At 55.6% G+C, this 57671-nt stretch carries 44 protein-coding genes (1 of these 44 running past the window's edge); 16 read left to right on the forward strand and 28 right to left on the reverse strand.

Annotated elements, in window-relative coordinates:
- Window positions 1–392: hypothetical protein (locus tag HQL52_08320; protein ID MBF0369444.1), on the forward strand; the 392-nt coding region annotated here is incomplete at its 5' end.
- A gap of 582 nt (window positions 393–974) precedes the next feature.
- Here the strand turns inward: HQL52_08320 and HQL52_08325 are convergent.
- The 4 genes from HQL52_08325 to purD form a co-directional block, all read right to left on the reverse strand.
- Window positions 975–2375 carry an HlyC/CorC family transporter gene (locus HQL52_08325; GenBank protein ID MBF0369445.1) on the reverse strand — a complete coding sequence of 467 codons (1401 nt, stop codon included), beginning with the start codon at window positions 2373–2375 and terminating at the stop codon, window positions 975–977.
- Between the two features lie 465 nt (window positions 2376–2840).
- Window positions 2841–3440 carry a threonylcarbamoyl-AMP synthase gene (locus tag HQL52_08330; protein MBF0369446.1) on the reverse strand — a complete coding sequence of 200 codons (600 nt, stop codon included), beginning with the start codon at window positions 3438–3440 and terminating at the stop codon, window positions 2841–2843.
- 59 nt (window positions 3441–3499) lie between these two features.
- A complete protein-coding gene (gene purE / locus HQL52_08335; GenBank protein ID MBF0369447.1) occupies window positions 3500–4012 on the reverse strand; it encodes a 5-(carboxyamino)imidazole ribonucleotide mutase in 513 nt (170 codons plus the stop codon).
- 5 nt (window positions 4013–4017) lie between these two features.
- Window positions 4018–5322: a phosphoribosylamine--glycine ligase gene (gene purD / locus HQL52_08340; GenBank protein ID MBF0369448.1), complete on the reverse strand. Its 1305-nt coding sequence runs from the start codon at window positions 5320–5322 to the stop codon at window positions 4018–4020.
- A 107-nt stretch (window positions 5323–5429) separates the two neighbouring features.
- Between purD and HQL52_08345 the strand changes: the two genes are divergently transcribed.
- Both HQL52_08345 and HQL52_08350 read left to right on the forward strand, forming a co-directional pair.
- Window positions 5430–7226 carry a PAS domain S-box protein gene (locus HQL52_08345; GenBank protein ID MBF0369449.1) on the forward strand — a complete coding sequence of 599 codons (1797 nt, stop codon included), beginning with the start codon at window positions 5430–5432 and terminating at the stop codon, window positions 7224–7226.
- Window positions 7227–7313: 87 nt separating this feature from the next.
- On the forward strand, window positions 7314–7703 hold the full coding sequence (locus HQL52_08350) for a response regulator (GenBank protein MBF0369450.1): 390 nt from the start codon (window positions 7314–7316) through the stop codon (window positions 7701–7703).
- A gap of 320 nt (window positions 7704–8023) precedes the next feature.
- Here the strand turns inward: HQL52_08350 and HQL52_08355 are convergent, their stop codons facing one another.
- The 4 genes from HQL52_08355 to HQL52_08370 form a co-directional block, all read right to left on the reverse strand.
- Window positions 8024–8227: a DUF2892 domain-containing protein gene (locus tag HQL52_08355; protein MBF0369451.1), complete on the reverse strand. Its 204-nt coding sequence runs from the start codon at window positions 8225–8227 to the stop codon at window positions 8024–8026.
- Window positions 8228–8572: 345 nt separating this feature from the next.
- Complete coding sequence (locus HQL52_08360; GenBank protein ID MBF0369452.1) at window positions 8573–9253, reverse strand: hypothetical protein; 681 nt, start codon at window positions 9251–9253, stop codon at window positions 8573–8575.
- 4 nt (window positions 9254–9257) lie between these two features.
- Window positions 9258–10349: a Na/Pi symporter gene (locus HQL52_08365; GenBank protein MBF0369453.1), complete on the reverse strand. Its 1092-nt coding sequence runs from the start codon at window positions 10347–10349 to the stop codon at window positions 9258–9260.
- Between the two features lie 118 nt (window positions 10350–10467).
- Window positions 10468–11121, reverse strand: coding sequence for a hypothetical protein (locus HQL52_08370; GenBank protein MBF0369454.1), 654 nt, complete (start codon window positions 11119–11121; stop codon window positions 10468–10470).
- A 222-nt stretch (window positions 11122–11343) separates the two neighbouring features.
- Here HQL52_08370 and HQL52_08375 point away from each other — a divergent pair, with 222 nt between their 5' ends.
- The gene (locus HQL52_08375; GenBank protein MBF0369455.1) at window positions 11344–13008 is read left to right on the forward strand and encodes a glycosyltransferase family 39 protein; all 1665 of its coding nucleotides are present in this window, start codon (window positions 11344–11346) and stop codon (window positions 13006–13008) included.
- Window positions 13009–13474: 466 nt separating this feature from the next.
- On the opposite strand, the gene HQL52_08380 is transcribed toward HQL52_08375, so the two are convergent.
- The 5 genes from HQL52_08380 to gltB all read right to left on the reverse strand — a co-directional run bounded on the left by HQL52_08380 (window position 13475) and on the right by gltB (window position 21473).
- Window positions 13475–14293 carry a sulfotransferase domain-containing protein gene (locus HQL52_08380; protein ID MBF0369456.1) on the reverse strand — a complete coding sequence of 273 codons (819 nt, stop codon included), beginning with the start codon at window positions 14291–14293 and terminating at the stop codon, window positions 13475–13477.
- Window positions 14259–14555 carry an STAS domain-containing protein gene (locus HQL52_08385; GenBank protein ID MBF0369457.1) on the reverse strand — a complete coding sequence of 99 codons (297 nt, stop codon included), beginning with the start codon at window positions 14553–14555 and terminating at the stop codon, window positions 14259–14261. The genes HQL52_08380 and HQL52_08385 overlap by 35 nt, the downstream gene beginning before the upstream one ends.
- Before the next feature lie 230 nt (window positions 14556–14785).
- Window positions 14786–15247: a thermonuclease family protein gene (locus tag HQL52_08390; protein ID MBF0369458.1), complete on the reverse strand. Its 462-nt coding sequence runs from the start codon at window positions 15245–15247 to the stop codon at window positions 14786–14788.
- Window positions 15248–15499: 252 nt separating this feature from the next.
- The gene (locus HQL52_08395) at window positions 15500–16942 is read right to left on the reverse strand and encodes a glutamate synthase subunit beta (GenBank protein ID MBF0369459.1); all 1443 of its coding nucleotides are present in this window, start codon (window positions 16940–16942) and stop codon (window positions 15500–15502) included.
- Window positions 16935–21473: a glutamate synthase large subunit gene (gene gltB / locus HQL52_08400; GenBank protein MBF0369460.1), complete on the reverse strand. Its 4539-nt coding sequence runs from the start codon at window positions 21471–21473 to the stop codon at window positions 16935–16937. The genes HQL52_08395 and gltB overlap by 8 nt, the downstream gene beginning before the upstream one ends.
- Window positions 21474–21559: 86 nt before the next feature.
- Between gltB and HQL52_08405 the strand changes: the two genes are divergently transcribed.
- Window positions 21560–21907 (forward strand): hypothetical protein, encoded by a 348-nt coding sequence (locus HQL52_08405; GenBank protein ID MBF0369461.1) that lies wholly within the window; start codon window positions 21560–21562, stop codon window positions 21905–21907.
- A gap of 292 nt (window positions 21908–22199) precedes the next feature.
- Here the strand turns inward: HQL52_08405 and HQL52_08410 are convergent, their stop codons facing one another.
- The 14 genes from HQL52_08410 to HQL52_08475 form a co-directional block, all read right to left on the reverse strand.
- Window positions 22200–22640, reverse strand: coding sequence for a type II secretion system protein (locus HQL52_08410; protein ID MBF0369462.1), 441 nt, complete (start codon window positions 22638–22640; stop codon window positions 22200–22202).
- A 220-nt stretch (window positions 22641–22860) separates the two neighbouring features.
- Window positions 22861–23232 (reverse strand): type II secretion system protein, encoded by a 372-nt coding sequence (locus tag HQL52_08415; GenBank protein ID MBF0369463.1) that lies wholly within the window; start codon window positions 23230–23232, stop codon window positions 22861–22863.
- A gap of 232 nt (window positions 23233–23464) precedes the next feature.
- On the reverse strand, window positions 23465–24049 hold the full coding sequence (locus HQL52_08420) for a hypothetical protein (protein MBF0369464.1): 585 nt from the start codon (window positions 24047–24049) through the stop codon (window positions 23465–23467).
- A 126-nt stretch (window positions 24050–24175) separates the two neighbouring features.
- The gene (locus tag HQL52_08425; GenBank protein MBF0369465.1) at window positions 24176–25408 is read right to left on the reverse strand and encodes a type II secretion system F family protein; all 1233 of its coding nucleotides are present in this window, start codon (window positions 25406–25408) and stop codon (window positions 24176–24178) included.
- Between the two features lie 16 nt (window positions 25409–25424).
- Complete coding sequence (tadA, locus tag HQL52_08430) at window positions 25425–27395, reverse strand: Flp pilus assembly complex ATPase component TadA (GenBank protein MBF0369466.1); 1971 nt, start codon at window positions 27393–27395, stop codon at window positions 25425–25427.
- A gap of 37 nt (window positions 27396–27432) precedes the next feature.
- Complete coding sequence (locus tag HQL52_08435) at window positions 27433–30030, reverse strand: SPOR domain-containing protein (protein MBF0369467.1); 2598 nt, start codon at window positions 30028–30030, stop codon at window positions 27433–27435.
- Window positions 30031–30225: 195 nt separating this feature from the next.
- Window positions 30226–32127 (reverse strand): pilus (MSHA type) biogenesis protein MshL, encoded by a 1902-nt coding sequence (gene mshL / locus HQL52_08440; GenBank protein ID MBF0369468.1) that lies wholly within the window; start codon window positions 32125–32127, stop codon window positions 30226–30228.
- A gap of 239 nt (window positions 32128–32366) precedes the next feature.
- Window positions 32367–34127, reverse strand: a complete 1761-nt coding sequence (locus HQL52_08445; GenBank protein ID MBF0369469.1) for a tetratricopeptide repeat protein — start codon at window positions 34125–34127, stop codon at window positions 32367–32369.
- 49 nt (window positions 34128–34176) lie between these two features.
- On the reverse strand, window positions 34177–35145 hold the full coding sequence (locus HQL52_08450) for a hypothetical protein (GenBank protein MBF0369470.1): 969 nt from the start codon (window positions 35143–35145) through the stop codon (window positions 34177–34179).
- 554 nt (window positions 35146–35699) lie between these two features.
- Window positions 35700–36386: a hypothetical protein gene (locus HQL52_08455; protein ID MBF0369471.1), complete on the reverse strand. Its 687-nt coding sequence runs from the start codon at window positions 36384–36386 to the stop codon at window positions 35700–35702.
- Between the two features lie 13 nt (window positions 36387–36399).
- Window positions 36400–37125: a hypothetical protein gene (locus HQL52_08460; protein MBF0369472.1), complete on the reverse strand. Its 726-nt coding sequence runs from the start codon at window positions 37123–37125 to the stop codon at window positions 36400–36402.
- Between the two features lie 2 nt (window positions 37126–37127).
- Window positions 37128–38249 (reverse strand): hypothetical protein, encoded by a 1122-nt coding sequence (locus tag HQL52_08465; GenBank protein ID MBF0369473.1) that lies wholly within the window; start codon window positions 38247–38249, stop codon window positions 37128–37130.
- Between the two features lie 122 nt (window positions 38250–38371).
- On the reverse strand, window positions 38372–38602 hold the full coding sequence (locus tag HQL52_08470; protein MBF0369474.1) for a ribbon-helix-helix protein, CopG family: 231 nt from the start codon (window positions 38600–38602) through the stop codon (window positions 38372–38374).
- A gap of 252 nt (window positions 38603–38854) precedes the next feature.
- Entirely contained in the window at window positions 38855–42196 is a 3342-nt protein-coding gene (locus HQL52_08475; protein ID MBF0369475.1) for an Ig-like domain-containing protein, read from the reverse strand.
- A gap of 240 nt (window positions 42197–42436) precedes the next feature.
- Between HQL52_08475 and HQL52_08480 the strand changes: the two genes are divergently transcribed.
- The 11 genes from HQL52_08480 (at window position 42437) to HQL52_08530 (ending at window position 56582) form a co-directional block, all read left to right on the forward strand.
- Window positions 42437–43390, forward strand: a complete 954-nt coding sequence (locus HQL52_08480; protein MBF0369476.1) for an ABC transporter ATP-binding protein — start codon at window positions 42437–42439, stop codon at window positions 43388–43390.
- Window positions 43387–44160, forward strand: coding sequence for an ABC transporter permease (locus tag HQL52_08485; protein ID MBF0369477.1), 774 nt, complete (start codon window positions 43387–43389; stop codon window positions 44158–44160). The genes HQL52_08480 and HQL52_08485 overlap by 4 nt, the downstream gene beginning before the upstream one ends.
- A 213-nt stretch (window positions 44161–44373) precedes the next feature.
- The gene (locus tag HQL52_08490; protein ID MBF0369478.1) at window positions 44374–44748 is read left to right on the forward strand and encodes a nucleotidyltransferase domain-containing protein; all 375 of its coding nucleotides are present in this window, start codon (window positions 44374–44376) and stop codon (window positions 44746–44748) included.
- A 35-nt stretch (window positions 44749–44783) separates the two neighbouring features.
- Window positions 44784–45167 carry a HEPN domain-containing protein gene (locus tag HQL52_08495; GenBank protein MBF0369479.1) on the forward strand — a complete coding sequence of 128 codons (384 nt, stop codon included), beginning with the start codon at window positions 44784–44786 and terminating at the stop codon, window positions 45165–45167.
- A gap of 164 nt (window positions 45168–45331) precedes the next feature.
- On the forward strand, window positions 45332–45889 hold the full coding sequence (locus HQL52_08500; protein MBF0369480.1) for an NAD(P)H-dependent oxidoreductase subunit E: 558 nt from the start codon (window positions 45332–45334) through the stop codon (window positions 45887–45889).
- Window positions 45886–47667, forward strand: coding sequence for an NADH-quinone oxidoreductase subunit NuoF (locus HQL52_08505; GenBank protein MBF0369481.1), 1782 nt, complete (start codon window positions 45886–45888; stop codon window positions 47665–47667). Before HQL52_08500 ends, HQL52_08505 begins: the two co-directional genes overlap by 4 nt.
- 60 nt (window positions 47668–47727) lie before the next feature.
- On the forward strand, window positions 47728–50670 hold the full coding sequence (locus HQL52_08510) for an FAD-dependent oxidoreductase (GenBank protein MBF0369482.1): 2943 nt from the start codon (window positions 47728–47730) through the stop codon (window positions 50668–50670).
- A 94-nt stretch (window positions 50671–50764) separates the two neighbouring features.
- A complete protein-coding gene (locus HQL52_08515) occupies window positions 50765–51214 on the forward strand; it encodes a ferritin family protein (protein ID MBF0369483.1) in 450 nt (149 codons plus the stop codon).
- Between the two features lie 403 nt (window positions 51215–51617).
- Window positions 51618–51953 carry a killer suppression protein gene (locus tag HQL52_08520; protein ID MBF0369484.1) on the forward strand — a complete coding sequence of 112 codons (336 nt, stop codon included), beginning with the start codon at window positions 51618–51620 and terminating at the stop codon, window positions 51951–51953.
- Between the two features lie 13 nt (window positions 51954–51966).
- Window positions 51967–53064: an ImmA/IrrE family metallo-endopeptidase gene (locus HQL52_08525; GenBank protein ID MBF0369485.1), complete on the forward strand. Its 1098-nt coding sequence runs from the start codon at window positions 51967–51969 to the stop codon at window positions 53062–53064.
- 305 nt (window positions 53065–53369) lie between these two features.
- On the forward strand, window positions 53370–56582 hold the full coding sequence (locus HQL52_08530) for a transporter substrate-binding domain-containing protein (GenBank protein MBF0369486.1): 3213 nt from the start codon (window positions 53370–53372) through the stop codon (window positions 56580–56582).
- A gap of 42 nt (window positions 56583–56624) precedes the next feature.
- Here HQL52_08530 and HQL52_08535 read toward each other — a convergent pair whose 3' ends face one another.
- Window positions 56625–57671: the 3' portion of a diguanylate cyclase gene (locus HQL52_08535; GenBank protein ID MBF0369487.1), read on the reverse strand. Its footprint extends 963 nt past the window's final position; only the last 1047 of its 2010 coding nucleotides appear in the window; the start codon falls outside the window, past its right edge — the gene reads right to left on this strand; it ends in the stop codon at window positions 56625–56627.

The following is a 57671-nucleotide window of genomic DNA, read 5'->3' on the forward strand; positions in this document are numbered from 1 at the left end:
AGAATATTTTCTTTGGCCAGCCTGATGACCAAATCCCGGATTTCCTGGGTCAGTCGAGGGCGGCCGACATTTTTGAAAATTTCACCCTTCTGGCTCCGATCAAGCCAGCGGCGGTAGGTTGCGTGTTTCACGATCTCCATGAGATCGACAACGTCATGGTCACAGATGGCCCCGAGCCGGATCAGTTCGGATTTCTCTTCAGCGGAGGGGATAATTCTCTTGGTTGGCACCCGGTCCATGAGGATTTTGATCTGTGCCTTCAGCAGTCGGACCTCAGCGTTATGCCGTGGGGTGAAGTAGTGGGCGAGAATGGTGAACAGGAAGGGGAACATGCGATCCATGGCAAAAACCTACCGTGCTTGATAAAATCTGAAACCATTGGATTTTTATGAAAAATCCAGGATTCCTACAATTTGGTACGGGCCTCAAAAACGTCCCAATGATGAGGGATCTTCAGCCCCAGCACAAATCCTTGAGGCGGCCACGCGATCCCGCTTCAAGCGAGGTCGGATCAGAATCGTTCGATGAGGTTTTTCGGTAAGGGGTCGAGCCCTGAATCGAACCGCATCTCTCCGGGCCATTTTGAGAGTATTTCCGACCACAGCGGATTATACAGCACTTCCAAGCAGTTGCCCCACCTTGCCAGTTACACCCGCTTGACCGGTCGTTCCCTAAACCTTATTGAAATTTAACACAAAAATTTCAAAGAATTCTCGTTCTAGGGTCGGTACGGTCCAGGCGTTGTGAGAAAAAATGGCCGGGAGGAGCAAGAGGAAGCAGAAAAAGGTTGATACAGAAACGATCAACTTTCGAGCCGTGTCGGTTTTTTTTCGGAAAGGTCGTTTATGACAACTATTTCCACCATCAGCTCCACCATCTCCTTGAAATCCAGGCCCTTCCCTTGAAGGGTTGGGCCTGGACAATGGGGAACAGAAGCTTGGCAAAAAAAGGCTTGGGGTCGAGGGTGTCAGATCCTAACCGGCTTTGGTAGCGAGACCCCAGTTACCGTCCTCATCCAGAGCCCGGATCTGGAACAGAACCCGGCTCACACGCATATCGGCGATCTCCAAAATCTGGATACGGCCATTTTCCAAATCCAGCACATCTCCCACTTCAGGCATGCGACCCAAGCGGTCGAAGATTAAACCGCCGATCGTGACATACCCCGGACCACGAGGAAAAGGAAAGTCCAGAGCCAATTCCAGGTCGGAAACCCGCATGCTTCCGTTGATTTCCCACTGACTGCCTTCCAACTTGAGGACATTTTCCGATTCGTAGGTGGATCTGTCCAGATATTCACCTTCCAGTCTGTCCAGGATGTTATCCGGTGTGACGATCCCCAGCATGGCGCCGTGTTCATTGACCACGCAACCCAACCGACGCTTGTTGAGGTTGAATTCTTTGAGAACCGCCCCCATCTTGGCGGTACTTGGAATAACGTATGGATCGGTAAACATGAAGTCGGAGATGGGACGATTCAGCAAGGCCTCCATATCGTCGCAACTGCGGTCCAATGCCTGCATCATCGTTTTGACCCGAATCACGCCAACCACCTGGTCCCCATCCATCACGGGATAACGGTGGTGATTGGTGTTGGCAAAGTGGTGCAAAGCCACTCGAAAGTTCACATGAATGGGCAAGGTGTCGACATCCGGCCGAGGCATCATGACAGACTGGATGCATTCCTCGCTGATTTCAAAGACCCCTTGCAGCATCTGCCCCTGGCTCTTGTCGATCGTGCCGGAACTGGCGCTGGCGTTGATCACCATACAGAGTTCATCCGCCGTCATGGCGGAAGAGTCGTGGCCATGACCGCCGCTCTCTCCGACGATGTCCCCTTGGCCACAAGCGATCAGCAGATAGTTGGAGGAGTGATTCATGACCCAGATAACGGGTGTCCAGATGACATAGAGCCAGTTGATGATCCAGCCCAAGGCACAACTGAGGGCTTCGGCCTTGTGGTAAGCCAGCACCTTGGGGGCCAACTCGCCACCGACAACGTGCAGAAAAGAGATAATGATGAAGCCAAAAACCAGGCCCATGATGTTGGCCCAATCGGTGGCAGACTCCACCGAAAGAAACATGCCGAACGCGCCCTCAAAAGCTGGCGACAGGAGTTCCTTGAAAGCATCCATGCCGATGTAGCCCAAAGCCATGGAAACCAGGGTGATCCCGATCTGGGTGACCGCATAAAATCGGGTTGGTTCGTCATGAAGCAGCTTGACTATCTTGGCTCTCTCATCCCCCATGTCAGCCAGCTGCTTGATTCGACTTCGTCGTGCGGCAGTAATCGCGACTTCCGATCCGACAAAAAAAGCATTGCCTACTACCAGCAGGATGATTGCGACCAGCTTGCCATACAGAACCATTTCCATAGGATTTCCTTTGCGCCCAAAGATGCAACAAATGTTTTTAAATCTATAAGCAACGACGCCTGGTTAAAAAGTGAGGTTGCATGACGGTTCCTATTCAAAGGTTTGGCTGGGGATGAGGCAACAAACCAATCTGCCGCGACCAGGATATATAAGCTTTATTTGGCGCAGGCTCCCGCACTCCAGTCCACCGCGCAGAGTAAAGATTTCCGGTATCCTTGTAAACGCTTACTTACCCACCCCTCGAAAAATATTGGACGGATCCCAAATTCAAGAGAGTTGATCAAGCCCAAGCACTCTCAACCATGAGGAATGAAGAGGGCCAAAACAAGGCGAAAAACCGCTGCTGCCCAAAAAGCTGTTTTGGATAAGAGCGAGGCAAAGCGTCGCTTCATTTATCCAGATCTCTGTCCTGGAATGGGATTCACCGCCCCCCACATCGATCCTGTTTCGGCCTCTTTCCCTCTCTTACCCCACCAGCCCGGAAACCACCTCTCCAGCCACCTCCCTGGTCAGCCCCCCCTCCCGAATCAGCACCACCGAATCCCCATCCACCTTGAGGATGGTCGATGGCTGGCCATCTCCGCCGCCATCTCCTGGTAAAATCAATCCGATTTGGGAGCCCAACACGGCATCTATCTGCGCTGGATCGGTCAGGGGGGGCGTGCCGTAGGGGTTGGCGCTGGTGGAAATGAGGGGTTTATGCCAAAGCTTGAGCAGGGCTTTGACCAGGGGGGAGGAGGAGCAGCGCACGGCAACGGTAGAAAGCCCGCCGGTGATCAGGGAAGAGAGACCCGGCTTGGCAGGAAGAACCAGGGTGAGAGGCCCTGGCCAAAAACGATCCGCCAGCTGCTGCGCCAGGGGGGAGAGGGGTACCGGAGTGAGCTGACCCAGTTGGGCCAAGCTCGAAACCAGGAGAATAAACCCCTTTTCCGGCGGCCTGCCCTTGAGCTTGATCAAACGTTGCAGCGCCCCTTCCTGATCAGGATCCACCCCCAGGCCATAGACCGTTTCGGTGGGGTAGGCGATCACCTCTCCCCGCTGGAGAGCGGCAGCGGCTGCGGCCAGCCTGTCACCATCGGGGAGAGGGGGATTCAGAGTGGTGGGGGCAATGGCAACAGACACGGTCAGCGGGTGGCGATTTTACCCTGTAGGGACGCATCTTTCTTTTCCACACTGGCCGCCATGTTGGCGCTAAATTTTTTCAGCTCTTCGGCAATGCCATAGTCGGAGAGGGCTAGAATCCGCAGGGCAAAAAGAGCCGCATTTTTAGCTCCTGCCTTACCGATGGCCATGGTGGCGACGGGAATCCCCCCCGGCATCTGTACCGTTGCCAACAGGGCATCCATCCCCTTGAGATCCGTGGCGCTGAGAGGCACCCCAATCACCGGCAGTTGGGTCAGAGATGCCACCACCCCCGCCAGATGGGCCGCCGCTCCAGCACCTGCGATCAACACCCGGACGCCCCGTCCCGGCGCTTCCTCAACCAGTTGATGGGTTCGAGCCGGGGTTCGATGGGCTGAGGTGACCTTCATCTCGAAGGGAACGGCAAAGTCATCCAGCACTTTGGCCGCTTCCTGCATCACGCTCCAGTCGGAATCCGACCCCATGAGAATCAATACTTGCGGTTTGGTGTCCATAATCGTCAAGTCCCTTTGCTTTCGCTTTTTTCTCTCTCCCGAGCCACGGCCCGGTAGCCAATGTCGTTGCGATGGTAGGCCCCCTCCCAGGAGATTTTGGCCACCCCCTGATAGGCCCGTTTTTGTGCTGCAGAGGCCCCCTCCCCCAGGGCCGTCACCCCCAACACCCGTCCTCCGGATGTAACCACCTGGCCGCTATCATCACTGCGGGTGCCGGCATGAAACACATGCAGATCAGAAAGCTCTGCCGCTTCGGTCAGACCTGAAATGGCGATTCCCTTGGGATATTTGCCCGGATAGCCCCCGGAAGCCATCACCACACAGAGGGCCGTACGGGGATCCCAATCGATGGTGAGACCCGCCAAAGAGCCCTCGGCGCTGGCCATCAACAGCGGCACCAGGTCCGATTTCATACGCATCAAGACAGGTTGCGCTTCAGGGTCTCCAAAGCGGGCGTTAAACTCCAACACTTTGATCACATCCCCATCGATCATCAAACCGGCATAGAGCACCCCCCGATAGGGGCGGCCTTCAGCAGCCATGGCCCGAACCGTGGGAATCATCACTTCATCCATCACCCGCTGGTTGAGGGCATCGGTCAGCACCGGTGCCGGAGAGTAGGCCCCCATCCCTCCGGTATTGAGACCGGTGTCTCCCTCCCCCACCGCCTTGTGATCCTGGGAGCCCGCCAAAGGCAAAACATTTTCCCCATCCACCAATGCCAGGAATGAGGCTTCCTCCCCCACCAAAAAATCTTCCACGACCACTTCATCCCCGGCCGCGCCAAAAGCCCGTTCCACCATGATCTGATGGACTGCGGCTTCGGCTTCGGCCAAGGTTTGGCAGACGATGGCCCCCTTGCCCGCAGCCAGCCCCGAAGTCTTCACCACGATGGGAGCGCCTTGCTTGCGGACATAAGCCAGGCATGCTTCAGGGTCGGTAAAGACCTGGTAGCCGGCAGAGGCGATCTCATATTTGGCAAAGAGCCCCTTCATGAAGGCTTTGGAGCCCTCGATGGCGGCAGCTTTTTGGGAAGGGCCGAATACCGGGATTCCCGCTTCCCGCAGCAGGTCGCTCAAACCCGCCACCAGGGGATCTTCCGGGCCGATCACCGCCAGATCAATATCTTTTTCCAGAGCGAAAGCTTTCAGCTGGGCCAGATCCGAGCCCGCAATCGGCACACACTGGGCCACTTCGGCTATACCAGGGTTTCCCGGGGCGGCATAGATGGTTTCCACCAGGGGAGATTGGGCGATTTTCCAGGCCAGGGCATGTTCCCGCCCACCACCTCCCACCAGAAGAACTTTCATTCCCATGTTTTCAGGCTCCCTTGTTTGACGCCGGTTATTTTCCCGACTGGACTGCTGAAAGGAATACATGCAAAACTGCCTGACAGTCCAGGCAGCGGAAGAAAAAAATGACACATCTCCCTGTCGCCCCGCCGGAGAACCACATGCCCCGCTTTAACCCCATCGATCCGGCTTTTTTCCGGAAAATTGTCTCCCGGATCCTGCCAAATACGCTGATTTTTTTGGCGATTTTTCTTCCGGCGCTGATTGTTACCGCCAACTTTGACGTTTTTGATGTTCTCATCCGCCTGGTGCGCCAGTATGACGTCTGGTATCTGGACGAAGTGCTCTCCATGCTGATTCTCTGCTTTGTGCCATTTTTAAGCTATGCCACTTGGCGGCTGTTTCATCTGAACACCACCCTGCGCAGCAACGAAGAGACCATCCTGGGTCTGAATCGCCAAAACGAAATGATCCTCAATGCCGCAGCAGAGGGTATTTTTGGCCTGGATCGTTCCGGGCGCACCACCTTCATCAACTCTTCCGCCGCACGCATGCTGGGGCGGGGACGCCAGGAACTCATGGGGCGCTATTGCCGGGAGTTTGTCTTTTCCCCCAAAGCCCCGGCCAAGGCGGAAAATCCCATTCGGGATACTTTTACCAACGGCAACCATCACCTGGTAGAGGAGGCCAGTTTTCATCGGGCCGATGGCGCGGAGTTTCCAGTGGAATATACCTCCACCCCCATCTTTCAGCGGGGACGGGTTGTGGGGGCGGTGATCACCTTTCGGGATATCACCGAACGCAAGCGCACCCAAGCCGAACTGGATCGCCTGGCCAAAGCCATCGAGCAGACCGCTGACATGGTGATTATTACCGATACCCAAGGGGTGGTGCAGTATGTCAACGCCGCCTTCGAGTGGATCACCGGCTTCACCCGGGAGGAGGCCCTCGGAAAAAATCCCCGCTTTTTGAAAATTGGCGAAGAGCCGTTTTTTGGTCAGATGTGGAGCGAGGTACAAAATGGTCGGATCTGGAAGGATCGTTTTTGGAGCCAGGCCAAGGATGGCACCGCTTTTCACGCGGATACCACGGTTTCACCCATCCGGGATCGCCAGGGCAAGGTGAGCCACCTGATGGCGGTCACCCGGGATGTCACCAGAGAGAGCCAGCTGGGAGCCCAACTGCGTCACTCCCAAAAACTGGAAGCGGTCGGCACCCTGGCGGGAGGGATCGCCCACGATTTTTCCAACATTTTGACCGCGATCATCAACTATACCGAACTCACCATGGACGATGTGGATGAGGGGAGTTTGGCTTTTGGCAACTTGAACGAAGTGCTGGTGGCCGCCCAGCGGGCCAAGGGGTTGACGACCCATCTGCTCACCTTCAGCCGCCGAGGTGAGGAAAAGCTTGCCCCCATCGCCCTGGAGCCGGTGATTGCCGAGGCGGTCAAGCTCCTCCAGGCCCTGCTCCCGGCCACCCTCAAGATGGAAGTCACCCTCCAGGAAGTCGGTCAGGTGTTGGCGGATGCCACCCAGATCCATCAGGTGGTGATGAATCTCTGCATGAATGCGGCCCAGGCGATGCGGGGTCGGGAAGGGTTGATGGCGTTGCGCCTGGAAGGGATCAGTGTGGACAAACAATTTGCCCACCGCCACTCCCTGCCCAAAACAGGTGCCTATGCGGCACTGACGGTCCAGGATACCGGGGTCGGCATCACCCCCGAAGGGTTGGAACGGATTTTTGAACCCTTCTATTCCACCAAACCCGTGGGGCGGGGCACCGGACTGGGCCTTGCCGTGGTGCATGGGATCGTCCAAAATCATGGGGGAGCAATTTCCGTGGAGAGTGTGCCGGGTAAAGGCAGCACCTTCCAGATCTTTCTGCCGCAACTGACGGCAGAGGACGAAGCGGCGGGTTGATGGAATGGGTGGCGGGCATCAGAGATGCTTTGTTGCACCGACCAGCCAAAAAACCGATCAGCCCATCATTGCACGCTGGGAGAGGCCATGACGCGGATTCTTGTGATCGAAGATGAACGACAGATCCGGGAAGTATTGAAGCAGGTTTTGCTGAAGGCCAACTTTGAGGTGGAAACCGCCGCCAACGGCATCGAAGGGTTGCAAAAATTTCGTTCTGCCCCGGCAGACCTGGTGATTACCGATATTTTGATGCCGGAAAAGGATGGCTTGGAGACCATTGAGGAGTTGACCCGGGAGTTCAAGGAACTGCCCATCATCGCCATCTCCGGAGGAGGACCGGGGGCGCGGGCACAGTATGCTCTGGATCTGGCCGAGCAGTATGGCGCGGTCTGGATCCTGGCCAAGCCCTTTTCCCGAAAAGATATCCTCGCAGCCATCGAAGAAGCCCTTCCCGCCCAGCCAGCCACTTCTCCTTGACCGGCAGACTGGACGGGTAGACTGAATCTCGAAAGCAGCCCCGGATCTCTCCTGGTATAGCCATTCGAATCAAGAATTGGACATATGCCGTTGTACTTTTGCCGTCATTCCCGCGAATGCGGGAATCCAGGGAGACTGGCACGAACCTTTCCAAATCTTGCATCACTTTCAGCAAAACACCGGCCTTTCTTGAAGATTTGGTTTTTCCTTGAGGGCAATCATCAACTCCCTGGATCCCCGCATTCGCGGGGATGACGAGTCAGGGAAGAGTGTCCAATTTTGAGATAGAACTGCTATATTAAGCTCCTTTTCGTTTTCAGTCAGGCTGTCTCTTCAGGCTTGGCCGGGCAGGTGTTCCAGCCGAGGAGAGGATAGAATGGGCAAAAGCTGAAAAGTCCCGTCACCAGGGGCACCACCCCCACCCAACCCCACACCACCTGGGGTCCGACAAAAACCAGCGCAATCAAGACAAGCCCCACCACCACCCGCAAAATCCGATCAATGCCACCCACATTCGCTTTCATTTTTGCATACTCCCTGTTGTCAGAATCAATGCATGCGCATCTAAATTGATCAAGTTGCAACTGTAGATCCTGATTGGGCCGGGGAGTTCCCGTCAATTTCAGTCGGCTTGCTCTGGTTCCGATCAACTCTGTCAGTAACCGTAGACATTTCTCAGTAACTGTAGGATGTGGTGAGCTGCGCGAACCGCATCAGTCAAGACGCGTAGGGCTTACGCAATCGATCCAAAAGATAAGACTCTGATTCAAACATTTTCTGACAGGTTTCCAACGATGCGGTTCGCGCAGCTCACCGCATCCTACGCAGACCAGGTTATTCCTGGCCATTTCTCAGGGGACGCGGCAGGGCTATTTTAAAACGCGCTTTTCCTTGAAGCCGATCCGCTCAAAGGGGTTGACGACGCTGGTGGCGACATTTTTCAGATGGGCGCTGATACGCTTGAGATAGCGAAGATAGAGCGCCAAGGCGGCTGAATCAGAGGGGGTGATCCCTTCAATCTCCCCTCGCACCAGCTGATCAATCATCTGGTCACAGCTGTGGCGGGTCTGCTTCCGGTGTCGATTCATGATCTCCCGGGCTTTACCCACCTCATACTCCTTGAGAATCTGTTCGATCTCCTGGAAATGTTCCCTGATGTCGGCTTCGATCTGCCCCAGGATCTCTTCACACGCGGGGATCTGTAGTCTGGATGGATAGGCCCGGGCCAGGTCGAGCATGTTTTTGACATTATCCCCGATGCGTTCGATATCGATGATAATGCTTACCAAAACCATCCCCCCCGGAAGCGCGTCCATGCCCCGAAGGGTACAGTGGGTAATCACCTTTCGGCGGATATCCCGCTGATAGCGGTTGATCTGTTTATCCTTCTTGCGGATCGCCTTTTCTACCGCCTCCTGCTCCTCTTCCCGCAGGATATGCACCGCCTCCGCAAACATTTCCCGACAGATGGCCAGCGCTTCATAGCACTCATTCCAGGCTTGACTGAGCAGGTCGTCTTCTTTCCAGGCTGTAAAAAGTTCCTTCAACATGATCTCACCTCGTTATCCAAATCAAAGCCAGGGGAATGAGAAAAAAAAGGCAGAGCACATATAGGAGAGGTACCCATCTGTTTTGGCAGGCCTTCTCCGCCAAGATGCGGGCCAGATCGATGGGTAGATGACGGATTTTTTTGAAGGGGTAGATCAGGGCAATGCCGGAAAGGTTGAAGAGCAGATGAGAGAAGGCCACCGTCACAGGCTCAATGGCGCCACTGACCAGGCTTGCCAATATGGCGGTGATGGTGGTGCCGATATTGGCCCCCAGGGTGTAGGGATAGATCTGGTAGAGCGTTAAAATACCCGCTGCCGCCAGGGGGATGACGATGGAGGTGGTGATGGAGCTGCTCTGCACCATCACCGTAAAAACCATCCCGAAGAAAAAGCCCTGCAATGGGGTTTTAAAAATGTGTCTGGAAAAGAAAGACTCCACCCGCTTCAAAAGCAGCATTTTCAGGAGCTTGACCAGCAGCCGCAAGGATGAAAAAAGCATCGCCAGGCTGATGATCAGAATGATGATCGGCTCTTTGCCCGCCAGATCGACGATCCAGTGGGAGACCGGAGCGGTGATGAGCTTGATGGGGCTGATAAAGGACAATCCACCGACATTTTGAAAGCCCAGGGCCAGCTTTTCGGAAAAGGTGCTCAAAAACCCGGTAAAATGTTGCAGAGGAAAGAGGAGCAGGACCGCAAAAATATTGAAAAAATCGTGCATGGTAGAGGCCGCAAAAGCCAGTTTGAACTCCTGCTTGCGGCCAATATGCCCCACGGAAACCAGGGTGTTGGTCACACTGGTACCGATGTTGGAGCCCATGATGATGGGAATGGCATTTTGCACGGTCAACACATCCCCGGCCACCATGCTGACCACCATGGAGGTGGTGGCAGAGGAGCTTTGCAGCAGGCTGGTGGCGAGAATGCCGATAAAGAGCCCAACATAGGCGTTTGAGGTGATATGGATAATCTCCTGGGCGATGCCAGCACCGAAAAGCTTGAAGGCTGCACCAATCAGGGCAATGCTCAGGAGAAAGCCATAGAGAACCGCGATGATGCCGACGATCTTGCTGGCCTCGGAGATCTTGATCTTCACATCATCTCTCCTGGATGACCAGCCGTCGGGACTGGACGCTTCAGGATGCGCCAGAGAGCCAGCTGTTGAAGCCGATGGTGAGGAAGGGTGTTGTTCTGCAAGGTTCGTCGGCTCATGGTTAGCGCTTCGACTCCCGGATCGGAGGGTGCTTTAAACAGCTGTAGGCCGCGAGCACCAACAGGCATTCAGCATATATTTTAATCACATCCTCAGAGGTGGAGACCCAATCATAGATCACCGGATGGGTCAGGATGTCGTGGCGGTTGGTGAGAATATCCATCACCCCCATGAGAATGGAGAGTACCACACCCCCTGCCACCATCCCACCAGCACTCTCCCAATAGGGAATCAACCCTTTTCGATAACGATACATCAACCCCAACCCGATAAAGGTGTAGGCAAAAACCACCAGATCATCCAGACGATCACTGACACCGCTCTCCCGCATCTCCAGCAAGTCGTGGATGAGATAGTCGATCTCTTCGTGGATCATCATCATTTCATCAAAAGCGAGAAACAAAAAGCCCAAAGCCATCAGCGCCCAGATAAAGACCGGCCTCTGCCAGTGGGGTTTGTCGGTCTCCCCTTCTAGCGCATCCCGCTCATAAACCAGCCAGCAAAAGAGGGCCACCGCCACCAGATGGAAGGCGGAGAGGTGGGTCATCAGGCGATTTTCCCGAAAATAATATTCCAAATCCCCCTCAAACGATCCCCCATAGAGGGCGCTACCACAGAGAATGGTATCCAGAGCGATCAAAAAGAGGGTAAACATGACATCCTGCGCTTCGGGGTTGGATTCGCTTTTTCATCTTGGGATCTGGCCATGGTTACCATAACCGGCAATGGGGGGTGGGATCACCGGTTTCTTGTAGAAAAAATCCAGATTGTCAGATAGCCCCCTTCTCCTGCAATCAACGTTGCGGGGGGGAGAAGAATTTCCGTAATCTGACGAATGAATCCCTGAACAACCCCATCTGTTCCATCAAAAGGCCCGATGTCCCACCGACTCAAATCCTTCCTGCCCCTGGGGCTGATTCTACTCATGGCCCTGTTGATCCGTCTGCCCGGGATGTGGTGGGGGGATGGGGAGTTGGTGCCGGGGCAGCTCACCACCTGGAATACCGATGAATATTTCCATGTGCGGGTCGCCAGACAGTTTACCCAAGGCCCCATCGACCATGACTCCAACTATGTCAAAGCCTTCGGTTTGCAGATGGCGGGGATGGCGGGGCTTCTTCAAGGCTCCTGGAGCGGTTTGGATTCCGATCAATTGATCCGTGGGGGGCGCTGGGTTTCCCTCTGCTATGGGGTGGGGTTGGTGCTCCTGGCTTTCGTGACGGTGCGGGACGCCTTTCGAAATCGCCCTGCCGCCCTGTTGACCGCAGCCATGGTGGCCTTATCAAGCCTGGTGGTGGTACAGAGCCATCTGGCTGTGGCGGATATGGCCAGCACATTTTGGGTCTGGATGGCCGCGTGGCTCACCCATGGGGCCATCACCAGCCGATCTCGCTGGCGCCAGGGAGGAGCTTGGGCCGCTTGCACCCTGGCCATCTCCACCAAGCTCGCTCTGGCAGCGGTGGGGCCTCTGATCTATCTCCTCGTCACCAGCCGGGAAAAACAGCGGGATTTTTTGTTGGGGCTGGTGGTAGGGATGGCGCTATTTTTTCCGGTCAACGGCTTTGCCATTGGTCCGGAAGGTTTTTTGGCCATCTGGGATAATGTCCTCTCCGATTCCATCCAGGTCATTCCCAGGCACTCCCCCCTGGAGACCCTGGCGACGATTATAATCTCCCTGGCGCCGGGGCTCTCTTTTCCGGTGGTGGCTGCGGCTGGAGTCGGTCTTTGGGCTGCCGTCAAAAAGGGAAAAGAGCCGGGAGGCCAAGGGTTTCATCAGGGACCATGGCTCCATTGGGGCTGCTTTGGCACCCCGGTTTTGATCCATTTCGGCTTACTGCTTTTGCTGGATGATCCCTTCGAGCGTCATCTGCTCCCCCTGGTGCCGGTTTTTTGTGGCTTGGCGGCCTTCGGCTGGATCCACTCTCTGCCCAAAGGGTGGTCACTCCCCAAACAACTGCTGGCAACCGCCCCTCTCATCGCCTATCTGCTCTTCTTTGCCATCGATGGGGAGCGGCCCTTCTGGAACGATAGCCGCATCCTGGCCCGGCAGTGGATTTTGCAGCATGCCGGGCAGGGGAGTTCTATTTTACAAGGGCGCTACGCCTATCTGGCACTACCAAAAGAGCGATTTCGGGTGACCCGGCAAAAGCGCCGGGACCGAAGCGTACCCCGGCTGGATCGCTTTGACTGGATCATTCTCCACGAGGTACACACCTACCGCTACCGCCGCTCCCGGCTCTCCCCCTTTGGCACCCCTGATCGGGATAACATCTACCACCCGGATCTGTTTGGGGTGCGACATCTGGATGCCCTCTGGTCCGGGGTGCTCCCCTTTCGTCCCGTGCAGGTCATCCCCATGACACCCCCCCTCACCCTGGAGCGGATTCTCTACCGACGCTATTGGGGCCCCTTTCAGAGCTTTGTCGGGGATGTGGTGATTTATCGAAAAATGGCGGACCCTTTTCAGAAACAGGATCGACGCTTTTCCTTGGGTGACCTGGGAAACGGGCAAGCCAAAGGAGTCTCTGAGAGTTTATTCTAATACAAATTTTGGTTCAAACGATAAGCTTAAGGCCTTCGTTTTCAACTTCATTCAAAACCGAAAAATCTGCTACCCAGAGCACAGAGGCCACAGAGGAAAATCATGAAAAACAGCTTAATATTCAAACTACTGCATGACACGATCTTGGCTCGACCTTGGTTTTCTCTGTGTCCTCTGTGGCTAAACTTCAACTCACCTGTTGAGCCGGAATTGGTATAGCAGTTCAAATCAAGAATTGGACATATGCCGCTGTACTTTTTCTGTCATTCCCGCGAATGCGGGAATCCAGGGGGGGTGGCGCGAACCTTTCCAAAATCTTGCATCACTTTCAGCAAAACACCGGCCTTTCTTGAAGATTTGGTTATTCCTTGAGGGCAATCATCAGCTCCCTGGATCCCCGCCTTCGCGGGGATGACGAGTCAGGGAAGAGTGTTCAATTTTGAGATAGAACTGCTATATGAAGAGCCTAACGGTCTGATGGCAAACCATATCCCAGTTTAGCCAGCAGATCTCCAGCGCACTCCTGAAAAAACGCCTCGTCCACTTCGCCAAACTGGCACTGGGGCTGATATCCGGTATTGGGGGAGACGACGTTGGTGAGTTTGTCGGGGGGGGTGAAGGCCGTGGGTTGGTGCTGAAGGAGGGGGGAGAGTTCCTCCATCACCCCCCGATAATCATCCCGCAATTTTTCGTAGCTGACGAGCTGGATGTGGGGGTTGTGGCGGGCGGCTGAGACCCAGCCACTGACATGACTCTGCCAGCGGTGAACCATGCTTTTTTGCTGGTTGATTTGATAACGCAGCAGACGACCACCGGGTTGCGCACGAATGAACTGCTGGCAGGTTTCGGTTTGGGGGCCTTCCCGCCAGGCCAGTTGATTGTTGAAACGCCAAAAGCTCGGCATCACCCCTCTCGGATCCCGATGGATGTAGAGAATGATGAAGGACTGGGTAATCTCTTCCAGCACCCCCGCAAAAAAATCAACGTGGTGGTGGGATTTGATGATCTGGGAAAGAGGGTAGCTGCTGAATTGCTGAAAAAACCTGGCCACCCTCGGGGGGTGAAAATAGTTGATATTGAACTGATCGGAATCAAAGTTGATCCAGGGCTTGGCGACATAGCCGTAGGAAGCGGCCAGGGAGTTCATCAAAAAATGGGTGCCCGAGCGTTCATGGCTGATAACAATAACCCGGGGCGGGGTTTGTTGAAGACTTTGATTTCCATCCGTAAGGGGGCGACTTACGGCGCGCTCAAAAGAGGGTGAACAGCTTGTCGAAGTGGGCAAATTTGAGAATCTTACGCACTTCCGGCTTGGCGTTGATGATTTCGATCCTGCTTTTTTGGGAGCCTGCCTCGTTATGCTCCTTCAACATCAAAAGCACCCCCAAACCGCTGCTGAGAATATAGTCGATCTGCTTGAGATCGAGTATATAGTGGGTGCCGGGCTCATATTGATTGTAGATGTTTTGCAGCGCTTTACGACTCTCATACCCCAATTCGCCGATTGGGGTGATGATAACTTTTCCGCCTCTTTCAATCACATCCATCGTATGGTCCAGTTTACTGGTTTGGAAGTCTAACAGCGATTCAGGAAGGTCACCTTACCTTGGATCCACTCATTCCGACAGGTAACAACACCAAAAACCGGATCATTTTGGCTGAATTTATTCTATCTTTGCAAGCTCATAAGGCACTTTTTGTCGGCCACGTAAACAAAACCACACTCCAACCCTACAACAAAATCTATATCATACACTGCCCGCCAGAATAATCCCCTTCAACGACGGTGATATCTCTTCCAGATCCAAGGGGCCACCGGGGTGGGGTCTTTCCAAAGACCGATACGTCTGTTTTTGGCTTTTTTTTCCATCGCCTGCAACGCCTTATCCCGGGAATATTTGGTATTCCACCAAGCGTGCCCGCTCTTCAACAGCTCCTGGCTTAAATTTTTTCCGTCCGGGAGAACAATGTGGGCCACCATCCGACCATAGCGGTCCCACTCCTTCTCCTCCACCGTCACCTTTTTGCCCAGGGTGAGGCGGGTCGTAAATCGTTTGGCCCGGTTGGCATAGGGCTGCCCCCGCTCCGGGGTATCAATCTCCGCCAACCGTATTCGAACCCCACGTTTTTTATCGGGATAGCGCAAAATATTTCGCGGTTTGACTTTGAGGGTGTCCCCATCATACACCTGCATCACCGTGCCTTGCCAAGAGGCCGACAGCGCTGATGTTGGCGACAAAAACAGGCTCAAGGCAACCATCAGGATGGGTATGTTCCAACGGCGACCACGCAAAATACCCAGCGGCAACCTGGACAGCAGAGAGAGTGATCTGTCAGCAACCTGGAAACGATCGTTGGGAACCCAACGAAATGAAACGGCAGGAAAAGAGAATGAAGAGTCTGTTCCGGGTGAAAACCAGGGGTAAGCAACCGCCAGCCAACGCTGAAAAAACGCAAACGCTGGCTGGCGATAAATATTTATCATCTGTTTCTATGGCAGTACCGATTCACTGCCCCTGAGCCAGGCATCCGCCTCCCGAGCCGCAGCGCGACCGCCAGCGATGGCTTTCAGCACCAAGGATTGCCCGGTGGCCACATCTCCCGCAGCAAAAACCCCTTCCACACTGGTCATGTGGCGGGCATTCACCTGGACGTTACCCCGGGGATCCAGCTCCACGCCCAGATCGTTGATCAGGCCAGGCTGCACCGGATGCAGGAAGCCCATGGCCAGCAGCACCAGATCAGCTTCCAGGGTGAACGCAGAACCGGGAATCTGCACCATTTCAGGCCGCCCGCCATCCTCTTGAGCCTCCCAGCGCAGTCGGACACAGTTCAGACCCTTGACCTGCCCCCCTTCCCCTTCAAAAGAGGTGGTCAACACCGACCAGAGTCGCTCACACCCTTCCTGGTGTGAGGTGGAGGTTCGCATCATGTGGGGCCAGAGGGGCCAAGGGGTCTCCTGGGAGCGTCCCATGGGGGGCTTGGGAAGCAATTCGATCTGGGTCACCGAAGTGGCCCCATGACGAATGGAGGTTCCCACACAGTCGGCACCGGTATCACCACCACCAATCACCACCACCCGCTTGTCTGTGGCCAGAATATCCTGATCCTTGGGGAGGATGGTCCCGGCTACCCGGCGATTTTGCTGGCTTAAAAAGTCCATGGCAAAATGAACGCCGTCCAGCTCCCGACCCGGCACAGGCAAATCCCGGGGGGCTTCTGAACCACCGGTCAACACCACCGCATCATAATCCTTACGCAGGGCATCTGCCGGAATATCCACACCGACATTTACCCCGGTGCGAATTTTAAGGCCCTCCTCACTCATCTGCTCAAGGCGGCGATCAATGACCCATTTTTCCATCTTGAAGTCAGGGATCCCAAATCGCAAAAGCCCACCCGCCCGCTCATTTTTTTCAAACAGGGTGACATCGTGACCCGCCCGTACCAGCTGCTGAGAGGCGGCCATACCCGCAGGACCGGAGCCCACCACGGCGATCTTCTTGCCGGTTTTTTCCGAGGGCGGTTCGGGTTTGATGATACCCCGCTTGAATCCTTCCTCGGCGATGGTTTTTTCGATCTCCCGAATGGTCACCGGCTCGGCGATGATCCCCAACACACAGGAAGACTCACAAAGCGCCGGGCAGATGCGACCCGTGAATTCCGGAAAGTTATTGGTGCGGTGCAGTGCCCGGACAGCCTCCTCACACTGATCCCGGTAGACCCAGTCGTTCCACACCGGAATGAGATTGTTCAAAGAGCAGCCGTTGTGACAAAAAGGCACCCCGCAATCCATACACCGAGCCGACTGTTGCCGCAGACGCTCCAGGGGAAACTCCTGGTACAGCTCCTGCCAGTCAGCCACGCGATCCGCTACGGGACGTGTTTGGGGCACCTCCCGGTCGATCTCCATGAAACCTGTTGTTTTACCCATTGGCTGCGGCCTCTCGCTCCTTCATTTCGGCAAGTACCCGTTTATATTCCATGGGCATCACCTTGACGAAATGGCCCAGTGTGGTCTCCCAATCAGCCAACAACCGTTTCGCCAAAGGGCTCTCGGTATAGGCTGCGTGTTTTTCGATCAATGCCTTCAGGAGGGACTTATCCTCAGCATCAATCACCTCTTCCAGCTCCACCATGGCCATGTTGCAAAGGGAGGGGAATTTTTTGTCGGGATCCAGGATAAAGGCCATCCCGCCACTCATGCCCGCTCCAAAGTTGCGACCTGTTGCCCCCAGCACCACCACCGTGCCGCCGGTCATATATTCACAGCCGTGATCACCCAGTCCCTCCACCACCGCTTGGGCTCCGGAGTTGCGCACACCGAAGCGCTCTCCAGCCAAGCCGCGAAAATAGGCTTCACCCCCAATGGCACCATAGAGCAGTGTGTTGCCGACGATGATGTTTTCCTCAGCCAGAAAACCCGAGACCTTGGGGGGCCTGACCACAATACGGCCACCAGACATGCCCTTGCCCACATAGTCGTTGGCCTGGCCGTCCAGATGCAGGGAAACCCCCCGGACGTTGAAGGCCCCGAAACTTTGGCCTGCCACCCCATCAAAGTGAATCTTGATGGTATCTTCCGGCAATCCCTCCACCCCGAACCGTTTGGAAATTTCTCCCCCCAGCATGGCACCGGTGGTGCGGTCGGTATTGTGGATGGGCAGGCGGATTTCAATGGGCTCCCGGGTTTGGAAGGCCAGATCCGCAAGCTCCATGAGCTTGTGATCCAACACCCCGTCGATACCGTGATCCTGGGCCATGACACAGCGGGTCTGGATGTTGGGGGGGACGTCCGGCTTGGTCAAAATCGCCGTAAAATCAAGTCCCCGCGCCTTCCAGTGATCGGTGGCCTCGTCCACATCCACCCGATCCACCCGTCCGATCATCTCGTCGATGGTTTTGAAACCCATCTCAGCCATGATTTCCCGAACTTCGTTGGCCACAAAATAGAAATAGTTGACCACGTGTTGGGGCTTGCCGGTAAATTTGCGTCTGAGAGCGACCTCCTGGGTAGCGATGCCCACCGGGCAGGTGCCCAGGTGACACTTGCGCATCATGATGCACCCTTCCACGATCAGCGCGGCGGTACAGAAACCATACTCTTCCGCACCCAGCAGCGCACCAATCACCACATCCCGTCCAGTGCGCATCTGGCCATCCACCTGAAGGCGGACCCGGCTGCGAAGGTCGTTCAATACCAGGGTCTGGTGGGTTTCGGAAAGGCCCAATTCCCACGGGCCACCAGCGTGTTTGATGGAGCTGACCGGGCTTGCCCCGGTGCCACCGTCACCACCGGAGATGAGGATCATGTCGGAGTGACCCTTGGCCACACCTGCCGCGATAATCCCCACGCCTATTTCAGAAACCAGCTTCACCGACACCCGGCCTCGGGGATTGACATTCTTCAGATCAAAAATCAGCTGTGCCAGATCCTCGATGGAGTAGATATCGTGGTGGGGCGGCGGGCTGATGAGGGTCACCCCGGGGGTGGTGTTACGGGTCCGGGCGATCACATCATTGACCTTGTGACCCGGCAGCTGCCCCCCCTCCCCGGGTTTGGCACCCTGGGCGATCTTGATCTGCATTTCGTCGGAGTTGGCCAGATAGTGGCTGTGAACTCCGAAACGACCGGAAGCGACCTGTTTGATGGCGCTACGGGCAAAGTCACCGTTGGGTCGGGGGGTAAAACGATCCGGATCCTCTCCCCCTTCACCGGTATTGGACATTCCACCCAGGCGGTTCATGGCGATGGCCAGGGTTTCGTGGGCCTCTTTGGAGATCGATCCAAAAGACATCGCCCCGGTGACGAAACGCTTGACGATCTCCTTGGCGGGCTCCACTTCATCCAGAGGCACCGGCTTGCGCCCTTTTTTCAGGCGAAACATTCCCCGCAGAGTGCACAGCGCCTGGGACTGCTCGTCGATCAGCTTGGTAAATTTTTTGTAATAGTCGTAGTTGTTTTCCCGGGTGGCCCGCTGGAGCCAGGAGATGGTTTCGGGATTCCACAGATGGCGCTCTCCCTCAACACGGTATTTATAGTCCCCCCCCACATCCAGATCATCCTTGTGGATGACTTTACCGCCAAAAGCGGTGCGGTGGCGGCGTAGGGACTCCTCGGCGACACCTTCCAGGTTGACCCCCTCAATGCGGGAGACCGTGCCGGTAAAGTAGCGTTCCACCACTTGATGGCTGAGGCCGATGGCTTCATAAATCTGCGCGCCACAGTAGCTCTGCAGAGTGGAGATACCCATCTTGGAAAAAATCTTCAAAAGCCCTTTGCCCAACGCCGTAATATATTTGGCATGGAGGGCTTGGGGGGTGACATCCTTGGGGAAAAGTCCCTGGGCGGCCATTTCGTCGATGGAGCTGAAGGCGAGATAGGGATTGATGGCCCCCGCACCGTAACCCGTCAGCAAAGCGAAATGAGCCACTTCCCTGGCTTCGCCGGTTTCGACGATCAGGCTGGTCCGATTGCGCAACGCTCCCCGGATCAGGTGATGGTGAACCCCAGCGGTAGCCAGCAGACTCGGAATGGGGACATTTTCAGCATCCGCACCCCGGTCAGACAAAATCACCAGGTTGCACCCCTCCCCCACCGCCTGGGTAATCTCATCGAAGAGTCGCTTCAGGGCGTACTCCATACCCGCCGCACCTCTCTTGGCCGGGAACAGCATGGAGAAGGTTCGGGCATTGAGACCCTTTTGATCCACAGCCCGAATGCGGGCCAAATCTTCGTTGGTCAGGATCGGCTGACGCAGGCGCAAACGATGGACGTGCTCGGGGGCCTCTTCAAAAAGATTGCCCACCGGACCCAGCTGGATATAGAGGCTCATCACCAGCTCTTCCCGGATGGGATCGATGGCTGGGTTGGTCACCTGGGCGAAGAGCTGCTTGAAATAGTTGAAAAGCAGGATGGCTCTATCCGAAAGCACCGCCAAAGGCACGTCGTTGCCCATGGATCCGGTAGGCTCACGACCACTCAGGGCCATGGGCGCCAGCAGGACGTTGAGATCTTCTTCCGTGTAGCCAAAGGTGCGCTGTTGCGTCTTTAAGGGGATCGCCTCAGCCGCCAGAGGGGTTCCTTCGGGCAGCTTATCCAGATCGACCAGGCCTTGGGAGACCCAATCGCCGTAAGGCTGGCTCTGGATGATGGATTGCTTCACCTCGGTATCGTCGATAATCCGACCCTGATCCATGTCGATGATGAACATGCGACCGGGTTGCAGACGACCGTTGTGGAGCACTTCTTCCGGGGGAAAGGTGTAGGTCCCCGCTTCCGAGGCCATCACACACAGGCCATTCTTGAGCACCTGATAGCGGGCAGGACGCAAGCCGTTGCGATCCAGGGTAGCCCCGATCACCCGACCATCGGTAAAAGCGACCGCCGCAGGACCATCCCAGGGTTCCATGAGGGAGGCGTGGAATTCGTAAAAGCCCTTACGCTCGTCATCCATCTGTTGATGATTTTCCCACGCTTCGGGAATCATCATCATCATGGCGTGGGGTAGAGAGCGGCCCGACATGATCAAAAATTCCAACGCCCGGTCAAACGATGCGGAGTCGGAAAGCCCCTCAGGCACCAGAGGAAAAAGTTTTTTCAGATCATCACCGAACATCGGTGAGGCGAGAACCCCTTCCCGGGCGCGCATCCAGTTGATGTTGCCCCTCAGGGTGTTGATCTCGCCATTGTGGCAGATCATGCGGAAGGGTTGGGCCAGATCCCAGGTGGGGAAGGTGTTGGTGGAGTAACGCTGATGCACCATGGCAAAGGCGCTGACCGCCTCCGGCTCACCCAGATCCTGATAATATCCTCCGACCTGTTCGGCCAAAAACATCCCCTTGTAAAGCAGGGTGCGGGAGGAAAAACTGGAGACGTGAAAGGCCCGGGCTTCTTTGGTTTCATAGCCCATGATGGCATTTTCGATACGTCGTCGGATCACATAAAGTCGGCGCTCAAACCATTCCGAGTCGGCATCCTCGGGGCGGTTGCGTACGCCCACGATCACCTGCTTGATATCAGGTTCCACCGCCTTGGCGGTAAAGCCGATCTGGGCTTCCTTGCTGATGGGCACATCCCGCCAGCCAAGAAGCATCTGCCCCTCTTGGGCGATCATCTGCTCCACCACCCGCATACAGGAGGTGCGCATCCCCTCCTCCTTGGGGAGGAAGATCATGCCAACGCCATAATCACCCGGTTGTGGCAGGGTGATTTTGAGCCGACGGCAGTCGCTTGCCAAAAAGGCGTGGGGAATCTGCATTAAAAGCCCCGCGCCATCACCGGTCAGCGGGTCGGAACCTGCTGCACCACGATGGGTGAGGTTTTTCAAGACCTCCAAACCCATCCGCACGATTTCGTGGGACTTTTCGCCCTTTATGTTGGCAACAAAACCGACGCCACAGGCGTCGCGTTCGAATTGGGGATCATAAAGGCCCTGTTTATCGGGAAGGCCGCTTCGGGTCATAACGACTCCTCTAAGAGGGATCACTGAAGATGACACAAACGCATTAGAGTAACCAAACCGACACCTCTGTTCAACCAAGGCAGCCGGTGAAAATCTACATCAAAAAGGCAGGCCACATCAAAAAGGCAGGCCACGTCAAAAAGCGGGACAAGAAAACGCCCTGCTTTTCAGTCAAACAAGCAGCCGGAATCAAGCCACTGAGGCCCCTCAAGCCAATTTATCCATTTATTGGATCATACATCCCCAGAATGGGGGTGACCAAATGCAGAGGATGGAAAGAGGCTTCGAAAAAAAACCGAGGGAAAGCCCCGAACAGGCCACTTCCACGCGTCAAAGCGCTCAATCAATCGGGTGGGGCGCCGGAAAAATTTGGTTACAAACAGCCGATAGACTACCGTAATCCCGGCCTTGAGAAAAGGAAAAAGGCGAAGTGAGTCGAGGAAAATGCTGCAAAGCACAAAAGATCTGCCATAGCCGTTCAATCAAATAAATGGCCTCTCTTCCCTGACTCACCATTCCCGCAAACCTGACTCACCATTTCCTGGGAATGCGGGGATCCAGGGAGATCATGACAGCCCTTGAGCAAAAAGCCGAATTTTCAGGAAGCCGGGAGTTTTGCTGAAAGGGGCTCAAAATTGGACAAGGTTCGCGCCAGAGACCCTGGATTCCCGCCTTCGTGGGAATGAGAGCAAAGGAGCAACGGCATCTTGATTGGAATGGCCATATTTACGTGCCGGAGATATGAAATGAGCCCGTCAAACCGCTTTCGGTATGGGTCAGGGTGCAGGAGGTCACTTCCCGGAAACCCACCGGATTGGGGGTGATGACATACCCGGCCGGCAGCCCCTCTTCCAAAACCCGGGAAGCATCGGTGCAGTTTTCCACCTTGGCACAGCTGGGCTTATCTACGGCGCAGTGTACCAGATTGATCTGGCCACCAGCGACCAGGCCACCAACAATGCCTTCCAAAGCGGTCTGGGCGGCTTCATCAGAGAGATCGGCAAACATGGGCACGGCAATCGCAACCAGTACACCGATAATCACCACAACCATGATAAGCTCGATCAGGGTGAAACCACTCTGCAGGTAGCGGGCAGCCCCCGTTTTTTCAACCCTGGGAAAGAGTGATATCCCAGTCAAACCCTGGAAGAGCCGCTCCCTTTTCATCGCTCCCACCCCGCTGGTAACAGACCCATCATCCCGCAACAGACCAAAAAGCCGTCACCTCGTTCCGATCACAGACCAGACCACTCGACAAAATCGCCCCAAAAGCGATAACCCAATCCCCAAACAGCAAAGCCCCCCCCAGCCTGTTCCTGGCCGGGGGGGGTGATGCTCTGTCGGGAGTAGCGGTCAAGCCACTCCCGACCGTGTCAGGTCAACAAAGTTACGGTTGGATAACCGTCGCTGAAGCGGTCATGGAACCGATGGTCACGATACAGGCAGGGTAGGTACCCGACATGGCGGCATCAGCGGGCAGACCCCCTTCGAGAATGTTGGTCACATCGGCACAAGCCGCGAGGGAGACACAGTCGTTGTGGCCGGAAGAGACGGTACAGACCGCTTTGTTGGTGGCGCTGGCCGACATGATCGCCCCGGCAATACCGTCCGCAGAAGCCTGTTCCGCTTCGCTGCTCAGATCGGCAAACTTGGGCACAGCCACAGCGGCCAGGATACCCAGGATAACGATCACCATGATCAATTCGATGAGGGTAAAGCCACTTTCACGGTGTTTTTGGTTACGAATTTGAGTGTTCATGGTACAACTCCTTGATTTCCCTTCAGGTCGCAACCTTCAGGATGGAAATTGCCCCGCTCAGGTTTCCCAAAGGGCCGCAGCCCTTGCGTGGAAAAGTGAACAGGACTCACATGGCCCTCTATTGGACCACACATCCATATTAAACTATAAGCGAATTGAATGATACCCCATAGTCGGAAACAGAACGTAACAACTTCTTCATCCTATATAATTTTGATAAATGTCGTATTATTCACCAAAAATTCTCAAAAAGTTCATACAAAGCCCATCCTGAAAAAAAGATCAGCAAAAGACCCATCAGCCTTGGATGGGTGTGCAACAGGCGACTGGGCAAGCTCCGAAGATATTGAACATGGCTCTTGACAGCCTCACCGGAGAACTGCTGATTGGCCCACGCCTCAAAACGTTTAAGAAGGCTCGGACGAAAGGTGATACAGAGCCCCACCCCCAGGGTAAAGAGCGTCGAGAGGGCGGTAAAAAGAACAAAACTATCCCAGATCCACTCCCGCACATGACGAGAGCTGGCACTCCCTTTGGGGGTGGGCTCTCCCAATTCCCGAGCCAAGTGGCTCCAGAGAACATGCAGGATGATCGCCGATATCAGAGAGATCCCTCCCCCGAATAGACGGTGATGCCGGTAGACAAAGCGCTCCACCGTCATCGACCAGACCCATTTGTGGAAAACCTCCGACGGGGTCATTTCCAGAGCGTCACGCACCCCGGGCCGGGTCAACAAGGCAATCCCCATGACCAATCCAGCCAAGGAGCCCAATACCAGCCCAATCAGCGTCACTCCGGTTAAAACGGATCCCAGCATCCCCTCCCCTTCCTTATTTCACCCCGACACAGAGCCACTCCCCAATGGCCTGGAACCACTTCAGCCACATGCATTCCTTATTTCAGCCTGCCTCTCCTGGCCCGGCCTACTCCCCTTGGCCACTGGCTATTTTTTCCCTGTGGCCGCAGAACCCATATCCCACATGGGCAGGAAAATACCCAATGCCAGCACCAACACCATGGCACCGATCACGGTGAGAAGGATCGGCTCAATGGCGGAACTCAACCCTTTGACATCGTAGGAAACTTCCCGTTCATAAAATTCCGCCACCTCCTGCATCATCTCTTCCATGCCGCCGGTCTCCTCACCGACACTCATCATCTGCAACACCAGGGGGGTAAAGAGTTCGCTGTTGTAGGCGGATTGGGTGAGGCTCTCACCCCGCTCGATACCCGCCCGCATCTCTTTGATCTTCGACTCCACAAAGGAGTTGCCGACCGCTTCGGAAACCGCCGTCAACACCTGGATCACCGGCAGCCCGGCTCTCGCCCCCATGGTGAAGGAGCGGGCAAAGCGGGCCATGGTGGCGCGGTTGATGATGGAACCGACGATGGGCAGCTTCAGCTTTTGGTGATCCCATTTGAGCCGCCCGGCCGTGGTATTGCTCCAATATTTAAAGCCATAGACCACCCCCCCCAGGAAAACAATGATATAGGCGGCATAGTCCTGGGTAAATTTGGAAGTACCCAGCAATATTCGGGTCGCCAGGGGAAGTTCCGAACCAAAACGGGAAAACATGCCGGCAAAGGCCGGAATGACAAAATAGTTGACGATAAACATCGCAATCACGATGGCGATAATCACGAAGGTGGGATATCTCAGCGCGCTTTTGATCTGCTTGCGGGTCTCCTTGTCCACCTCCATATATTCAAAGAGCTGCTGAAAGGAGTCCTCCATACGCCCGGTCTCCTCCCCCATGCGGATGATGCGAATGTAGAGCTTGTCAAAAATTTTGGGGTGTTCGGACATGGCGGTGGAGAGTTCCTGACCCGCTTGCAGGTCCAAGGACATCTTTTCCATCGCCTCCACCAGTTTTTTGTTGTTGGTGGACTCTGCCAACCCTTGGAAGGAACGGATGAGGGAGACGCCGGCCTTGGAGAGGGTAAACATTTGCCGGGTAAAAAGGATGAGGTCATCGTCACTGGGCCACTCGATAAACATGGCCAACTCCCCACCACCGCCTCCCTTGTTACCACCACTGCCGGCAACGGGATCGATGGAGATGGGTTCGATGCGGCGGTTGAGGAGTTGCTCCACCACGGAATCGGCATTGGGTGCGACCACCTCACCCTTGACGACCTTGCCTTCCGAACGACCTGTATAGTTAAATTTTGGCACGCATATACCTCAAAAATCAGGCCGCTGGAGGCGGTGCAGCGCTGGCAGCGGGCTTCTCTTCCCCAGCCTCCCCGGCTTTGGCATCACCCTCCTCTTCATCCTCCTTGTCTTCCGGATCGATATCGGTGGTGAGGCGCATCATTTCCGACAGGCTGGTGATCCCCTTCAAGGCGTAGCTTAAGGCGGCCATATGCAAGGGGACAAAACCTTTTTGGGACTGAGCCGCCTTAAAAAATCCTTCGGTATCGTCCCGGCGCAGGGCATCTGCCAGAGGGCCTTTCATCTCCAGCAACTCCACTACCGCGATCCGACCGGTGTAGCCGGTCTGATTGCAGTTTTGGCACCCCCGCCCCTTATAGAGAAAAGCGCCCCGAACCCGGGGGCCCAGCATCCCCAAAAGAATGGTTTTTTCTTCGTCATCCGGGACATATTTTTCAATGCAGTCCCGACAGATGCGGCGGATCAGGCGTTGGGCGGAGATACACCGCAGAGCCGCAGCCACTGCATACCCTTCCACCCCCATCTCCACCAATCGAATGGCGGTGGAGACCGCATCGTTGGTATGAAGGGTGGAGAGCACCAGATGGCCGGTCAAGGCGGCTCGGATGGCGATTTCCGAGGTGGTCTGATCCCGCATCTCACCCACCAGCACCACATCGGGATCCTGGCGCAAAACGGTGCGCAACACGGACGCAAAGGTCAAACCGATCTTTTCCCGAATCTGCACCTGATTGATCCGGGGCAGCCGGTATTCCACCGGGTCTTCGACGGTGATAATTTTTTTGGACGCGCTGTTCAGATGGTTCAACGCCCCATAGAGGGTGGTGGTTTTACCGCTACCCGTGGGACCAGTAACGAGAATCAAACCGTGGGGGCGGGTAATCAGATATTTAAACCGGGTGAGAAGTTGGGGAGGCATCCCCACCATGTCGAGGTTGAGATTGTCCGCCGACTGGTCCAAAAGCCGCAGCACCACCGACTCGCCATCCTGGATGGGCAGGGTGGAAAGACGTACATCCACCGAGCGATCCTTCACGGTCATGTTGAAGCGACCATCCTGGGGCAGGCGCTTTTCAGCAATTTCCAGGCCTGCCATCAATTTCAGGCGGGAGACCAGGGCCGGTGCGATCCGTTTTTCCTTGACGATCTGCTCCTGGAGCACCCCATCGATCCGCTGGCGAATCCGCAGCACCTCTTCATCGGGCTCAATATGGATGTCGGAAGCCCCCATCTGCACCGCATCTTCAAAAAGCGACTGGAGAATCTTGACGACAGGCGCGTCCACCACCATTTCGGACTGGACCAGACGATCCAGGTTAAAGTCCGATTTGGCAACCTCCTCGCCCAACACTTCCGCCTGTTCGTGAATCTCCTCGGTACGGCGGTAGATCCGATCCAGGGTGCGCAAAAGCTCGGTTTCGCTCACCATGGCCAGGCGAGGCGGCTTTTTGAGCAGGCGGCTTAGTTCATCGAAAACGAACACATCCGTGGGATCGGCCATCCCCACCAGCAGCCCATCGGTGCCATCAGCCAGCGCTACCGAGCGAAACCGCCGGGCAGAAGCCTCAGGGAGGAGTTGAACGACTTCAGGGTTGAAACGGAACTGTTTGAGATCGACAAAGGGGAGGTCGAGCTGGGAGGCCAAAAATTCGAGAAAGTTTTTTTCGCTGATGATACCCAGCTGAATCAGGCTCTGCCCGAGCTTCTTACCCGTGCGTTTTTGCTCGGACAGCGCCTTTTTCAGCTGTTCTTCGGAGATCAGCCCATGGTCCACCAGCTGGTCGCCGATGCGGACCTTTTTTCGCTGCTGGGCAAGGAAGCCCTGGAGCTTCTTGTCGGTGACAAGCTCCAGCTCCACCAGGGCTTCGCCCAGCTTTTTGCCACTCTTTTTTTGATGACCCAGGGCCTGGACGAGCTGATCATTGGTAATGATCCCATTCTGGACGAGCAGATCCCCCAGGCGGGCCTTTTTTTTCCGTAACTGCATACCAGATCGTCCAGGCTTATCTTGTTGGAATCAAAGCTTACATGGATTCCATGCGTTTGCGTACGAAGCTCCGGAGTTTACGGTTCAACTGACCGCTGTTCAAGGCCAGGGAGTAGGCCTTGCGGGCTTCATCATTTTCACTCACCCGCTCCAGAGAGATGGCCATACCCATCCGCCAGATCCCCTTGTCGGGATGCTGCTCCAGGAGGGCCTCATAGAGGTCGATGGCCTGCCAATGTTTTTCCTCCCGCTGATAGAGGGCGGCCAAAAAGGCGGCCAGGTTGGGCTCACTGACGGCGAGCTTGGTATACTCCTGCCCCTTGATTTCATTTTCCAAAATGGCGAGGGCCTCTGCGGGCCGGTTGGTGGCCACCAAAAGCTGGGCCAGCCCCCGACGGGCTTCCGGGTGTTGGGGCTCCAGCTCCAGCACCTGCCGATAGCCCTCCTCGGCTTCGGTATTGTTGCCTTGGGCCGAGGCCTCAACCGCCTGCGCCATCAGATCAGTAACCCGTTTTTCAAGAAGAGGGCCGCTCAAAACCACCGGGGACCTGGAAATACGACTCAATTCCCGCTCATTGACACTCTCGCTGGTTGCAGCCAGAGCCGCATTGAGGGTATCGGCCTGCTGGCTGCTCTCCCCATTCCAGGAGTCGTTCTCCTGGCTGGCGGTGGCCAGAAGGGGGGACTCATTTACTTTTTCAGAAGCCGTGGTGCTGGCACTCCCGCTGGCAGCAGCTTTTTCAGCCACATCGCTGATGGTCGCCGGTTTGGTCCGGGTCGTGGCCTGGGCCGTCACCATGGGTGCAGCTGTGCTCTGCATCTCCTGGGTGGGATCCAGGGTGACGATGTGGGCGCCTGTCCCTTCACTGCGCTTAAACTCCCGGGCGGCCGATCTCGCCTCTTCGATATTTTTAAAATGTCCGATGCGTACGTTTTGCCAAACGATATCCGGATTCTGGGGCCGGATCACCTCATTGATGTAAGCGTCATAGCCTTTTTCCTGCAACTGTCTGACCACCCTGGCAGCCCCTGCCTGGGCACGATAGGCCCCCACCTGAATGGCGTGGCTACCCTGCCTGGCTGAAGCGCTCACCTTTTCCACAGCTGCCTCGGCTTGGGGAGCCTGGGAGACCTGGGCTTGAGCCTGGGAGGCTTGGACTTGAGCCTGGACGGTGTTGGCAGCCTGAGTTGAAGCGCTGGCAGAATCATTATCACTGGGCGCTGGATCAGGCAGCACCAAATTGGCAGCCAGCTGGGTTTTTTCCTGCTCCAGGCTCTTTTCAAACCGGGTCAGGAAGCGCTTGAATTTGTCCGTTGAGGTGCCAAAAAGCTGGGCCTGGCGGTTTTCCCGCTTGATGAAGGCATCCAGTGCCTGGCGTGCTGTGGGTTCGCTGGAAAAAGCCCCCACCTGGACCGTCCGCCAAGAACGTTTTTTGGCATCAATGACCTCCAGGATATAGGGTTTGTAACCTTTGGACTGCAGTTCATTGGCGGTTTTGAGGGCCGCATCGATGGTCTGAAAGGCGGCCACCTGCATGGAGTAGATCCGCTCTCCGCTCTCAGTGGCTTCCCGGGATTTTTTGGGCGTATCCTTGGTGCTCTCTTGGGGCTGCACCTGGGCTTTCACCTCGGGTGCCGGACTCTTCTCGGGCTTTGATACGGAAGTCGCCCGGGCCTGCTCGGCGATCAGACGGGAAGCGTCCGCCAGAGAATTTTTCCTGGCAGCCGACTCTTGGGCCTGTTTGAGCTGTTGGGGCTCGGGGGCCGGGGTGCGAAAATCAGCGACCTGGGAAGCGCTCTGACGAGAACGATCCTCCCGGGCTTCCTGTTGATAACGGGGGGCCTCCTGTTGATAACGGGGAGCTTCCTGTTGGTAACGGCCCTCTTGTCGGTAATCCTGTTGCCGGGAAGAGAAGCTCTCTGCCCTATTATTGTAAGCCGGAGCCTGGGAGCTGTTTTGGGCGATCATGGCTTCGGATCTGCCCCCCCCGTCCTTCTCCCGAGCCTGCCCCTGACCATGGGCCGGACCACCCCCACTGCCCAAGGGAAAGAGCGCCAGGTTAAAATCCAGGGAGGTGCCACGGGCCACATCCAGGGGCACTTCCAGGTCATAAAAACCGGCCTTTTTGAGCACCATCCGATATTTTCCGGTGGGCCACTCAAACTGGAGAGGTGTGGTGCCCAGGAATTGATCGTCCACCAAAAGCCCTGCCCCCACAGGCTCGCTCACGGTGGTGATGAGGCCGATATCCCCCCCCCCATCCCGATGGATGTTGGTGAGAGTCGGCATCCGATCCCGATAGTTCATGCCAAGCCCCGCCTGCATTCCGGGAGGGCCGCTTTGGGCTTCCAGGTCTGCGGCATCCGACAGCAACGCCGCCGCTGGCAGGATGGTGGGGACCGTGATGGCTTTTTTCTTGGGGAACCATTTATCCAGCGCCTCCGGTCCAGCCACCACAATCAGAGTGGCGGTCAGCCCGAAGATGATCAAAGTGCTCCCTTTGACCCCACTGGTCGAGGCCGTTTCCACAGCAAGGGGAGCTGGCTGGGATGGGGCTTCCTGACCATCCTGGGCAGCACGCACCGGGGTCTGTTTACGGGAAAACTTGTTAAAGATGTCGCTTAAGGGGCTCACTTTGCTTCCACTCCTTGAAAGAGTCTGTCTGACACGTCCATTCTAGCTATCCCCGGACGGACGGGATGTGGTTGTATCGCTCTCTGGTGCCGGGCACTCTCTGATTTTTGATCCCAAATCTCGTTCTACAGCTCGTGATATCATTTGGTCCTGAACATATGGCTGATTCCCTGCCCCCATGGATAAGGTGTACCGCTAGCGGATCCAATCCATCGAGGCGGTTTCAGGCTTCATTTCCTGAATACGCTTGGCGGTTTCAGTCACCTGCTTGCGCCAATCGCCACTCTCGCCGACGATGACCGGGCGGATGAGAATCACCAGTTCGTTTTTCTTCCACACCTTTTCCGTATGGCTGAAGAGCGTCCCCAGATAGGGAATGCTTCCCAGGAAGGGCAGGCTATCGGAATTATCCTCCAGTTCCCGCTTCATCAAACCACCGATCACCGCCACCTCTCCATTGCGTACCCGAATGATGGAGTCGGCTTCTCTCGACTTACTGAATGCCAGGGGCAGGTTGTAAATTTTATCTCCCATGTCGATGGTTTTGATCCTGTCTTCCACTTCGTTCACCGTGGGGTGGACGTGGAGAGTGATCCAATCATCCTCACCCACCTGGGGGGTGACATCCAAAGCGACCCCGGAAAAATAGGTTTTAAAAACGGGGTTGAGGGTGTCTTGGGTGCCTGTGCTGGTGGTCTCACTCTCCAATTCCATGTCGGACATGAAGATTTCATCTTCCCCCACCTTGATCACCGCCTTTTGATTGTTGATGGTGGCCACTCGGGGGCTGGAAAGCACCTGTACCTTGCCCTGCTGCTGAAGCAGATTGATAAAGCCGATAAAATCATGCTCCCGAAAGGCCAGGGAAAAGGGCTCTGCGACCGTTTTGGAGAGAATGACACCCTGACTCCACTCCATGACGGCTGATTCATCGCTTTCATCCAACGTTTCCAAAAAAGTCGTGCCGTCATTGGGTTCGCTCTGTAGAGGCCCCAAACGATCGGAACCGATCCCTTTATTGATCGCCAACCAGTCCACACCGAACTGAAACCCGTCGCTGAGCTCAACCTCCAAAATTTTGGCTTCCAGGATCACCTGCCGCTGGCTTCTGGCGCGCAGTTGGCTCAAATAACCTTCGATATCCCGGATCTCCTGGGGCAAGGCCCGCACAACGATCAGGCCCGCCTGCTTGTTGACCATCACCCGGCGAATGGTAACATCGGAATCAACCGTGCGCTTGTAAGTCGATCTGGACTCGGACTCCTTGACGATGGATTCATTTCGATCTCTGGAGGAATTTTCCTGGCCTTCAATCCTACTGGAAGAGTCTGCCTGCCACGCATCATCCATCCCCAGAAAAGCACGAATGGCCGACTCCAGATCTCCCCAGAGGTCCGCTTCATAGTCGGTGGTCACATCACTGCCAGGGCTGTTGCTATCGCTACTGCTTGAGCTGCCGTCGGCATTGGTGGATTGGGAAGTGACCGACATGTTTCCGGAGTTGACGCTGGTCTGGGTGTGCCCGCCCCGCTTCAAGGGCAAAAAGTCCACCCGGAAGGTGCGGGTCACCAGACGGGAACTGGGATAGACCTTGAATCCCCGGAAGGTGCCGGAGCCTCCGGCAGCAAAGGGCTGGCAGTCGTAGCCATACATCTCGCAGACCGCCTCTACCGTCTCAAAAACCGTGACATTATTGAGTTCCAGACTGATCTCCCCTTCGAGATTGGGATGCAGCACCATGTTCAGACGGGGATCATCGGTGACCAGGCTTTGAAAAAATTCCCGGGCCGGGGCCTTGTCCACCAGGATGTCAAACCGGGGCTCCACCGGGGGAGTCGGGATTTTGTCCAGCAACTCCAAATCGAGCAGCGCCATGGAGACATTTTCAGGCACACCCCCCTCTACTTCACTCAAGGAGGTGCCACCATTCCTGGAGGCCTCATCGCTACCGGTGATGGGGGTGGTATTTTCCATCATGGCGTCATAAATGGCCTGAAACTCACTACCACCCTCCTCCTGATTACTGGCACAGGAGGTGGTGAGGAGCAATACGGCTACCAGTGTCAACCACCGGTTCTGTTTGCGTCCAAGTTTCATAGTTAAATTCCAAGCCGCCAATATTTTGGCCCTGGCTGATCCAATCCAGTATTTGAGGGGATTTTGAGCCGCTTCATCACTCTTATATTCCACTTTGCCGCTTGTTTTCCCTCTTTCCAGGCCTTTCAGTCGCTTCTGCTCTCTCTTTTCTGAGCACGACCTCCCACGAACGAATAGAAAGCAATTACTGTTCCAAGAGTTGATCAGGCTGAATATTCAGGGGAAAATGTGGGATTTGATTACGAATCGGCAGGAAGGGTGAAGTTTTTTTCAGCGCAGAGGCGGGTTAGAATGGCGGCAAGTGCGGGATGGTTGGCCTGGGGATAGTCCCGGGCACAATCCCGCCTGCGGACTTGGGGATATGTTTGATAGAGATCCTGCAAAATGGCTTCCGCTTTGGCTTCCTCCCCCTGTGCCGCCTCTACCAGAGCCAGCAGGGAGAGGGCATCGCTGGCATCGGGATGCCAGACCAACACTTTTTCCAGGGGGTGGCGGGCTTCGGAAAAAAGACCGATGCGGATAAAATAGCGGGCTGCGGCCAGCAATCCCCGCCGGGTCTCGGGAAGCTTGGTGCGAATGGTTTGGAACTCCTGCCGCGCTTCCGGCCAGCGCCCCATCCGCAGGAGAATTCCACCAAGGTCGGCATGATAACGCCAGTAGCGGGGGTTGAAGCGTTGGGCTTGCCGATAGTGATAAGCCGCTTGGGGAAGGTTGCCTGCCATGTTGTGATAGTTACCCAAAAAACGATGAGCAGCGTAATTTTTCTCCGTTTGGGCAATACTCGTTTCCAGGAGCGGCACACTCCCCCGCCAGTGGTAGAGCTGGGCTTTGGCGAGGGTGGCAAAGGTGGTCAGCAAAAGCAGGCCGGCCAGGGCTGAAATCCACCATCTCCCGGAAAAACGTCGCCCCAGAGCGTGCACCCCCCAGGCCACCACCACCCCAAATCCCACATGGGGCAGATAGGTAAAACGATCCGCCATCAACTGATCCCCCACCTGCACCAGACCCAGGGTGGGGGTGAGCATGCCCAAAAACCAGAGCCAGCCCACCGCAAACCAGGGATGAGCCTGTCGCAGATACCAAGCCCATCCGGTCAGGGTGAGGAGAACCCCGCCTGAGAGCGCCGTCTGCCACCAGGGATAAGGCTCCGGGGGAATGGGATGGATCAGAGTGAGAGAGACGGGAACCAAGCTTTTCCACACATAGAGCCCACCCGCCATCAACATATGGCCTAAACGGGTTTGTAGCGACAGGGTGCTGGGGGAGGCGATCACCTCGTCCATGGCTCCGGCAGCCCCCATGTTGATCGCAATAACCAGAAACGCCACCAGATAGTAGGGCCATTTTTCCAAAATCAACCGCCCCCACCCCTCCCGGTCCCGTTTGAGTGGCCAGCCATCCAGGAGCAAAAACAGAAATGGCAGGGTGATGGGCATGGGTTTGGCGAGGAGCGCCAAAAAATAGCAGAGCAGGGATTTTTGCCGGGGGGCCATCGTGGTTTGGCTGGAACGATCCGGGTGGCCGCTCTCTTTGACGTGGTCCAGATAAAACCACAACGCCCCCAGAGCCAGGCAGGTGGAGAGCACATCCTTGCGTTCGATCACCCAGGCCACCGACTCCACCGCCATGGGGTGCAGGGCAAAGAGGCCAGCCGCCAGGGCGCTGCACCACACCGCCCCGGTCATGCGCCTGAGCAGGGCAAAAACCAGCACCCCGTTGATCAGGTGAAAAATCAGGTTGGTCAGATGCATCTGACCCGGGTTAAAACCGAAGAGGGAGATCTCCACCATGAAGGTGAGCCAGGTGAGGGGGATCCACATGGCGACGTTGTCAGCGGTCCAAGCCCAGTGAAGCCCCTCCCAACTCAACCCTTCAGCGATGGGAGAGAGACCGGTAAGATAGTAGGTGTCGTCCACATGGATGAGGGGATAGCTCCACACCCGCCAGTAGACAAAAAGAATCACCGCCATCAGAGCAGCGGCGATATAGATAAACCCCACCCGAGGCGGTCCCCTCCCCTCCTGGGGGAAATCACCGACCACAGGGGGCTTATTCGGCTTCGGCATCATCACTCTTGAATCGCAATTTCAGCTCCTGCCCCCAGCCATCCTTGAAGTTAATGGCCACCGCCCGCTCCACATCAACAAATATTTCATCATCACCGGGATCAAAAATCTGTTCGATGATGGTCTCCCGATCCTGCTCCACAAACTGATCGTCCGTGCTCTCCTCATCCCCGGTATCGCTGCCATCATTCAAGGTCGCACCAATGCTCGCCTTGCCTCCCAGAAAGGTGATCTCATAGGTGGCACTCAGAGGCCAAAATTTTCGGCTCAAGGAAGCACTCACCGCATGGTATTTGGTGAGGGCCAGCACCGTGACCGGGGGAATCTGGGCATCGTTGACGTTACCGGTGAGCCAGGCAAATTGCATCTCCCGCCACTGCTCCTTGCTACATTGATCCTCACCGGTGCCATAGCTGATTTCGTAGAGGGTATATTTGGGACTGTATTCCACAACCAGGGCACCCGTCACCTCCTGGGCTGAATAATATTCCCCCCGGTCGGAAAAATAGGTGGGAGCCAGAGTCTTCTGCCCGTCGTTATCGTAAAAATCGGTACTGTCGATGATGCTGACCGAAGGGCTGTCATAATGATAAACCAGCTGCTGGCTGCGCGCCCGGCGAAAGATCAGGGTTTCGGTGATTTTTTCGCTCCGGGTGCCCAATTTTTTGGCACTCCCGTCATCCACCTCCACGGTGAGGCCCCCACTGCGGGCCGCTGAGGAGCAGTAGAGCCGCACCCGCCGCTTACCCCACTCCCGCTGCACCAGGGAGGAGGCATAATCCTGGAGGTCATATTCGCCATATAGCCGGTCATACAGATTGACGCCATAGGGCTCGACAATCACCGGGGTCGCCCCCTCGCCGATCTCTTCAACCAGTGCGGCGGGGCCGGCCTCCTCTATGGATTTAAAGTCGATTTTGAGACCTGCGATCACCTTGTTTTCTTCCGTCATGGTCCACTCCTCAAGCGCTGGAAAAAGGGTATGATTGGACCTCTGACGTTAGATTGTTTTTAACCGATACTTAAGGCTGAAGCGCATCACCAAATCGGAAGGGGAATGGGGGGATAAAAACGAGCCATTGCAGAGTGCAGTAAGCCCCGTGAACCGCATCATCGGGGCTCTATCGTTGCGTGCGTGCATCTGATACCAATTCCGGTTCAACAGGTGAGTCAAATAAAAAAACGTTTAGCCACAGAGGACACGGAGAACACGGAGAACACAGAGAAAACCAAAATCGAGCCAAAACGCGTGCTCGGTAGTGTTTGGAATATTCGGCTGTTGTTTATGCTTTTCCTCTGTGGCCTCTGTGTTCTCTGTGGCAGATTTTTCGGTTTTGAATGAAGATCAAACAATGGCCTTAAGCTCATCGTTTGAACCAGAATTCGTATGATGGGGGCGTTTCGGGGGAGAAGCGTTGGATGGTGCCATTGCGGTTTTGATTGATGTGGTTGGCCCAGCTCACCGCACCCTACGGATTTTGTCGGATTTCACGGGGGGGAAAGCGATCAACCACCGATCAGATCGGTGCTCAAGCTCAAGGTATAGACCTCAAGTTTGATCTGGGCCTGGGGATATTGATCCACGACATATTCGATCTCATCCCAAAAAATCCGCCAGGGCGCATTTTCCAGATCCTTCAAAAAAGCCACTGTTTCCGGAAACCCCCCCACCAACTCCAGCTCCAGGCCGTGACGAAAGAGGACATCTTCCTCCCTTTCCTGATCTTCCTCCTTATCCTTGTTGTCATCCCCTCCCATGGGCTCCGCTTCCACCGCTTCCATGGATTTCAGCCGCAACCCGCTGTTACGATCCAAAAAGCGCTTGAGCACCTCCGGCATGTCTTCCGGGGGCACCAATGTTTCGTAACCCACTTCCAGCTCTTCGGCCAAAGCAGCCAGCTCTCTTTTCAGGCGACGTTTTTTCTTTTGGTTGTCTGCGTCTGGGTTTTGCTCGGCACGAATCAGGATCACCTTGGTCAAACCACTCATCTCCCGAATGTGTGAGAGAATGGTTTTGCGTTTTTCAGTGATCTCCTTGTAGCGGATTTCCAGGGGCTCCACATAGAGGGAATACCACCCCCCACCCAGCACCACACAGAGGGTCACCAGGAGTTGAATCCGTTCCCGTTTGGAGAGGGCGTCGATCTTATCCAGGGCACTCAGCCACTGTTCCTGTAGCTTTTCCATATCCATGGCGGCCTCCGGACTATTTCTGGGTCTTCATGTTTTTATCCATGGATTTTTTGAAATTGGCCCCTCTCTTACGGGAGCGCTGCATCTCCTTCATGGTCTTTTCCAGAACATCCCCTTCCTCAATCTCCATCAGCTTCACATCTTCATCGGTTTTAAGCTCGAACTGCAACAAACCTGGCTTTTCCAGCTTTTCCTCGATTTCCAAAAACTGAAAGCTGTGTTCTTCATAGAGTTCCTGCTCCCGGAGCTTTTGGATAAATTCAGCCACCAGGTCCGGGGTCAATACACTGGTGCGGCCCCGGATGGCCAGCTCATCGCCGCTGTCGAAAACCCCTAATCCGGTGACCCAGATTCCCGCCACCTTGCTGTCGGTGAGCCCATCAAAAAACCGGGAAAAACCGTCCATGGCATCGGAATCATCGCCACGCAAAAAATCGAGGAGTCGTTCTTTACCCAGCTTTTCCCGTCTGAGCTTGCGGATGGCGCGTTTGAGTTTAAGGCTGGGCTTGCGCTCGGGAAATTTTTTGGCAAGCTCCGCCAGCTCGTTGGCCATTTTCAGATCTTTTTGTTCCAGACCGCGCAGCTGCGCTTCCTGCTTGCCGATCCACCAGTTGCCCCCCAGGCTCAGCAGCCCCAAAATCACCAGAAGCCCCGCCGCCGCACTCAACACCACCGCTGCGGAAAAGGATTCCCGTTTGACATGAAACTGGGATTGATAAAAATTGACCAGCTGGGCCATGGCTATTCGGCCTCCGGGCGTAAAACCGCACCCAATGCCGGAAGACAACGCCCCACATCGGTGGTTTCGAACTCCTGGGCATATTCAAAAATTTCCGTCACCGGAAAGCGCTTCACCCGCATACCCAGTTTATCAGCCAGGGCATCGGTCAATCCCGGAAAAGAGATCTCCAGGGGCGCCAGGTGGAGGCTGGACGCCGGGGGCTGCATGAAATGGCTTTCGTAATAGTCCAGGGTGCGCTGCACTTCCAGGGCGATGTTATCCAGCACCGGCGAATCGGCCAGCTCCTTGGGGTCTACCTGAGCCCGACCATCCAGGGATTCCAGCAGGCGCTCCAGCCCTACCTCCAGCTGTCGAGCCATATACATGGTGCCGTCACGCACCGCCATCACCAAGCCATCCTTGGCCCGCAAAAACAGAATCCCCATGCCATCGGCGCTATCCTCACAGCGCATGGTGAGGTTGAGAAGGGCCAGTTCGTGGATATCGATGGTTTTGAGTTCAAACTTGTGCTGATGAAAAGGGGCGATCCGGGTCAGGACATCCGACTGCCGGGTGGCGACGGCATAGAGGCGTCCAGAGGTGGCGTCCGGCTGGTTGGAGGGGAGGTCGAAGGTTTCCACCACCGCCTCGGTGGCTGAAAAATCGAGCTGATCCTTGATCTTCCACCGCACAGCGGAGTTGAGTTCTTCCTTGGCCACATCCGGGGCTTCGGCTGGCAGGATCGAATATTCCTCGGGCTCCAGCAGGGTCACAAAGTGGGCTTTTTCCAGCTGGTTTTCCCGAACCATGGAGGCGATGGCCCAATCGGCTGTACGCCCCATGGTGAGGGTTTTGAAAAGACAGAGTTTGAGCACCGGGGGACCGGATGCGCGCATCATCACATGCACCAGCCCCACCCCATCGAAACGAGAAATGATGCCGACGATCTCGTGACTTTCACCACTGGCGCTTTTGCCGCTCAGGCGCTGCTTGAATTGTTGCCAAATTTCCCCAAGATTTTGATCCCCTTTACTCTGACCCTTCTCACCACTCCCCTTTTGGGGCGCAAAAAGGGCACGCATTTTTTCCAGAAAGTTTCCTGGTTTGGGCGCTGCACTTTTGGCTTTGGTTTGACCGGCCATTTCAGGGTTCCGTATCCATCCGGCAGGTTGGGGGTGGTTTAGAGTGTTCCTAAGAGCCTGATACCATCGGGCAGATCACTTTGATCCCGAAAATGCTCTGCCACAATCATGGCATCGATGGATCAATCTTCCCAGGGTCCAAACACCCGGTCCAACTCATCCAACACCGCCAACCCCCCTTCCAGAGCGTCGTCATTCTCCTCATCGCCGCCGACGATCTGGGGGTCATATTGGGCCAGGGTGGAGGAAGCCATCTCCACCACCAGGCTATCCAGGGTCATGCCCCGCTCCCGGGCCAGCTCTTCCAGCTTGGCCAGTTGGTCGTCCGGGAGCTTGATTGTCATTACGGCCATCGATTTTATCCTTAAACAGGCGTGCATTCCCCCGGTCTTCCAGCCCCCCCCTGAATGGCAGGGATGGGTTGACTACCGGCGTTGATTTTATTTGAAAGCCGATCCGCTTTCCTCGACCCACCCCACTTGGCCACCGCTTCCCTCTTTTGAAGATTCTCTTTTCAAGCCGCAAGCAAATGGATCAGCAGGGTGGGTCCAGGAAAACGGACCCGGTTTTGTTTCAAGGGGATTTAATGTGATCCGACCCCGGGATTATTCGGTATCCGTACAGAGTGTCCCCGTACCAAAGGGGCTGATAACCCCTGGTGGATTGACGTCCGTGTCCTCCTGGTCTTCCGCAGAAATAGGCAACAGAAGCTCTTCATTGCGTTCCGACTCGGTCCCGGACATGCTTCCCCGGGCTGTCAGACGCACCTTGACCCATCCGCCATAATTTTGGGGGTAAACGATATTGAAGGAGGCGAATCCCGTAGAGTCGGTTTCCAGAGTGGCGGTATCCAGAGTAGCCACGTTACCGGGATCCAGCTGATCGTTGCCGTTGATATCCTCACTGAGATCCAGATCCAGCACACCATTTTGGTTGCTGTCTTCATTGCTGCATCCATCAGTCGTAGAGGGATTCCTGGCCCAGAAGGCATCTCCATAATAGGTGGTGCTATCGGTATCCGGATCATATGAAGTTCCTCCACTCCACTCCACATCATACGTGCCTTTGTAGTACAACACCGGCCAGATCGAAACATTGAGTTCCACACCGGCAGCTGGCAGACCGGTGACATCGGTAACCAAGGCGGTGTAGGGGAGTTCATAGCGGGTGCCATCTTCCGATTCATTAATGGAATTACCGGTTCCCAGGGTAATGAAGAGAGGGCTTTCGGAAACTGTCAGGGAAACCGTACCGGTTATGTCAGAATAGCCATCCACATGTGCGGAGATGCTGATACCGTCATAATCACTGGAAGTCGTGCCAGAGACATAGCTTACCGAAGCCTGACCAGATGAATCGGTCACCGCAGAGCCTGCCGAGATGTAACCCCCGGTGCGATCATCCAGAACAAAAATGACGGTCTGGTTTTTAACCCCCTGATAGTTGCTGTCCCTGACGATGGCGGTGATGGTGGATTGCTCATCGTCATCCCCCTCCCGGTTGGTACCAATGGATGAAGGGCTCGCCTGAAGCAGCATGGAGTCCGGCGTGATGGAGATAAATTCCACCTGGGAAGTGAGTGTCAGTCCATCATCCCGACTCACCTGAATGATGGCAGGACCAATCTGATCAGAATAGATATTGACCGTTGCCCGGCCATCACTATCGGTAATGACGGTGATGGTTTGGACTTGGTCATTAACAGTGTCCGTGCCATCCAAAAACCAACCTCGGTTTAGTTGAAACTCAATCTCTTCCCCCTCTTGAGCAACATCATCCACCGTCCAGAGTACCGAAACAGCATAGCCGTCATCGGTGGTGTAACTGTCCACATCCACCAGTGAGATTTCCTCAGTGGCATCGGGATCAGGGGTTTCAAAGGCGAAGTCATCCCCCTCTTCGGTCTCCAATCGGGCGATGGTCAGGGAGCCACTCAGAGAATCATAGACCAGGGTGTCCAGGTTGCCGGTGGTGCGATCCAGGGAAGCGGAGACGATATCGCAGTTTTCCACCGCATCATCGGTTTGGCATTGATCAAAGCTCAAGGTCATCGCTGCCTCACCGGAAGTATCGGTTTCCACCGTGATGGAAGAGGCCCCGGTGGCGCTGCTGTCGGAACTGTCGAGCAAGGTGTTGCCGGCAGTGGATGAGACGGTCAAAAATTGATCTGCCACCCCACTGCCGGAGGAGTCCGCCAACGTCACGGTCAGATCCAGGGTCTCTCCCAGTTTTTGTGCGGAAGAAACACCCGCGACCGTCAAGGTGGAGCCGCTGATTTCCAAGGTCACCTTATTTGACTCCAGGGTTCCACTGGAGTCGGTGGCCTGCACCAGGATCATGCGGTTGAGCTGATCCGGGGCGGCTGTGAGCAGAGCGACAGCTGTACCGGTATCGTCGGTAATCGCCCGGGTCACCTGGATGGAGCCGGTGGTATCGTGGGCGTCGTCTTCATCATCATCCACCAGGTAGGGAACGGTCTTGAACTGGACAGTCTCCCCTTCCAGCAGATTGTCATTTTCATCCCGAAGGATGGCCGTCAAAGTGGCACTATCCACCCCGTCGGTATCGATCTGGGGGTTGGAGGTCAACAGCACGATATCGTTGATCACCGCCCCACTCTCGCTGGTGGCGGTGGTGGCGACAGTAATGGGAATGCTGAAAGTGGTGCTGGAATCGGTTGAATCCACCGGGCTCACGCCGTTGGTGGTGGAAGCAGAAACAGTCGGGGGATCACCATCGGTGGAAGAGACATCCCCGGAATTAAAGGTCACACTGATCCAGCCATCGTCATCGGTCACCCCGGTCAGGGCTTCCAGGGAAACCCCTTCCAGCTCCCCATTGATCACAAACGTCACCGTCTCCCCCGAAACAGGGTTGCCATGGGCGTCCAACACCGTGACCCCCACATCCACCGTATCGGAAAGCCCCACGGAGAGGCTGGTCTCATCGAAAATCACTTCAGCGGGCGCACCGGCGATAAAGGCGATCTCCGCTTCTTCGCTATAGCCACCAGCGGTAGCGGTTACCCGGGTCGTACCCAGATTGGTCGGTGCAATGAGGGTCCAGCGGGCGATGCCATCTTCATCGGTCAACACCTCCCGGGTGGTCACAGCTGTGGCAGAGGAGGCATCGAACGAACCCGCCGTGGTGGCAAAACGCACCAAAACCCCGGCCAAGGCGCTCTCGGTTGAACCCGCCGTCGTGTCGGCATCCACCAATCCGGTGACACTCGCTTCAATCAACACCTCCTGCTCACCATCGGCCACCACTGAGTCAGCCCCCACTGCGACGGTGACGCTGCTCACCACAGCCGCATCGATCAACGACTTGGTTTCATTGAGATGGGTATCGACTTCCAGGCCGGAAATCTGACCGCTTTCGTAGCCGCTGACGTTGGTGTCAAAGGTGGTGTCGCTGATGTCGGCAATGGTCATGGTGGAGATCACCGCATCCAAGGCCTCGGTGGTGGTATCGGTGATGGTGACCGATTCACATTCGCTGGCAGAGCCGGAGACAAAATCAGCATCAAAAATGCAGATATAGCGCTCGATATTATCCACCCGCTCCCGATAGTCCGTCAGCTGGGAATCCACCAGATCAAAGGCGGAAAATTCCACCCCATCCCGGGTGGGGGTGGCACTACCCAGGGTGACGTTGCCGATGTGAAAGGTGACGCTGTGATAAACGGCGTTGACGCTGTCATAGTAGTAGGTAAACTCGCCATCCTCATCGGTGACCCCGGTGGAGATGGTATTGTCCTCTTCATCCTTGGTGGTATAAGGCAACCCCACCACCACGCTGCCGTGGAAGGTGCCGGTCATTTCGGTATAATTGGAAGTAGAGCTCTCTTCCTTGCTGGAACTCCCCTGCCCACTGCCACCACCGCCACAGCCGGCCAGCAGTAGTGCCACGAGCCAGGGAATGATCCTCTTTTGCATTTGCCACATAAAAAGAGCCGCCTTAGGAAAGTTTGATCCAAAAAAAAATGGTCCCGGCCCAATGCTGCAAGTTCCAAACCAAATTGGTTTTTCGAGAGGGGGACACCTTGTAATTCTCTGGGCTTAAGCTGGATAATCCTTCCCGTAGAGTGGAATCAACGCACGTCGTCAGCCAGATTCATGACGCCTGGAACCAGCCGGTCGAACCATTCAAGCCACTGAATCACAGCGCACCCAATCGAGAACACCATGATCACCATCCATCACCTGGTTCACCGCTATCCCGGCAAACGCCGCCACCCCCCACGCCTGGCTTTGGAGAGCCTTTCCCTGGATATCCCCAAGGGGGCGCTCATGGTGCTCACCGGCCCCAACGGCAGCGGCAAATCCACCCTCTTTCAGATCCTGGCAGGCCAGCTGCTGCCCAGTGAGGGCTCCGTGCAGATGGGGGGAATCGATATCTTTCGTGAGAGTCGAGCCGCCCGGGAGTTGATGGGGGTGGTGTTCCAAAAACCGGCCCTGGACAAACACCTCACCATCCGGGAAAACCTCACTATTCATGCCGATCTCTACCACCTCAACCGTCAGATTTTCCGCCAGCGTTTGGCAGAGGATCTCCACTGGACCGGGCTCCAGGATCGCCTGGATGACCGGGTGGAAACCCTCTCCGGCGGGATGGCCAGGCAAGTCGAGCTGGTCAAAGCCCTCCTCCACCGCCCCCAAATATTATTGATGGATGAACCCACCACCGGGCTCGATCCCGGCAGGCGTCGGGCTTTTCTGAAAACCATTCTGAAGCTCAAAGAGGAGATGGGGCTGACGGTGCTCATGACCAGCCATCTTTTTGAGGAGGCGGAGGCGGCGGATCTGGCAGGTATTTTAAAGGAAGGACGCTTGATCGCCTTCGATACCCCGTTCAACCTGAAAAAAAATCTGGGCCGGGAGATGGTGGTGATCGAATCCCATGGGGTAGAGGTGCTGATGGCGGCCCTTTCCGGTTGGGAGGGGATCACCCTGGAGCCCCACCCCGGGGAGTTGCGGGTGCTGGGGGTGGAAGCAACCGCCCTCTTGAAGGCACTTTTTGCCGATCATCGGGAGCAGATCAACGCTTTTACCATCAAAGACCCCACCCTGGAAGATCTCTATATCCGCCTCACCCACCAACCAGCCGCCAGCGTGGATCACCAGGAGTCCTCCCCATGAACCGTGCCGCCCGCTCCCTGGCCAAGAGAGAACTGACCCGTTTTTTCCGGCAACCCCATCGGGTGGTGGGCTCCCTGGCTCAGCCCCTCCTGATCTGGCTTTTTCTGGGCTACGGCTTCAATCCCTCTTTTCAGGCCCCGGGGCTTTCGGGCATCTCCTATCTGGAATATTTCTACCCGGGGATTTTATTGATGCTGCTGCTCTTTTCCGGCATCTTCGCCACCATCACCGTCATTGAAGATCGCGCCCAGGGTCTCCTCCAGGAGGTGATGGCCGCCCCCGTGCCCCGAAGTGCCATCGTCCAGGGCAAGGTGGCCGGAGCCATGGGGATTGCTCTCAGCCAAAGCCTGGTTTTACTGGTGGCGGCCCCTTTTTTGGGTCTCCTGCCGGGAGGCGTCAATATTCTCCTTATCCTCCTGGGGCTGTTCATCGCCTCTTTGGGGTTTACCGCCCTGGGGCTGCTGATCGCCTGGAACATGGAATCCACCGCCGGATTTCACGCCATCATGTCGGTCTTTCTGATGCCCCTCTGGATGCTCTCGGGCGCCCTCTTCCCCCTGGATCACGCTCCGGTCTGGCTTAAGGGGTTGATGGTGATCAATCCGGTGAGTCACGCCCTGACCCTCATCCGCCGCCCCTTCTATGAAACCCCGGAGGCGCTACTCTCAGACCCCGGCTATGGCCTGGCCATGGGGGTGGCGCTCCTCTGGGCTGGCATCTGTCTGTGGCTTGCCTGGCGGCAGGTGAAACGGGTTCCAAGGGGGGGATAAACTAGAGTGGAATGGGTTGTTTCAATGAGAAAAAATGGTTTTTCAAGCAGGAAGATTCCCATGACTGGATAGGGATGAAACGAAAAAAATGGTTTTTTCCATGCCCGGAAAGGCTATGCTCTCCCCATGGCCTCATCGAGGTTGGTAAAAATCCAAAAGCCTGGGAGCAAATCACTGATCCCCAACCCAAGGCGAAGGCAATAAGGAAGACCCATGGCAGACCATCCGCCAAAAACGGTAATCTCCAAGGCCCTCATCCAACGGGTAGCCGCTACGATCGCCCACCATTTCTCCCCCCAGAAAATTATTCTGTTTGGCTCCCATGCCCAAGGGGAGGCCAGCCCCGAAAGCGATCTTGATCTGCTGGTCATCATGGAGACCGAACTCCCTTTCCATAAACGCGCCGTACCCATCCGCCTGCTTTTTCAATCAGCCCCCTGCCCTTTGGACATTCTGGTCCATACCCCCGAAGAGACCGCCTATTGGAATGGTGTCACCAACCACATTATCACCCGGGCGATGGCCACTGGAAAAGTGCTCCATGCCGAATCAGGGAATCAGGTCGCTGGCCCTGAAAGCTTCACCTGATGAATGCGCGCAACATCGAATTTGCCCACCAGTGATTGCGCAAAGCCGATCACGACTTAATCACCGCCCGACATACTCTTACCCTCCCCGACGGCCCCACAGACACCCCCTGCTTTCACGCCCAACAGGCTGTTGAAAAGGCCATCAAAGGCATTTTGACGGCTCAAGGAATCACTTTTCCACGAACCCACGATCTCATGCCACTCCTGGATCTGGTCGCCACCACTTTGCCTGAATGGCTGGTTGAACGAAAAGCATTGGCCGAATTGACCGGTTATGGGGTGGAAGTTCGTTATCCGGGAGCCTGGCTGGATCCGACCCGGGAAGAAGCCCATCACGCCTTGGCGACAGCGGAACGGATGGTTGCCAAAGCCCAGGAAGAGATGAACAAATGGGAAGAGAATGAAAGATTATTTTGATAAATATCAATTTCTTACAAGGAGATAATTTTTACGCATTCCCTCTTGAGATTTCCCGAGAAAAAATTTACCTTTCCAAAAGTCCATTTAATGATGGACATCCTACTCTTCCCGGTCCTTTCCGGGAATTCCCCTCAAGATCGTGGAAAATCAGGAGATTCACTGTGAGCAAGCAGTCCCTGGAAGCCACCGTTGATCCCCAGAAGGTCCAAGTATGGATCTCGGAACTCGGCCAAGAGCCGTCTGCCGCCGTCCCCCTGCTTCAGGCCATTCAGGGTGAATATGGCTATTTACCCCGAAGCGCCATGGACCTGGTGGTGGCCAACACCGACATCAACGCCAGTCAACTCTATGGTGTCGCCACCTTCTACGCCCAGTTTCGTCTGACACCGGTGGGCCGACACCTGATCAAGGTGTGTCACGGCACCGCCTGTCACGTGCAGGGTGCGGATCGTCTCAACACCTCCCTGCGCCATATCCTGGGTATTACCGATGAAGAAGAGGATACGGCGGAGAATGGCAGCTATACCGTGGAGGATGTGGCCTGTATCGGTTGCTGCTCTCTGGCACCGGTGATGTTGGTGGGTGAGGATGCTTTTCCCAACCTCAAGGGGGCCGATGCCCAGCGGCATTTGAAAAAACACGCCCGAACCAACAACGAAATTCTGCCCGGCGCCAAACAGGATGAAACCGAGGCCGGAACCAAGGGAGGCGGCAAATGAGCGAAGGGCAATTGGTCATCACAGTTGGTGAAGGAACCTGCGGTATTGCCGCCGGAGCCAAAGAAGTCGCCAAGATTCTGACTCAGCGTTTTCCGGATGCGGAACTCAAAACAGTGGGTTGTCTGGGAATGTGCCACCAGGAAGTGATGGTGGAAATTCGCAATGCCGAGGGCAAATATTGGCTCTGGGGCAACGTCGAAAAGAAAAATATCCCAAAAATTGTCAAGTTTCACAAGGGTCTAGGGGATGCACCGGAAAAAAACCTCATTCGCTCAAGCGACGCGGAAGAGACCGACAAGGGGAGCTATCTCACCCGCCAAACCCGAATCGCCCTGCGCAACGTCGGCCAGCTGAACCCCACCTCCATGGAGCAGTTCCGAGCCCGGGGCGGCTATCAGGCGATTGAGAAGGTGTTGAAAGGGGGCATGAGCCCGGAAGATGTCATCGCCGAGGTGAAGGCTTCCAACATTCGGGGCCGGGGTGGTGCAGGCTTTCCCACCGCCATCAAATGGGGCTTTGCCCGGGGAGCACCGGGAGAGGTCAAATATCTGGTCTGCAACGGCGACGAAGGGGATCCGGGGGCATTCATGGATCGCTCCCTGCTGGAAGGAGACCCCCACTCGGTGCTGGAAGGGATGCTGATTGCGGCTTACGCCATCGGCGCTTCCAAAGGCTACGCCTACATCCGCGCTGAATATCCCCTGGCGGTGGACTATTTTGGCCGGGCTCTGGAAGATGCCCGCCGGGCCGGATTTCTGGGCGACAATATTCTCGGTACCGATTTTTCCTTTGATATTAAAATCAAGGAAGGGGCCGGGGCTTTTGTCTGTGGTGAAGAAACAGCGCTTTTGGCCTCCATTGAGGGACAACGGGGCATGCCCCGGATTCGTCCCCCCTTCCCCGCCATCAAAGGTGTTTTCGGCAAGCCCACCATCATCAACAACGTCGAAACCCTCACCAACATTCCCTGGATCATCACCAACGGTGGCCAAGCCTATTCCGACATCGGCACCGACGACTCCAAGGGTACCAAGGTGTTTGCCCTGGCGGGTGCGGTAGCCCGGGGCGGCTTGGTGGAAGTCCCCATGGGGATGACCATCCGAGAGGTACTGGAAGAGATCGGCGGCGGTTCCGCTTCGGATCGCCCCCTGAAAGCGGTCCAGTTGGGCGGACCTTCCGGTGGTTGTATTCCGGAGCATCTGTTCGACACCAAGATCGAATATCACGCCATCAACGCCACCGGGGCGATCATGGGTTCCGGCGGTATGGTGGTGATGGATACCAAATCCTGCATGGTGGATCTGGCCCGTTACTTCCTTGAGTTTACTCAGCTGGAATCGTGCGGAAAATGTACTTTCTGCCGCATCGGTACCCTGCGGATGAAGGAGCTGTTGACCAAAATCTGCGAGGGCGAGGGGACGATGGAAGACATCGATACCCTGGAGGAGTTGGCCCCACGCATTAAAACCGCGAGTCTGTGCGGCTTGGGTCAAACCGCCCCCAATCCGGTGCTGACGACACTGAAATATTTCCGGGACGAATATATTGCCCACGTCAAAGATCATCGCTGTCCCGGCGGGGTGTGCAAAGGGCTTATCACCCACACCATCATCAACAAAGACTGCACTGGCTGCTCCATCTGTCAGCGGCAGTGCCCGGTGGACGCCATTGCCGGAACGGTCAAGCAGCCGGATACCTGGGTGATCGACCAAGAGGTTTGCATCAACTGCGGCATGTGCGTGGAAGTGTGCAAACCCGACTGCATCCTGGTGGAATAACGCCTCTGGCGTTCCAGGTTCGAGATACCCCATGAAAAGTCCTAGCGCGAGGAAGATGCGATGAGCGATACCATTTCAATCACCCTGAACGGCCAGGAAGTCGAGGTGGCAGCCAATGCTACCATCCGGGAAGCGGCCGAAGCTCAGGGGGTTCACATACCCACTTTTTGTCACGATGACCGCCTCAAACCCTTTGCCAGCTGTTTTCTCTGCGTGGTGGAGGTTGAAAAGGCCCGGACCCTGCTACCGGCCTGCTCCACCCGGATAGGTCCTGGCATGGTGATCAAGACCGACAGCGACACGGTCACCAAAAGCCGCAAGATGGCGCTGGATCTCCTGCTTTCCGACCACGCCGGAGACTGTATTGCCCCTTGTGAGGCGACCTGTCCGGCCAATATCGATATTCAAGGCTACATCGCCCATATTGCCAACGGCGATTTTCCAGCGGCGGTGCGGCTGATCAAACAGCGCAACCCCCTGCCGGTGGTGTGTGGCCGCATCTGCCCCCATCCTTGTGAATCCCAATGTCGCCGGGGCTTGGTGGATGAAGCCATTGCGATCAATCCACTCAAGCGTTTTGCCTCTGAGTATGAACTGACCCATGGGCCTTATGTTCCCGATGCCGGACCCGATACCGGCAAGAAGGTCGCCATTGTGGGTGGTGGCCCGGCTGGATTGGCTGCGGCCTATTTTCTCCGGCAGGCTGGCCACGCAGTGGACATTTTTGAAGCCCTGCCCGAACTTGGCGGCATGGCCCGTTACGGCATCCCCCGTTTCCGGATGCCTTGGGATATCCTGGATCGGGAGATCAAGGCGGTCCTGGATCTGGGTGTCAAGGTGCACTTCAACAAGCGCCTGGGTAGCGATTTTTCCATAGCCGATCTCAAGAGCCAGGGGTATGGCGCGGTATTGCTCGCCATCGGTGCCCACAAGGCCAAACCCATGCGGGTCAAGAATGAAGAAGTCCCCGGGGTGATGGGGGGCGTTGATTTTTTGAGAAAAGCGGTTCTGAAAGAGCCCATTGAGCTGGGTAAAAAGGTGGCGGTCATCGGTGGTGGCGACACCGCCATGGACTGCGCCCGGGTAGCGACCCGACTGGGCGCGGAAGTGACCCTGCTCTATCGGCGGACCCAGGCGGAAATGCCTGCGCTGCCCCTCGAACAGGAAGAGACCATGGAAGAGGGGGTCACGGTGCGTTTTCTGACGGCACCTTCCGACGTCCTTCTGGAAAATGGTCGGGCCAAAGGGCTCAGGGTCATCACCATGGAGTTGGGTGAGCCGGACGATTCCGGTCGTCGCCGTCCTGTGCCTATCGAAGGCAGCGAAGAGGATCTTGACTTCGACCTCATCATTCCCGCCATCGGCCAGGATCCTGATCTTTCCTGTATCGAAAGCGAAGCCGACAAGCCCGACACCACCCGCTGGCGCACCTTTGTGTATGATGAAAAGACCATGGTGACGAGCCAGGAGGGTGTTTTTGCTGCTGGTGACTGCGCCTTTGGTCCGGATATTCTGATCCGGGCCGTGGGTGAGGGACGGCGGGCCGCCATCTCCATGGATCTTTATCTCAATGGCTCTCCGATCACTCTGAAACAGCCTTATGCCATCTCCCGGGGTCGCCTGGAAGAGTTGGAAATGGCGGACTATTCCCCCCGTTTCGTACACAAAAAGCGGGCTTTGGAGTCCACCCATCCGCCGGAGCAGCGTCTCAAAAATGGCGGAGGCTGGGCGCCCATCAACGTCGGTCTGGAGCAGGTCCAGGCCATGGCCGAGGCCACACGCTGCATTGAGTGCGGCTGTACCGCCCGCTTCGACTGTGATCTGCGCAACTATTCCACCGACTATGGTGCGACTGAGAAAAAACTGGCTGGCGACAAGCGCAAATATGATGAAGACACCCGCCATCCGCTGATTCGCATCGAAGCGGACAAGTGTATCACCTGTGCCAGCTGTGTGCGGGTCTGCACCGAAGTGCGTGACGTCAACGCCCTCAGCTTTATCGATCGCGGTTTCAGCACCCGTATCGGACCCAACTTTGACGATCCCCTGCAAACCACCGGCTGTGATGCTTGCGGTATGTGCATTGATGTCTGCCCCACCGGCACCATCTCCGCCAATACCGGTAAGGAAGCCGGACCGTGGCTGTGGAATGTGATTAACTCTTCGTGCACCGCATGCTCCAAAGGATGTGGGTTGGCGGTACATGTGGCGGAAGGGCGCGTGGTCAAGGTTTCCAGCATTGATGGCGATCCGGTCAACGGCGCTTCCATTTGTGCCGAGGGCCGTTTCAGCTATCAACTGCTACCCAAGCGGGACAACGGTAGTGGCACTCTGGAAGAGGCCAAACAGGCCATGGCAGCTGCCAGCCAGACTTCCGTGGTGATTGCAGCCAATGCCACGGTGGAGGAGGCTTATGCCGCTTCCCGCCTGGCCAAGGCTTCCGGGGGCAACTTCTACTACAACGCCGGTTCTGGGATTGATGGCGAGGCCAAGCCCTTGAGCAAGATGCGGGGTGAAGCCAACGTGGCCCTCTTGACCAAGCTCGGGGCCCAAGCCTTGACCGGTCCGGCTGGGGGTGACTGTCTGGTGCTGGTGAATACCGGGGCCGGTGCGGCATCCGGTGCCAAGGTGATTGCTCTCTCCAGCCAAGGGGCTGCGTCGGGTGCAGATATCACCATAGCCGTTGCTGATCCTCTGGAGAGTGCTGGTGCCTTCCTCAACCGGGATGGCAATCTGACGTTGGTGCAGCCTGCTCTGGAAAGTAATGGCCGCGAGAGCAGCTTGGCTGCTTTGGCGACTCTGGCTGGAACCCCTGACCTGGGTGAACTGGCTTCGTTGCGCCAAGCCCTGGCAAAGGATGTTCCGGAACTTTCCCAGGTAGCCGCACTCAATGGAGAACGGGTCATGAACACGGATCTGGCTCCGGAACTGGCTGCTGTAGCCCCTGACAGCCGCTCAGAGGCCTTTACCGCCCACATGGTTGGGATGGAACTGTCCTGGTAACAAAAAATCGTCAGGGAGCCCTGGGGGATTCCCTCCTGGGCTCCCTACTCATTGAGTGATAACGCATTCCTCTGACAAAAGAGGTCTATAAAAAATGAACAGCTTCGACGAAATCATCCAGTATGCCATGGAGCATGAGGAGAAGGAGGCCGCTTTTTATGAAGAGATGGCCGAGCGTTCCGAAAGCAAGGATCAGAAAGAGGCGATGCTGGTCCACGCCAACGAAGAGCGGGAGCATAAGAAGCATCTGGAAAAAATCCAGAAAAACCACCACCTCCCTGGTGGCGCCCGCCGCTATCCCGACCCGGACCTGAAAATTTCCGACTATCTGGTGGTGGAAGATCATCCCGGTACGGTGAGCTACGAAGAAGCGCTGCTCCTGGCTGCCAAACGGGAAAAAGCCGCGCAAAAACTCTATCTCCAGATGGCCGCTGCTGCCGACGATGCCGAGCTGAAAGAGGTGTTCAATTTCCTGGCCGAGCAGGAAGGCAAACACGGCTCCCGCCTGGAAGCGGAATACGACGATACCCTTAAAGAGGGGTGATATGGGGGTAAACTCTTGGTAAGCGAGTTCATTTTAGCCGACCAACGGTTTTAACCGTATCCTCGTTTGAAAAAGTCGCGTACAAGAGGCCGTCTTAAGTGACGGCCTCTTTTTTTTGACCTCAACTCCCCTCCCTTCCATATCAACTCATCCCACTCCATTTGAAGACCCTCTCACCATACTACTGAAGTGTTGTATTTTTTATAAAATTTAGTTTGAGCATATACAGGCCAGCTTAATTTCATTAGATTGTGAATTAAGCATCCTCACTTTGGCCTAACAAAACAACTGACTGGTCAGCTTTCCCGGCGAACTTGCAGCGATGCAATCAAATCTTCTTGCTCGCCACAGTTTTCCTGGGTAAACTCTTACCTATCAGGTAACGATATCGGATTTTCAGCTAATGGAAATCGCCTTTGCCAGCACCAAGCTGGAGAAGTGCTTCAACTCTGAAAAAGAGCTGAAAAAAAAGTACAATACGCGCATGTTTCGAGCTATATCCATGCGAATGACGGTACTTGAACATGCAGAAAACCTGAACCGAGTTCCAACCATTCCCCCGGAACGGTGCCATCAATTGACACAGAATCGGGATGAACAGTTTGCCGTGGACCTTGTTCAACCTTACCGGCTCTTTTTTTCAGTCAACCACCGCCCAATTCCTCGAAGAGAGGATGGTGGGATCGATCTTTCTCAGGTCACCGCCATCAAGATCCTCGGAGTAAAAGATTATCACTGAAAGGAGGCGTCTTGTGACTACTGATACCGACCGATATCGTCCAGACTATGGTGTTCCTCCAGGTTGGGTGTTAGATGAACATTTAGCGGTGCGGGAACTTTCCGCTGCGGAATTTGCCCGCCGCTGTGGACGTTCTGCCAAACTTATCAGCAATATTCTTGCTGGTGAGGCTCCTATCGAAGCGGGTACAGCGCTGCAATTCGAAAAAGTCCTGGGAATGGATGCTTCTATTTGGATGGGGATTGAAAAAGATTATCAGCTATTCAAAGCCAGGCAGGCTGAAACTGAAAAATGGCAAAAACATGTTGAATGGTACCGGGGGTTTCCGATCAAAGAATTGATCGATCGCGGGTATTTTCAGAAACCCAAGGATGATCGGGACGGTGTCGGAAAGCTGCTGACCTTTTTTGGGGTAGCATCAGTGGAAGCATGGTCAGAACGGTTTGCCAAGGCCAATGTCGCCTATCGCCATTCCCCCTCTTTCAAAAGCGCCGATGAGGCACTTTCCAGTTGGTTACGCATGGGTGAACTTGAAGTTGAATCCCTGGAAATTCCTCCCTATGATGCCAATAATTTCAGACAAGCCTTGCAGCAAATTCGACTCCTAACCATCGAAAAAGAAAAGGCTATCTTTCTTCCCAGGGTGACCCAACTCTGCAATGACGCTGGCGTAGCTTTTTCCTTGGTCAAACTGGTTCGAAACGCTGCACTAAGTGGTGCATCCAGATGGCTCTCACCTCGAAGAGGATCGATCCAGTTAAGTGCGAGGTATAAATCAGACGACCATTTATGGTTCAGTTTTTTCCATGAGGCGGCTCACCTGCTGCTCCATCCAAAAAAACTGATCTTTATCAATGAGAAAGAAAACAAAGGTGCTGTCACTCAACTGGAGCAGGAAGCCGATGACTGGGCGGCTAATTTCTTGATACCGAAGAATCGCTGGAAAGCTTTCAAACAGATCCGTCCAATTACAAAAGATCGAGTGATCACATTAGCCCAGGAATTAAGGATTGCCCCAGGGATTATCGTTGGTCGTCTACAACACGAAAAGGCACTACCCTGGAACATAAAGCTCAATAACCTGAAAACACGCTATCGTTGGTCGGATTGATTCTAATCAATCATTTTATCACAGCAACCTTCATCCATTTTTTCCCCCTGGTTTCAATTTGTCGGTCTTTCCTGTTATTCCTGAACTCTCAATCCTACCTCCTGTTTCCTGCTTGCTTGAAATAGTTCTTTTCAAATATCCATTTTTCCGGCAAGCTGGTTTGCGCTGATTCAACCGGTGTTTGATCTCCATGGGAGTGATCGTGGGTCTTTTGCAAATACAATGTCTTACCATTGAGTGGCTCCTCCCCATTTTGTGCCAAGGGTGAGCGTTGGCCCATGGTATTCTTCCGGCAGACCACTCCCTTGAAATCCCTTGCAGCCTGTCTCCTCCTGATTGGCGTCAGCCTCTTTTTATCACCATTGAGCCACGCCTCATCCCTCGGTGAGCTTTCCCTGTCACCTGATGAAAAAAAATGGATCGCCGACCACCCCGTCATTCGTGTTGCCAACGAAAACGATTGGCCACCCTTTGACTTTGCCGAAGAGGGGGTCGAAAAGGGATATTCCATCGATCTGGTCAAGCTCATTGGCCAAAAGACCGGGCTCACCTTTCAATTTATCAACGGTCACACCTGGAAAGAGCTTCTGCAAATGGGGCTGGAGCGTCAGATTGATCTGTTTCCAGCCATCTGGAAAAACCAGGAACGGGAAGCCCATTTTGCCTTTACCAGTCCCTACATGGACACCCCTCATATTTTGCTGGTTCGAGAGCGGGAAACCGGGATTCAGCGCATTGAAGATCTCATAAATCGGCAACTGGTCAGCGTCAAAGGGTATGCCACCACCGAGTTGGTGAAAAAACATTATCCCGGGATTCAAGTGCTGGAGGTGGATACCCCCTCCGAAGGGCTGCGGCTGGTGGCTTACGGCCAAGTAGACGCCTATCTGGGAACCCTGGGCTCCACCATCTATCAAATCCGCCAACGGATGATCCACGGCCTTAAAGTGGCTGGAGAGACCGATATCGGCGGTCATCTCACAATTGAAAACCTCCACATCGCTGTCCGCAACGACTGGCCGACCCTTAAAACCCTCATCGACAAAGGGCTGCAAAGCGTCACCGTCGAGGAGCGTCTGGCTCTACAGGACAAATGGATCTCCATTCCCGGCCCCAACGCCAAACTACGCATTCCCCTCACCCCAGCAGAAAAGGGCTGGATCAGCCAGAATAAAGCCCTCCTTTTTCGCACCTCTTCCCGGAAACCTTTGGCCTTTGTCGAAGGCAATCATCTGGAAGGCATTCTGGGAGATTATCTGACTTATTTCAGGGAGGCTGTCGGGGTGGATCTGACCCTCGGCTCTCCTCTTGGCAACACTGAAAATCCCTGGGTGGATCAAACAAAACCGGTGGATTTTTGGCTGGTATTAGACGGAGAGCTTTCCACCGGCCAGCCAAGCGCCTTCAGCCAGCCTTTGTTGCAAATGCCCCTTGCCATCATCACCCGCCGTCTGGTGGGTTTCATTGAAGATATCCATCTGGTAGCCCAAGAATCCCTGGCGGTGGCACGGGCCAGTGGGATTGTGGCGTTTTTAAAGAAACACCACCCCCAACTCAACCTGATCGAGGTAGACGACACCGAAGCCTGCCTGCAAAGGGTCGCCCAGCGTCTGGCCTTCGGCTGCATCGACCTGGCCCCCTCCGCCCAATATCACCTGGGGAGTGGTGCCTATGATGATCTGAAAATTTCCGGCATGACCTCGGAAAAAATCGGCCTCTCCATGGTGGTGCCGGAGCACCATGTCATCCTGGCAGAGGTGTTCAACAAAGTTTTACTCTCCATGCCAACAGCCAAAAGAGAGGCGATCTATCACAGCTGGGTGAGAATTCGAGTCCGGGAAAAAATTGACTACACCCTGGTCAGTTGGATCGCTGGTGGTTTTGCCTTGCTGCTACTGATGGCCCTACTCTGGAATCAAACCCTGCGGCAACAGGTTCAGCGACGGCGGCAGGCAGAGATACGCCTTCAGGAACTGGCTGATCGACAAAAAGCGGTTTTGGACCATAGCCCGGTGGGGATCGCCTTTCTGGACCAGGATCGTGTGATTCGTCAGGCCAACCCCACCATGGCGAGGATTTTTGGTGCTGAAACTACCGTGATGGTGGGACGTACCACCCAAGATTTTTTCCATGATGAAGAGGCCTTCAAAAGGCTTGGGGAGCGGGCCTATCCGGTGTTGCGCACCGGGGCGGTGTTTGAGGAGGAGTTGCTGTTGCAGCGCTTAAATGGCGAGCGCTTTTGGTGTCATCTGCGGGGGGTCGCCATCAACAAGGACCATATCGACGAAGGGTTTGTCTGGACCACCGAGGAGATCACCGCTCGCCGGGAAATCAAGGACAGGCTGCAACAGGCCAAAGATGCGGCGGAATCGGCCAACCGCTCCAAAACCCTGTTTTTGGCCCACATGAGCCACGAAATTCGCACACCTCTCAACGCCATCCTCGGCATGAACGAAATTCTGCTGGAGAGCGATCTTTCAGCTGAGCAGCGCCACTATATGCAAACGCTGAAAAATGCCGGCGAAACCCTCTTGGCCCTGATCAACGATGTATTGGATCTTTCCAAAATCGAAGCGGGGCAGATGGATCTGACCCTGATCGATTTCAACTTGCCCAAGCTGGTTGAAAACACCGCAGGCCTCCAAAGACTGACCGCCCGGGAAAAGGAGATCAGCTTTCGGGTCGAATTAGGATCAGGGCTGCCCCGACATGTCCGGGGAGATCCTGACCGGCTGCGGCAAGTGCTGTTAAATCTGCTCAACAATGCCATTAAATTTACCCATCTGGGTCAGGTGACCGTAACCGTTCACCAGGAAGCAAATCAGGTCATTCGGTTTGCCATTTCGGATACCGGTATCGGCATGACCGAGGCACAAATCGACCGGATTTTCAAACCGTTTGTCCAAGCTGACACCACGACCACCCGCCACTTTGGCGGTACGGGGTTGGGGCTTACCATCTGCAAGCGATTGGTGGAAGCCATGGGGGGGGAGATTGGGGTCGAAAGCCGTCTGGGCCAAGGCAGCACCTTTCACGTCACACTTCCTCTTCCCTCCTCCAAACTTCATGGCCACCGGGAAAGTTTGGATCCAGAGGAACAACCCACTGCCTCACCTCACAGTCAGTCTACCAAAGAACAGCTCCACATTTTGCTGGTGGACGATGCCGTGGAAAACCGCCTGGTGATCTCCGCCTTTTTAAAAAAATCCCCTCATCGCCTGGTGCAGGCGGTCAATGGGGCTGAAGCGGTAGAGGCTTTTGAAAAAGAACGCTTCGATCTCATCCTGATGGACATGCGCATGCCGGTGATGGATGGCTATGAAGCCACCCGGACCATCCGCCAGATGGAAAAAACAGCGAATTTGAAACCCATTCCGATCATTGCCCTGACCGCCCAGGCCTTAAAGGAAGATTTGGGCAGAACCTTGGAAGCAGGGTGCGACTATCACCTCACCAAACCGGTACGCAAAATCCACCTGTTGGAAGTGATTGATCGCTACCGTGCTCCCCCTATCTGAAGCAGGCATCATATTGACAAACCTCTTGTCAGCTTTCCCGGATCAATAGGGGCCCGGCTTGGGAACAGCCCCCACCACCCGGTTGCGGCCACCCTCCTTGGCAGCGTATAGGGCCACATCAGCCTTTTTCATCAGCTCCGAAGCGTTGGTCATATAGGGTTCATACTGAGCTACCCCCAGGCTGATGGTGAGATTTTGGCCTTTATAGCGTTTGCCCAGGAGCAATCCCGTTTTCGCCACCCCTTTACGCAGACGTTCGGCATAGCGCAAGGCCGCGATGTGGCCGGTGCGCTCCAGGACGATGATAAACTCCTCCCCTCCCAAGCGTGCAACCAGGCCGTTCATGCGGGTGTGTTTTTGTAGAAGGCCAGCCACCACCTTGAGCACCCGATCCCCCTCCGGATGGCCGAAACGATCGTTAAACAGCTTAAAATGATCGATATCCACGATCACAATGGAAAAGGGGGTGATCTCCTTGCGGTTTTCCTGAACCAGCTGGGCCAACAGGCGATCCACCCGACCCCGATTGTAAAGCCCCGTCAGGGCATCCCGATCCGCCTGTTCCGACACTTTTTGGTGAAGTCGGGCATGTTCCAATGCCAGCCCCAACTCCCCGACGACATTGGTGACCCCCAGGAGGGTATGTTTTTCCAAGGGACGACCCTCGGGGTTCCACACCGCCACCACCCCATGGGATCGTTGCGTGCCGCTGATGGGCACGATACCCAACTCGGAAATACCCAAAAATCGTAACACCCGCTTTTCCACGGGACTCTCCCCTCTGATAATTCGCCCATGCCCCTCCCGCAAAACGGTTCGAAACCCACTCTCCTGTTGGGTCAGGGGAATTTTCAGCAGATTGGGCGGCTGGCGGCAGGTGAGATCGCCCTTCCAGTGAGAAATCTCAAGCTCCCGCTGCTCCGCATCCATTCCAAACAGGATAACCCCCTTGAAGTGAAACTCCCGATGGATGGCTTTGAGGGTTTGATTAAAAATTTCCTTCTGGCACAAGCTTTGATGGGGAGCGAGCAGACTTTCCCGATAGCTGGGAGGAAGGGGGGCATAACGCAACTCCCGGGTGGAGGCTTG

Source organism: Magnetococcales bacterium (genome assembly GCA_015232395.1).
Lineage (GTDB): Bacteria > Pseudomonadota > Magnetococcia > Magnetococcales > JADFZT01 > JADFZT01.

What these genes read in the sequence shown, in the direction of transcription:
- HQL52_08325 (MBF0369445.1), bottom strand. Translation starts at nt 2,375, where the DNA reads ATGGAAATGGTTCTGTATGGCAAGCTGGTCGCAATCATCCTGCTGGTA.
- purE (MBF0369447.1), bottom strand. Translation starts at nt 4,012, where the DNA reads ATGGACACCAAACCGCAAGTATTGATTCTCATGGGGTCGGATTCCGAC.
- purD (MBF0369448.1), bottom strand. Translation starts at nt 5,322, where the DNA reads ATGAAAGTTCTTCTGGTGGGAGGTGGTGGGCGGGAACATGCCCTGGCC.
- HQL52_08345 (MBF0369449.1), top strand. Translation starts at nt 5,430, where the DNA reads ATGACACATCTCCCTGTCGCCCCGCCGGAGAACCACATGCCCCGCTTT.
- HQL52_08350 (MBF0369450.1), top strand. Translation starts at nt 7,314, where the DNA reads ATGACGCGGATTCTTGTGATCGAAGATGAACGACAGATCCGGGAAGTA.
- HQL52_08355 (MBF0369451.1), bottom strand. Translation starts at nt 8,227, where the DNA reads ATGAAAGCGAATGTGGGTGGCATTGATCGGATTTTGCGGGTGGTGGTG.
- HQL52_08360 (MBF0369452.1), bottom strand. Translation starts at nt 9,253, where the DNA reads ATGTTGAAGGAACTTTTTACAGCCTGGAAAGAAGACGACCTGCTCAGT.
- HQL52_08370 (MBF0369454.1), bottom strand. Translation starts at nt 11,121, where the DNA reads ATGTTTACCCTCTTTTTGATCGCTCTGGATACCATTCTCTGTGGTAGC.
- HQL52_08375 (MBF0369455.1), top strand. Translation starts at nt 11,344, where the DNA reads ATGTCCCACCGACTCAAATCCTTCCTGCCCCTGGGGCTGATTCTACTC.
- HQL52_08385 (MBF0369457.1), bottom strand. Translation starts at nt 14,555, where the DNA reads ATGGATGTGATTGAAAGAGGCGGAAAAGTTATCATCACCCCAATCGGC.
- HQL52_08395 (MBF0369459.1), bottom strand. Translation starts at nt 16,942, where the DNA reads ATGGGTAAAACAACAGGTTTCATGGAGATCGACCGGGAGGTGCCCCAA.
- gltB (MBF0369460.1), bottom strand. Translation starts at nt 21,473, where the DNA reads ATGACCCGAAGCGGCCTTCCCGATAAACAGGGCCTTTATGATCCCCAA.
- HQL52_08410 (MBF0369462.1), bottom strand. Translation starts at nt 22,640, where the DNA reads ATGAAAAGGGAGCGGCTCTTCCAGGGTTTGACTGGGATATCACTCTTT.
- HQL52_08415 (MBF0369463.1), bottom strand. Translation starts at nt 23,232, where the DNA reads ATGAACACTCAAATTCGTAACCAAAAACACCGTGAAAGTGGCTTTACC.
- HQL52_08420 (MBF0369464.1), bottom strand. Translation starts at nt 24,049, where the DNA reads ATGCTGGGATCCGTTTTAACCGGAGTGACGCTGATTGGGCTGGTATTG.
- tadA (MBF0369466.1), bottom strand. Translation starts at nt 27,395, where the DNA reads ATGCAGTTACGGAAAAAAAAGGCCCGCCTGGGGGATCTGCTCGTCCAG.
- mshL (MBF0369468.1), bottom strand. Translation starts at nt 32,127, where the DNA reads ATGAAACTTGGACGCAAACAGAACCGGTGGTTGACACTGGTAGCCGTA.
- HQL52_08450 (MBF0369470.1), bottom strand. Translation starts at nt 35,145, where the DNA reads ATGACGGAAGAAAACAAGGTGATCGCAGGTCTCAAAATCGACTTTAAA.
- HQL52_08455 (MBF0369471.1), bottom strand. Translation starts at nt 36,386, where the DNA reads ATGGATATGGAAAAGCTACAGGAACAGTGGCTGAGTGCCCTGGATAAG.
- HQL52_08460 (MBF0369472.1), bottom strand. Translation starts at nt 37,125, where the DNA reads ATGGCCCAGCTGGTCAATTTTTATCAATCCCAGTTTCATGTCAAACGG.
- HQL52_08465 (MBF0369473.1), bottom strand. Translation starts at nt 38,249, where the DNA reads ATGGCCGGTCAAACCAAAGCCAAAAGTGCAGCGCCCAAACCAGGAAAC.
- HQL52_08470 (MBF0369474.1), bottom strand. Translation starts at nt 38,602, where the DNA reads ATGGCCGTAATGACAATCAAGCTCCCGGACGACCAACTGGCCAAGCTG.
- HQL52_08475 (MBF0369475.1), bottom strand. Translation starts at nt 42,196, where the DNA reads ATGTGGCAAATGCAAAAGAGGATCATTCCCTGGCTCGTGGCACTACTG.
- HQL52_08480 (MBF0369476.1), top strand. Translation starts at nt 42,437, where the DNA reads ATGATCACCATCCATCACCTGGTTCACCGCTATCCCGGCAAACGCCGC.
- HQL52_08485 (MBF0369477.1), top strand. Translation starts at nt 43,387, where the DNA reads ATGAACCGTGCCGCCCGCTCCCTGGCCAAGAGAGAACTGACCCGTTTT.
- HQL52_08490 (MBF0369478.1), top strand. Translation starts at nt 44,374, where the DNA reads ATGGCAGACCATCCGCCAAAAACGGTAATCTCCAAGGCCCTCATCCAA.
- HQL52_08505 (MBF0369481.1), top strand. Translation starts at nt 45,886, where the DNA reads ATGAGCGAAGGGCAATTGGTCATCACAGTTGGTGAAGGAACCTGCGGT.
- HQL52_08510 (MBF0369482.1), top strand. Translation starts at nt 47,728, where the DNA reads ATGAGCGATACCATTTCAATCACCCTGAACGGCCAGGAAGTCGAGGTG.
- HQL52_08515 (MBF0369483.1), top strand. Translation starts at nt 50,765, where the DNA reads ATGAACAGCTTCGACGAAATCATCCAGTATGCCATGGAGCATGAGGAG.
- HQL52_08520 (MBF0369484.1), top strand. Translation starts at nt 51,618, where the DNA reads ATGGAAATCGCCTTTGCCAGCACCAAGCTGGAGAAGTGCTTCAACTCT.